Source organism: Aggregatibacter segnis ATCC 33393 (assembly GCF_000185305.1).
GTDB classification, from domain to species: Bacteria; Pseudomonadota; Gammaproteobacteria; order Enterobacterales; family Pasteurellaceae; genus Aggregatibacter; species Aggregatibacter segnis.
Map to the genome: position 1 here is coordinate 624,266 of NZ_GL622200.1, position 57,671 is coordinate 681,936.

The window sequence follows — 57,671 nt, forward strand, 5'->3', positions numbered from 1 at the left end:
CTTTGTTGCATTTGTTTCATTTTGCTGCGGTAGGCGCCCAGCGTAGAAATGTAACTAAGCAGAGAATAGTTAATTTTTAAAAGCTCAAATCCCGCCTGTAAATGCGCCTGATATTTTTTCGGCTCATGGTTCATATTGGAGATGGTAGCACTTAATGCCGAGGCATATTCATGGGCATAACGACGGGCAATGCGGTATTTCAAGTTATCGCCTTTGCCGAACTGTAATTGACTGACAATATACAGCAAATATTGGGCATCGCTTTTGATTGCCTGACGGCTGACTTTATCCAACTGCAAATATTTCCAATCCGGCCATAAGTAAGACACGGCAAACCAAGAAATGGTCGCGCCGATCAGCGTGTCAATCACACGGGAATAAAGTGCTTGTTCCACATTAAAGCCCATCACATCAAAGCTGAAAATAACCTGTAAGGTAATGAAGAAAGTGGAAAAGCTGTAATTATTGGTACGGAAAAAGAAAAACAGGGTGCTGGTGAGCACGATTAAGCCTAATTGTAATTCCAGTGTCGGATTCGCATAAGGCAGAAGCGAGGCAATAATCACACCGAGAATCGTGCCGATAATTCGCTGTTTTAGACGCAGTTTAGTCGCTGTGTAGTTGGGCTGACAAACAAAAACAGCGGTTAATAAAACCCAATACGCCCGATCTAACGGCAAAAATTCGCCGATGGTGCAACAAATAAACACCACAATCGACAAACGCACCGCATGACGAAACAGTTGTGAATTGAAATTAAAGTGGCTACGCAGGGCAAGTAGGATATTTTTAAAACCGGTTATTTGTTCTGTATAAATTTGTGCCGTATCCGTTTGTTCTAATTCATTCACTTCTTGATCAATATGGCGTAATTGGTAGTCAACGCTTTTTAAATTATCCAGTAATGTTTGGAGATTAATGAGGTTTTCGGTTTCTTCGATATGGCTATTGCTATAAAGCTCGAAAGATTGATTTAGCCCGTTAATGGCTTTTTCTAAACGCAGGTCATAACGGTAGGTTTTATTTTGTTGCAAGCTTAGCGCAATATCACGGCAAGCTTGGGCTTGGAGTTCCAGTAAGCGTTGAATACGAAAAATTAAATCGGTATTTTTCAGGTGTTCCGCAAGGGTTTGGTAATCAAAATGATTAGAGCTGATGCGCTCATGAATATCTTGAGCGGAGAAATAATAGCGAATCATTTTAGTTGTGCGGCTGTGGCGATGCTGCCCCCGAATACGATAAAAAAGTGCGGTGCGTGAATCATTAAATGCACTGATCAACACGCTGTTTTTCATCGCCATAGCAATGTGTTTATTGTCAATTTGCTCAATATCGTCGGGATCGAAAAACGTTGATTTAACATCGAGGTAATTGGCGAGGGCAAGAAAGGATTTGGCAACGCTTTCTTGCACCGGGCGATTCGGAAAAAATAAATGCACACATAATGTGGTGATGCTGTAAAGCAAGGTGCCGCAAAGAATCATCAGCGGATTCATATACCACACAGTTTCCGGCAAATACGTCAATGTGGTGTATAGCGCCACGACCAACGTGCCGAACGCGATGGTGCTATAACGTTGTCCGATGGCACCAATCATGGTGAAAACAAAGGTCATCGCCGTCATCAACAACATAAATTGGAAATTATGGTTGATGCTCAGTTGCACGCTGATGGTAGAAACGGAAAACGCGAGCAGCGTATAAAGCACGTTCTTGATTCGACCGGTTAATCGGTTATCTAAATCGACCAAACCGCCTGCAATAATGCCTAATACCAAGGGCATACTTTGTTCGGAAATATCAAAATACCAAATGGCAATCACCGCCAAATTGACAGCGATAAAAATCGGAATGGAGGCGATAACTTTTGCATTGAACCAGCTATGCATGCTTGACCTTTGACGTGGTGAATTATTGATAAAAACGCTGATATTTTTCTGCAGCTTGTCGGCGAATCAGGTCAGCCATTTCTTTCGGAATGACCCGTTGTCCGACCGGAAATAACGCAATTCTGGCGATATGGAAATTCGCCAAGCCGGTTGGGATGCCGATGATGGTTAGACATTGAGAAATGCCACAAAAAACATGGGCAAGAAACAACCACCACCCGAAAAGAATGAACCAGACAACATTGAGTAACGATCCGAGGGAATTTCCCACCGCACTTTTAGGTTCCAAATACTTCACATGAATCAAATCGTTGCCGAAGGGAACCAATGACATTTTACAAATTTCCCAACAGCTTCGAGTATAAGGCAATGTGACGATCAACACGGCACTCATAAGGGTAGCGAATAACCACCCTAACGTTGTTGCGAAACCGCCAAGGACAAAGTTGAGAATATTGAGAATCAGGCTTAAATTCATAGCAATATCTATTTTAAGCGTTCGTTTAAATAACCTTGATAGTCAGGAATACGAATATCGCAGGTGTCATTAAAGAGTGGTGAAGAAACCAGAAAATCGGCACTTGCCATATTCATTGCAACAGGAATATTCCAAACGGTGGCAATACGCATCAATGCTTTGACATCGGGATCATGCGGCACGGCATTCATCGGGTCCCAGAAGAAAATCATTAAATCAATTTTGTTTTCAGCGATTAACCCACCGAGTTGTTGATCCCCGCCCATAGGGCCACTGAGCAAGCTATTGACGGTCAAACCGGTTTCACGATGAATAAGATTCCCTGTGGTGCCGGTGCCATAGAGCGTGTGGTTTGCTAAGAAAGTGCGGTGGGTTTTACACCAGTTTATCAGATCGGCTTTACAGTGATCGTGTGCGACTAAAGCGATATGTTTATTGACGGGTAGAGTGCGATAAGTTGTTTGCATGGTGACTCCTAAATAAAAAGTGAGCGGGCAGGCTCACTTTTTGGATATAAATGAATTGGCATAGAACACCGAATTATTTTTGTTTTTTCGCCCAATCAATGAAACGTGTTTGTGTTTCTTTATCGGCTTGTTGATACCAATATTGCAACATTTGTTCCGCCACGTTTTCACCTTGTAATGTTACTTTGCCTTTGTTTACTTTACCGGTTGCAGCAGGACCGCCAACGACTACCGCTGTTGCAGCTGAGGTGGTGATTGTTGCTAAAGAAGGTAAAGAGGCCGGTGCGCCAGACGCGTTATATTCGTTTAAGTCTTTGATAAGGTTCATGCCCGGGAATAAACCTTCTTGTTTTAAGTATTCTTGTTTATTTTCTACGTTGTGACCGGATTGAGTTTTTACGCTAATCACAGGAGATTGTTTGAAGTTACTTACATCACGTTCATTTTGTAAACGTGGGGCTGAAATTACGATATCTTCACTTGAACCTTGGAATGTCACAACAATCGGATCAGATTCGAATAAGGAGCGATCGGAACCCACTTGAGTAATTTCGGATACACGAACAACAACTTGGTGTTTTTGTGTATCGTTGATATTAAATGCGTTAGTTTCTTTCAATAAAGATTTGTTTGCTTTTTGACCGTCAATGGCTAAAAAATCAATATTAGATGAGCTGGTTACCATGCCGGCAAAGCTCGCCGTACTGGCTAAAAGTGTTGCAGTTAAGACAGCAAAACGAAATTTCATATTTACTCCTGTTTTGAAGGACATTCATTAAAATTAGATGACACTTTATGGAATAAAGCGTAGTTTGTATGCTATTCCAAATTGGGAAAAATGAAAATAGAAAATTGTATTTAAGCGCTAGTTTTTTGTTTTTATTCAATTTTAAGGGGAAATTGTATGGTCAAAAAACGTTTTTGTGTTCACGGTTATGTGCAAGGCGTTGGGGTTCGTTATTTTACGTGGAAACAAGCGCTGAAGATCGGCGTAACCGGCTTTGTGCGTAATCTTGCCGACGGCTCCGTTGAGGTGGTCGCCGTCGGTTCGGAAAGTCAAATTGACACATTAAACGCTTGGTTGCAACATGGTCCCTGCACTGCCATCGTAAATAACGTATTGGTGGAAGATTATCTTGGCGACAAAGAATTTACGGCGTTTCAAGTGCTACACTGAAACGCAGTTTGATTTTGCTATAAATAAGTGCGGTTAAAAATACCGCCGCTTGTAACAAAATAATGCAAGGACCTGTGGCGCCATCAATATGGTAGCTAATAATCGTTCCGAAGATACTGGTGCTGATAGAGGTTGCCAAGGCAATGACAATCATATGATCAAAGCGCTTGCTTAAAATAAATGCGGTAATGCCGGGGGAAATAAGCATCGCAACGACTAAGATTACGCCGACTACTTGCATGGCACTGACGATGGTTAACGCGAGAAGAATCAGTAAACTGTAATGCAAGAGTCGAGGCGATAAGCCAACGATTTTGGCTTGCGTAGCATCAAAACAATAAAGTAAAAAATCTTTTCGACGTAAAAAAACAACCCCAAAAACGACCGCACTGATGACTAGCGTTTGCAACATTTCTGCATCGCTCACGCCAAGCAAATTACCAAATAAAATATGGGTTAAATGTTGATCCGTTTCAATTTTGCTAAACAAGACAATCCCGAGCGCAAACATCCCTGAAAAGACAATGCCCATGGCGGTATCTTCTTTGATTCGGCTATTTTCTTTTAAATATCCCACACAGACAGAACAGAGCAATCCGGCGACAAAGGCACCGATGGTTAAAGGCAAACTCAACCAGAAAGCCACCACAATGCCCGGCAGAACAGCATGCGAAATCGCATCCCCCATCAACGACCAACCTTTCAACACTAAATAGCAGGAGAGCATGGCGCAAATAATGGAGACTAATAACGCCGTGATTAATGCGTTTTGCATAAACGGATAGGCAAAAGGCTCGGTGAACCATTGATAAATAGCGTTCATTGTTGCACCTCTTCTTTCGTTATTGGTTTACGCTGGCGAATTAAGCCGTATTTTGGCGAGAAAATAAAAGCCAATAGGAAAAGTGCGGTCTGAATACAAACAATAACGCCACCCGTTGCGCCATCTAAGAAATAACTGATATACACGCCAATCGCGCTGGAAAGAATGCCTAGAATAACGGCAATCATGGCAAGTGTTTTAAAACGATCAGTAAGCAAATAAGCGGTGGCGCCCGGTGTGATCACCATGGCGATGACTAAAATCGCACCAACGGTTTGTAATGCGGCGACGACACAAGCACTGAGTAACGTAAAAAACAGCACTTTGTAATAAATTGGTGTGAGTCCTACGGAAGTGGCATGGACTTCATCAAAGAAAATTAATAACAGATCTTTCCAAAAAATGAGTAATAAAATCAGACTGATGCCAATGATGATTGCCACTTGAAGAATATCTTCATCTGCAATACCTAGGATGTTACCTAACACAATATCTTGCACATTGACGGAGGTTGGGTTGAGGGAAATGATCAACAGACCAAGCGCAAAAAATGTCGTAAAAATGAAGCCGATAACCGCATCTTCCCGCAGTTTGGTAATGGATTTCACCCATAAAATAGACACGGCAGCTAAGATACCGGAAAAAAAAGCGCCGAGAGCATAAGGCAGAGAAAGCGCATAAGCGATGGCAACACCGGGAACAACTGAATGGGAAAGGGCATCACCAATGAGGGACCATCCTTTCAGCATTAGGTAAGCTGACAAGAAAGCACAAACGCCTCCCACGGCAGAACTGAGCAAAATGGCTTTCACCATATAATCATAGGAAAAAGGTTCCAGTAAGAGCGCTAGCATTAGGATTTTTCCTCTGATTTGCACTGTCTCACAATCGGTGCTGGAGGATCGACTTTGGTTTTACCATAGAACACCGCCGCTCGCTCATCATCGGTAAGTACGGTGACTGCGCGCGGATCTTCATCATCGTGTAGGTCTGTACCGAGCAATTTAATGTGACGCAATACGCCACCAAAGACGAGTTCTAAGTTATGTTGGTTAAACGTGGTTTCTGTCGAGCCGGCCGCAATGACGGTGCGATTAATCATCACCACCTGGTCACAGAAATCCGGTACTGCTCCCAAGTTGTGGGTAGAAACCAAAATGAGATGACCTTCGCTACGTAATTGCCCAAGTAAATCGACAATGGCATTTTCTGTTTGCACATCAACGCCGGTAAAAGGTTCATCCAGTAAAATAATCTTACTTTGTTGAGCAAGCGCACGAGCTAAAAATACGCGCTTTTTCTGTCCGCCGGAAAGTTCGCCAATTTGACGATGGGCAAGGTGTTCAATGTTCACCCGTTGCATGGCTTCTTGCACTTTTTGCTTATCGGTTTCACTTGGGCGGCGCAGGAAATTCATATAGCCGTAGCGTCCCATGAGTACCACATCATAAACAGACACCGGGAATTGCCAGTCCACTTCTTCCGATTGAGGCACATAAGAGACCAAGTTTTGTTTTAATGCCTGTTTTATTGGCAAATGACACAACGTAATATTGCCTCGTTGTGGATGAATCAATCCCATTAGGCTTTTAAACAAGGTTGATTTTCCGCTTCCATTTACGCCCACGAGGGCACAGGTGGTGCCGCCTTCTAAACGAAAGGTGACATCATGGATGGCGGTGTGGCCGTTGTTATAGCGAACCGTGACATCTTCAACACAGATCGAGGCAATATTCGATGACATTATTTTTCAAATCCTTTTGCGATAGTAGAAACGGTCGTGTTCAACAAATCGATATAGGTTGGTACCGGCCCTTTTTTGTTGGAAAGAGAATCCACATAAAGTACGCCGCCGTATTTTGCGCCGGTTTCTTTCGCGACTTGTTTTGCCGGTTTAGGTGAAATAGTACTTTCACTGAATACAACCGGAATGTTGTTGGCTTTAACGGTTTCAATCACTTTGCGAACCTGTTGTGGCGTACCTTGTTGTTCTGCGTTAATCGGCCATAAATAGGCTTCTTTAAAACCATAGTCACGGGTGAGATAGCTGAAAGCGCCTTCACTGGTGACCAACCAACGTTGAACTTCCGGCACTTGTGCTAATTTTTCGCGAAGCGGTTTATCCAACGCTTTGATTTTTTGTGCATAAAGTGCGGCATTTTTTTCGTATGTTTCTTTATTTTGTGGATCGTATTTTACCAACGCATTTTTAATGTTCTCAATATAAATCAATGCATTGGAAGGGGACATCCAAGCGTGCGGATTTGGGTTGCCGGTATAAGGACCTTCATTAATAGACATTGGCTCGATACCCTCAGTCACAACAACCGCCGGTTTATCTTTCACGTTTTGGAAGAATTTTTCAAACCAACGTTCAAGGTTTAAACCGTTCCATAATACGAGGTCGGCAGATTGGGCTTTCACGATGTCTTTTGGGGTTGGCTCATAATCGTGAATTTCTGCTCCCGGTTTGGTGATTGATTCCACGGTAGCCGCATCACCGGCGATATTTTGTGCCATGTCTTGAATGATGGTGAAGGTGGTAACGACTTTAAATTTTGCATAAGCCAAGCTAGAGCCTAAACTTAATGCAAGTACACTGATTAATGTTGCGAGTAAACGCATGTTTTTCTCCTTAGAAAAGTTTTAGTTATAAAATAACAACATAAGTTGCGGGGATGATTATATTCTTTTATTTTTTAAATGCAAATAATTCGCAAATATCTTATAAGCATTTTGCCGGTTTGGGTAACCCGGCTAATTTGGTTGCTTGTTTTGCCGGGCCTTCGGGGAACAAACGTTGTAAATAACGGCTGTTGCCTTTATCTTCACCGAGTTTTTGTGCTGTGGCTTTTACCAACATACGAATAGCCGGTGAGGTTTTGTATTCCTGATAAAACGCCCGCACAAAATGAATGATTTCCCAGTGAGCGTCAGTTAATTCCAAATTCTCTAATTTCGCAATAGCTTGCGCGACTTCAACATCCCAATCATCAATATTGAGCAAATAACCCGAAGCATCGGTTTCAATATGTTTATTATTGACTTCAAGCATGATAATAACCTTAGTATTTATGAGGACGGATTATATAAAAACGCCCCAAAAAAGGGGCGTTGAATTTATCTATCAAATTAATAATTAATCTCTAGAAGAGAAGAATGAAAGTAAGTTTAACAAACTGATAAACAGGTTGTAGATAGACACAAATAAGCTGACCGTTGCACGAATGTAGTTGGTTTCACCACCGTGAATGATGTTACTGGTTTCATACAAAATTCCCATGGTGGAGAAAATCACGAACAGCGCACTAATTCCTACATAAAGGGCCGGGAATTGGAAGAAGAAACTCGCGACCATGCCAAGTAATAACACCACGAATAAGGCTAGAATCGTGCCGGATAAGAAAGACATGTCTTTCTTCGTAGTTAAGACATAAGCGGAGCAAGCGAAGAAAGTTGCTGCGGTGCCGGCTAACGCTAACACGATAGCATCACCCAAACCAGCGCTCACATAGGCATTTAAAATTGGCCCTACGGTGTAGCCTAAGAAACCGGTGAAGGCAAAGGCAGATAAAATCCCTAATGCGCTATTTGCTAAGGCATTGGTTAAGAAAAGCAGCCCATAGAAACCCACAAGCATGATGATAAGCCCCGGTCTTGGTAAATTCATCGCCATAGATACATAAGCTACCACAGCGGAAAAGGCTAATGTTAACGCTAACAAGAAATAGGTGTTACGCAACACTTTGTGCGTGCTAAGTAACGATTCTTCTCTGCTGTCAACAATAATACGAGATTGCATAAAAACTCCTTTAAATTTAAAGAAAATAAGCGGTTATAACGTTGCTGTAAGGTAAGGGCAGAGGGGAGAAAAGTCAATTATTACAAGGAAAATATTTTTTGCTGATGGATGATTAAAAGTGAAAGACAGAAAAGTGCGGTTGTTTTATTTGCAATTTAGCAAAACCGATTTGTTTATTTTGAACCTGTCGGTAATCCGGCATCTCAAAGATATTGAGTTTTATTCCTGACGTTTTTACATTTCAAAAATATGCTCAAAACCCACCGCACTTTCTTTTCATCAAAATAAAAAGCTGAACCTCTTTCGAGATTCAGCTTTTCTTTTGGGGTTAGATCATTTTAACCGCTCTTTTGGTTTATCTATGTTTGCATATTGTTACATTTTCGGAATTTCAACGCCTGAAGAGAGTAGGTCTTGAATATCCGATTTCAGTACATCAGCTTTTGGCCCGTAAATAGCTTGAATGCCTGTGCCTTTAACAATGAAACCCATTGCGCCTGCTTGTTTCCAAGCCGCTGCATCGCCCACTAATTCAGGATTATGCACAGTGATGCGTAAACGGGTCATACAAGCATCCACCTCGGCAATATTGTTGCGACCACCGAGAAGATTGATGATTTGCACCACTTGTGCACTGGCATTAGCGACTTTTTTCTCCTCAGCAGGGGCTTCGTCAGTGCCTTTTGCATCGTAGTTGCCGTTGCGACCGGCGGTGGCTAAGTTGAGTTTCTTAATCATGAAATTCGCAATTAAGAAGGCCGCGACCGCAAACACACCGGATACCCAAATGAAGTTGATGAGATCCATGCCGATGCCCGCTTTAATTGCCATTGGGGTACGGGTTAAAAACTCAATGTTACCGAATGAGTGAACGCGTAAGTTCACAATATCCGCCATGGCAAATGCACAACCTTGGATAACCGCATAAACAAGGTAAAGCGGTAGCGCAACGAACATAAACATATATTCGATCGGTTCTGTTACGCCGGTTAAGAACACGGCAAGAGCAGAAGAAAGGAAAATCCCTTTGTAGATGGTTTTTTTATCCTGATCAACGTTTACGTACATGGCGAGTGTAATTCCCATTAGAATACCGCTTGAGCCGATCATTTGGCCCACTTTAAAGCGCGCCGGTGTCACTGTTGAGAGGAGCTCGTTATATTGCGTCATATTGCCCGCATCTTTCAGGTTGATTAAATCACTGATCCAAGCGAGCCATAACGGGTCTTGTCCGAATACTTGTTTGCCTTGTTGCATACCGGTTAAGAATTCATAGGTGCCGCCCAATGAGGTGTAGTTCATCGGAATGGTGAGCATATGGTGTAAACCGAAAGGCAGTAAAAGACGTTCTAATGTGCCGTAAACAAAAGGCGCAAGGATAGGCGCGGAGTCTTGTGAGTTGGCAATCCATTCACCGAAATGATTGATCCCGGTTTGCACTACCGGCCAGAACACCGCCAACACTAACGACACTAAAACGGAACGATAAATCACCACAAATGGCACAAAGCGTTTACCGTTAAAGAAGGTAAGTACTTCAGGCAGTTTGCGGAAATTATAGTAGCTATTAAAGGTAGTTGCCCCTACAAAACCGGCGATGATCCCTACAAAAACGCCCATATTTAATGCAGGTTGTCCGAGAATATTCACAAAGTAGTTAGCCACCGGAATGTCGCCTGCCAAGATGGTGCTGACGTGGGCATTCGGATCGGTCAACATTTCAATTTTTACGCCGAAGAAATGACCGGTAATTAAGTTGATTAAAATAAAGGCAAGACCTGCGGCAAACGCACCACCTGCACGCTCATTCGCCCAACTACCACCAATGGCTAGAGCAAATAACAAATGCAGGTTGCCAATAATGCCCCAACCGATTTGCGCGATAATATTACCCACGCGCGCCAGCCATTCGACATCGCTAATTAACGGTAATGAGTTACCGATACTTACCATCAAACCTGCGGCAGGCATCACGGCAATCACCACCATCAGGCATTTGCCGAATTTTTGCCAAAATTCAAAACTGAGCAATTTTTTCATGTATGTTCTCCTACAATGTAAGCTCGACTTCCAAACCGAAATGGTCGGAAACTACCGGTTTATTTTTGCCATTAAAAACCACCTGACTCGATAAAACCCTTTTTGTTTGATTTAAAAAAATATAGTCTAAGCGTTTTTCTTCACTGTGGCCTTTCCAGCCATCAATTGCTTTTTCAACAGTAATCCCGCTATCTTTTTGTTCCGCCATCTCAAAAGTATCAAGTAAACCGAGAGATTTGATTTTCTGATAAGCGTTTGGATCGCTGATTGCATCCGTATTGAAATCGCCCATCAAAATTTTAAGGTTTTGGCTTTGGCTGCGCTCCACGATATTGAGAATGTTGTCCAGTTGATTTTCACCCGCGCAATTCGGCAAGTTGATATGGCAGGAATAACAATCTACAAGTTGACCTTCATATTCCACGGTTAAGCCAAGGATTTTGCGTGAGAGGATAGAATCGAGGCGCTGATGTTGGCTGCAATAAAATGCATCCACTTCATAAACCGGCAAGCGGGTTAAAAAGGCGATACCTTCGTCATATTTATCGTAGCCAATATGCGAATTGCTCCAAAATAGCGAATATTTTTGCCTTGCCCGTTGATTGATTTTATTCAGTAACACAACACCATAGTTATCTTGCTTTAATGCTTGTGAAATCGCGGGCGCTGACATTAATTGGTTCACCTCTTGTAGGGCAACGATGTCGTAGCCCTTTTCAACAATGGTGTCGGCAATAATGTCGATTTTTTCCGCTTGGTTATCTTCTAACCAAGCGTGTACGTTGAGGGTGAGTAGTTTCATACGTTCCCCTTAATCCTCACAATGCCAGATATCGGTATTATATTGCGCAATGGTGCGATCCGATGAGAAGAAACCGGCTTTGGCGATGTTATGAATCACTTTTTTGTTCCAGCTATCTTGATCTTCATAATCCGCCAAAATTTGTTCTTTCGCCGTGACATAAGCATCAAAGTCAATTAAGGTCATAAACCAGTCTTTATTAAGCAACTCATCATGCAGGCGTTTTAAACGCTCTTCATTGCCCAGTTTCACCAGCGTAGAATCAAGGATAAAATCGACCGCTCTTTTAATGTGTTTATCCTTTTTATAGTAATCTTTTGAAACATAACCGGCAGTTTCATACAGTTTAATAATGCTTTCCGAATCTTTACCGAAGGTGTAAATGTTTTTCGCTCCGGCTAATTCGGCAATTTCCACGTTCGCACCGTCCATCGTGCCCAAGGTTAATGCGCCATTCAGCATAAATTTCATATTGCCCGTTCCGGAAGCTTCTTTTGAGGCAAGGGAAATTTGCTCTGAAATATCTGTCGCCGGAATCAATTTTTCCGCCACGCTAACATTGTAGTTTTCCACTAAATAGACGTTTAAATACTGATTCACATCCGGATCGTTATTGATTAACTCAGACAAGCAAAGAATTAAATGAATAATATCCTGTGCAATCACATAAGCCGGTGCGGCTTTCCCACCAAAAATTACGGTAATTTTACGTTTCGGCAGTTTGCCTGCTTTGATTTCAAGGTATTTATGAATCACATAAAGCGCATTCATTTGTTGGCGTTTATATTCGTGGAAACGCTTAATTTGTGTATCGATAATGGAATTCTCATCCAATTCAATGCCTTTATTTTCTTTAAGATAAGTTTTTAGCGCTAATTTATTCTGGAATTTAATTTCAGCTAATTTTTGATGCACTTTTTTGTCATCTTTAAAGGCAAGCAGTTTTTCCAATTGCGTTGCATCGTGTAAGTACTCATCGCCGATAAGTTGTTTAATATAAGCGGATAACGCTTGGTTAGAAAATTCTAACCAACGACGGAAGGTGATTCCGTTAGTTTTATTATTAAACTTCTCCGGATAAATTTCATAAAACGCTTTGAGTTCGGAGTTTTTCAAAATCTCCGTGTGTAATGCCGCCACACCGTTTACGGAGTTTGAAAAATGAATATCCATATGCGCCATATGGACGCGTTTTTGCTTATCAATAATTTGTACATCAGGATTCGAAAATTCTTTCTGCACTAATTTATTTAGTTTTTTGATGATCTTCACTAAATGTGGAACCACTTCTTCTAAATAAGCTAAAGGCCATTTTTCTAAGGCTTCGGCAAGAATCGTATGGTTTGTGTAACCCACCATATTGCGCACGATTTCTACCGCTTCTGCAAATTTAATACGATGTTTTTCCGTTAATAAGCGAATCAATTCCGGAATCACCATGGAGGGGTGAGTGTCATTAATTTGCACATAGGCGTAATCGGCTAAATCATGTAAATTACTGCCACGTTCAATGGCTTCATCAATTAATAATTGCGCCGCATTGGAAACCATAAAGTATTGCTGATAAATACGTAATAATTCACCGTTTTTATCGGAGTCATCCGGATAAAGGAACAAGGTCAGATTTTCTTTGATGTTTGTTTTATCAAAGGTGATACCTTTTTTAATCAATTTATGATTAATGGATTCAATATCAAATAAGTTGAGATAATTTTTGGTGTCTTTTTTGTAACCAAGAATATCAATACGATCTAATTTAGAGGTTAACGTGAAGTCTTTAAATGGCACTTCATAACGGATATTTGTCGGGATTAACCAAGACTCTTTTTCAATCCAATCATTCGGTTCGGCATGTTGCTCATTGTTTTTAAAGACTTGTTTAAACAAACCGCAATGGTAATTCAAGCCTACACCTTCCGCATTTAGCCCGAGTGTGGACATGGAATCAATAAAACAGGACGCTAAACGACCTAATCCACCGTTCCCTAAAGACGGTTCCGGCTCAATATCTTCAATATGGCTGAGTGATTTTCCTGCCTGCGCCAATTCATCTTTGATTTCTTGATATACGCCAAGATTAATTAAATTGTTAGACAGCAATTTGCCAATCAAAAACTCTGCAGAAATATAGTAAACCTTACGTTTAGCTGTATTTTTTCCTTTATTCGCAGCAAGGGTTTTAACATAGTTTAATAACTGTACGTAAATGGCATGATCACTTAACTTTTCAAGTTTTTTGTTTGTTGTTTGCTGTACAAATTCACTAAATTTAGTCATTCTTTTTTCCTTATTGGCGCGTCCATATAACGTGGTTATTTGGGTTAAGAAATCTTTTTTGGCGTTGGTTAAATCACTTTCTAGCATTCGCCACTCCCAGTTTCCACCTATAGTAGAAGGAATATTCATTCTTGAGCTGGCAGGCAAATCTAAAATATCTTGCATGGTGGCAATCGCCGTATTACTTACGGTAGCAAATAATTGGCGAATCATTGCCTGACAAACAGATTCATTCGTAGCACGATGGGTATAAGCATTGATATATTGTTGCTGTTTCGACGTTAATCCGTCATACCAACCATTTGTGACATCATTGTCATGTGTGCCTGTGTAGGCGATACAATGCGGAATGCAATAATGTGGGCTATCCAGGCTTTCACCACTCACATCTTCAAAACCAAATTGCAAAATTTTCATGCCGGGATAACCGCAATCAACCAGTAATTTCTTCGCTTTTTCATCAATATTACCGAGATCTTCAGCGATAATCGGCAAATCGCCTAGCTGTGCTTTTACTGCTTTGAACAAATCATATCCCGGGCCAGGTTGCCAGCTACCATATTTGGCAATATCTGCTTTACCATCCACTTGCCAATAATCGGAGAAACCTTTGAAATGATCGATACGAAGTATATCGTAAATTTTAAAGCTTTCCTCAATACGATGAATCCACCAAGCATAGCCTTGTTTCTTATGTTCAGCCCAGTCATAAAGCGGATTGCCCCAAAGCTGTCCGGTGGCGCTAAACTGATCGGCAGGAACACCGGCAACGAAAAGCGGATTGCGTTCTTTATCTAATTGGAAAAGTTCTGGCATTGTCCATACTTCGACGCTATCCGACGCCACATAAATCGGCATATCGCCGATAATTTTAATTCCTCTTTGATTAGCGTAATTTTTCAATGCTAACCATTGTTGGAAAAAGAAATATTGCGTTACCTTGAAATACTGAATTTGTTCTGTCAGCATCGTACGGTATTTCCCAAGTGCTTTGGGTTGACGAGCAACAACCTGTTTATCTTCCCATTCTTGTAGGGCCTTATTGCCGAAATGCTCTTTGATTGCCATAAATTCCGCATAGTCTTCCAACCAAGTGCGGTTGTTTTTTTCAAAGTTTTTGAAGTTTGCTTGGTGTTTTTTATCGGCAAGGAAATGTTTGACTGCGATTTCTAAGATCGGCCGACGTGCATAAAAAATGCGCTCGTAATCTACTTTTGTCGGATCATCGCCAAAATTAACCGAAGCATAATCCGTTTCTTGCAATAAACCCATTTGGGTGAGTAAAGAAAAATCAATTAAATGTGTGTTACCTGCAATCGCAGAGAAGGATTGATAGGGGGAATCACCGTAGCTGGTGGTGGTTAATGGAAGGATTTGCCAATAGGTTTGTTTCGTTTCAACTAAAAAATCTACAAAATCATAGGCAGATTGCCCAAAGCTACCAATTCCAAATGCATTGGGTAATGAGGTGATGTGCATTAAAACACCACTTGACCGAGTAAGCATAATTTTTTCCTTCAGAAGTAAAAGTTGTAGAGATTCTAATCTAAATTTTATTTTACTCAATAACTTTTACGTAAAAGTTTAAACATTAACGTAAAAGTGTGATTTTGATCACAAAAACTATACGTATAACTATGAGGGTTTATGGTATTCTATTCGCGGTTTAAAGAAGGGAATAAAAGTCCAAAATGGAGTGGAAAAGTGAGTAAATACAAAGCGGTTTATAATGATATAAAAACCAAAATAAACGATGGAATTTTACCGCCAAAGCAAGAATTACCCAGTGAAAGTGAGCTTATGCAAGAATATGGTTTTTCTAAAGACACTATTCGCAAAGCCCTTTCTCTGCTTGAAATGGACGGTTACATTCAGAAACAACAGGGGCGAACTTCTATTGTTCTCGAGCATAATTTATCAACGCCTCAACAGCTTTCCGAGATCAAAACCGTTGGTGAGCTGAATCGCCCTTTAACCCATCAAGTGAAAACAACCTTAACCAGCTTGTATATTGTGCAAGGGGAAGAGGAATTAATGCAGATCTTTAATGTAAATGATCAAATTGATTTTTACCGTATCGGTCGTGTTCGTGAAATTGACGGGGAAGCGGTGGAATACGAAGTCTCTTACTTTGATCGTCGTATTGTTCCTTTCATTAATCGTGAGATTGCGGAACAATCCATTTATCACTATTTAGAAAGTGAACTGGGTCTGAAAATTAGTTATTCACAGCGTGAAATTGTGTTTCGTTATGCCAATGAAGAAGAAAAAAGCACCATGGATCTCGGTGAATATAATATGGTTGTGAACGTTACCAGCACCACTTATTTAGCCGACGGACGCCCATTTCAGTACGGTAGCATTAGTTATCGCCCTGATAAAATTACCTTTGCTTCCACAGCGAAGCGACATGTTTAAAAAAGAGAGCACTTTTCCATATTTTGTTGAATAAAACTCTTTTAAAAACAACCGCTCTTTTCTCTTTCCTAAAACGAAAAAGCTGAACCTCTCTTTGAGATTCAGCTTTTTTTACCTGTGAACAATTATCTGTGAATTAGGCTAATTCCGCACGTAATTTCTTCGTGACATCCACCATCACTTTTAATGCGGCAATGGTTTCCGGCCAGCCGCGGGTTTTTAGGCCGCAGTCCGGGTTTACCCATAAGCGTTCTTTTGGCACCACTTGCAACGCTTTGCGAAGAAGATGTTCAATTTCTTCTGCGGTTGGTACGCGTGGGCTGTGGATGTCGTACACGCCCGGGCCGATGTCGTTCGGGTATTTGAAATCACCGAATGCGGTAAGCAATTCCATGTCGGAACGGGAGGTTTCGATGGTGATCACGTCGGCATCCAGGGCGGCAATAGCCGGTAGAATGTCGTTAAATTCGGAATAACACATGTGTGTGTGAATTTGCGTATCATCTTTACAACCCATTGAACTTAAACGGAAAGCTTCGCCTGCCCATTGTAAATAAGCGTCCCAATCGGCACGTTTGAGCGGTAAGCCTTCGCGGATAGCGGGTTCGTCAATTTGGATGACTTTGATGCCTGCTTTTTCTAAATCTAACACTTCATCAGAAAGCGCTACGGCAATTTGTTTACACACCGTGGAACGTGGAATGTCGTTACGCACGAAAGACCATTGTAAAATCGTTACCGGGCCGGTCAACATCCCTTTCATCACTTTGTTGGTGAGGCTTTGGGCATATTGCGACCAACGCACGGTCATCGGTTCCGGGCGGGTCACATCACCGTAAATGACCGGTGGTTTTACGCAGCGGGAACCGTAACTTTGTACCCAACCGAATTTGGTGAACGCAAATCCATCAAGCAATTCGCCGAAGTATTCCACCATGTCGTTACGTTCCGCTTCGCCATGCACTAACACGTCTAAATCCAATTTTTCTTGTTCACGTACCACAAATTCAATTTCTTTTTTCATTGCCGCTTCGTAATCCGCCAAGCTGAGATCGCCTTTTTTGAAGGCGGCACGGGCATGACGAATTTCCGTGGTTTGCGGGAAGGAACCAATATTGGTGGTTGGCAGCAATGGTAGATTTAACCACGCATTTTGTAATTTAATCCGTTCTGCAAATGGCGATTTACGTTGATCGGCATTTTTCGGCAGATTTGCCAAACGTTCCGCCACACAAGTGCGGTGGATTTCACGGGAGTTTTTACGCGCGTCAGCGGCTGCTTGGCTAGCATCAAGATCTGCTTGCACAGCTGTTCTGCCTTGCTCAAGTGCGGTTTTAATGACGCGTAATTCTTGAATTTTTTGCAAGGTGAACGCCAACCATTGATAAAGCTCCGGCTTGTTGGCTTGCAGTTGGGTTTCCACCGCCAAATCATAAGGCGTATGGAGTAGGGAACAGCTTGGTGCAATCCATAAACCTTCGCCTAATTTTGCTTTTAATGGTTCAACCACATCTAACACTTGGTTTAAGTTCGCACGCCAAATGTTACGGCCGTCAATCACGCCTACGGAAAGGATTTTGTCGTAATCGGCAAAGGCGGAGAGTTGTTCCGGTGCACGCACCAAATCAATGTGAAGACCGGCTACTGGTAAGGCTTTCAATAAATCGGCGTGTTCCGCCACGGAGCCGAAATACGTGGCAAGCAACAGTTTGGCGTTGACTTTTGCCGCAAAAGTCGCGTAAACCGCTTTATAAGCGGCAATCCATTCTGCCGGTAAATCTAGAGTTAAGGCAGGTTCATCAATTTGAATGTATTCCACGCCTTCAGCGGTTAATGCGTTTAAGATGTCCACATAAACCGGCACGAGTTTGTTTAATAAATCGAAACGATTGAAGGCTGCGCCTTTTTCTTTCCCTAACCAAAGGAAGGTTAATGGACCAACGATGGTGGGTTTTACCTTGTGACCAAGGGCCTTGGCTTCACGGATTTGTTGCACATAGTGCGCCGGGTTGGCTTTAAATTGGATGTCCTTGTGGAATTCAGGCACGAGATAGTGATAGTTGGTGTCAAACCATTTGGTCATTTCAATGGCGAATTGTGTTTTATTGCCACGCGCTAATTGGAAATATTGATCCAGGGTTAAGTTTTGGCTGTCGAAACCAAAACGCGCAGGAATGGCGCCTGTCGCCACTTGCAAATCTAAAATATGATCGTAGAAAGTGAAATCAGCAACCGCCACGAAATCCGCATTCGCATTGGCTTGATGTTGCCAGTTAATTTCGCGCAATTTTTTTGCAATGTCTAATAAATCAGCTTCAGCGATTTCACCGCGCCAGTAACGTTCTTGGGCAAATTTAAGTTCACGCTTGGCACCTACGCGTGGGAAACCCGATAAATGAAATGTTGTCATCATAATTCCTTGTTTTGTGTTAAATGATTTAGACGGCTAAACGTCTGTACGAGGCTAGAATGACGGAATCAAGTTTATTATGCAAATTAATAATTTTCTGAAAGTTTATGAAAAATTTTAATGATCTTATGATTCATGGTATTAAGATATGTGACGAGCAAAAAAACACAGTGAAAACACACCGCACTTTTCTTCTAGGTAACATTAAAGTACAGGGCATTTTCGTGTATTATAGGGTTTCATCATTTTTCTCATAAGTATGAATCTTTCTCATGAAACCAATCTTCCTTGAACTCAGACATTTAAAAACCTTGTTAGCCTTAAAAGAAACCGGCAGCGTTTCGTTGGCGGCCAAACGGGTTTATCTCACCCAGTCAGCCTTGTCTCACCAAATTAAATTATTAGAAGATCAATACGGCTTGCCGTTATTTGAACGTAAAACCCAACCCTTGCATTTCACTGCCGCAGGGGAGCGTTTGATTCAGCTTGCTAATGAAATTATGCCGAAAGTGATTGAAGCAGAACGCGATTTAGCGCGAGTAAAACAAGGCGATGCAGGGGAATTACGCATTGCCGTGGAGTGTCATACTTGCTTTGATTGGTTGATGCCGGCAATGGATTCTTTCCGTAAACATTGGCCGTTGGTGGAACTGGATATTGTGTCCGGTTTCCATACGGATGCGGTTGGCTTGCTATTAAGTCATCGTGCCGATTGGGCGGTGGTGCAAGAAGTGGAAGAAAATCCGGGCATTGTGTATAAGCCGCTGTTTTCCTATGAAATGGTGGGGCTGTGCGCGAAAGATCATCCGTTAGCAGCAAAAGACATTTGGCAGGCGGAAGATTTTATTGATCAAACGCTGATTACTTATCCTGTACCGGATGATATGTTGGATTTGCTACGTAAAGTATTGCATCCGAAAGGTATTAATCCGACCCGTCGAACCAGTGAGCTCACTATTGCCATTATTCAGTTGGTGGCCAGTAAACGTGGCATCGCCGCATTGCCGTTTTGGGCGGCGAAACCTTATTTGGATCGGGGTTACATTGTGGCGCGCAAAATTACCGACCAAGGTTTACACAGCAATTTATATGCGGCTTTTCGTGAAGCGGATGCACAAGTTGCTTTCGTGGATGATTTCTATGAAACCGTGAAAGCACAAAGCTTTTCAACCTTACCTGAACTATCTGTATTAGAAGAGAATTAGTTGTATGTCTGATGTTAAGACAACGCCTCATCCTATTTTTGCCGCAGCCAAAGCGGCATTGCCGTATAGTGCACCGATGATTGCCGGTTTTTTATTCCTCGGTATAGCCTACGGCATTTACATGAAAGCCCTTGGGTTCAGCGTGTGGTATCCGTTTTTAATGGCATTATTGATCTATGGCGGTTCTGTTGAGTTTATTATCGCCGGTGCGCTCACCTTGTCTTTTGCGCCCCTCAATGCTTTGCTGATTACCTTGATGGTTAGCGGACGGCAGATTTTTTACAGTATTTCCATGTTGGAAAAATACGGTAAATTTTTAGGTAAAAAGCGCCCGTATCTTATCGCAACGTTAGTTGATGAGTCTTTTTCTCTTAATTATATGGCAAAAATCCCACCGCACTTGGATCGTGGCTGGTATCTGTTTTTTGTCAGCTTTTACCTGCATATGTATTGGGTGATCGGGGCAGTCTTGGGCAACCTGTTTGGCAATATTATTCCGTTTAATTTGAAAGGGATAGAATTTGCAATGACTGCGTTGTTTCTGGTGATTTTTGCGGAAAATTGGACGAAAGAAAAATCTCACGAAAGTTCCCTGTTAGGTCTGGCGATAGCATTTATTTCGCTGCTGATTTTTGGTCATGACTATTTCTTATTGCCAACCCTGATAGGCATTTGGATGGTCTTAACATTCAGTCGTCCGAAGCTGACCACGAAATTAGAGAGGGTGCAATAAATGAGCTTGATGGAACAAATCCTTACCATTGCTATTGCCGTGTTGGCCGTGCAAATTACGCGTTGGCTGCCGTTTTGGATTTTCCCTGCCAACCGTCCGATTCCTGAATATATTCGTTATTTAGGGCGCGTGTTGCCTGCGGCGATGTTTGGCATGCTGGTGGTCTATTGCTATAAAAATATTGATGTATTGAGCGGTTTTCATGGCTTGCCTGAGTTTATTGCAGGCGCAGTGGTGCTGGCATTGCATTTTTGGAAACGGAACATGTTTTTGTCCATTGCCGCCGGTACTTTATTGTACATGTTCTTAGTGCAGCAGGTCTTTGTGGCATAAAATACCCGTGAAAATGACCGCACTTTTTCTCTTCGAAAAGATAAAACTATAAAGTGCGGTCGTTTTTTTCTACGTTTTTACAGCCTATCGGCGCATTTAAAAGCAACTGCCTTTTTGCTATAATTTTGCACTTAATTTATTGAATTCTTTTTGAGGTTTGTGGTGACGAAATTCCATTTTCCAACATTTCATGAAATGTTTCCCGTAGAAAAACGCAAATTAAAATTGTTGCGGGAATGGCTACGTTATCGGGCGCGCCGTTTGGTTTTTGCAGTGCAATGTCAGGCGTTAGTCGATTTTATTCATGAAAATCCCTTGTGGCAGCCGGTTTTTGCTCAGTATCCTTATCGTGTAAATACGCTATTAAGCCAGTACTGTGATAAACACTTTAATGCGACACAGCGTTTAGACTCTATTAAGACCAATTTTGCCATGGCGGAAAAACACTTTGGTGTGTCGTTATGCGAGACATTAATCTCACAACAGCCGGTACTGTTGGCACAGTTAACGGATGAATTGGCATTAAATTTAACGCTCAACCATATCGATCCTTATGAAGGCTTTTTTGCTATCGGTTTAACCGATGCGAATCAACGTACGATTTATTCTGCCAGCTTTACGTTTTTAGCGGATAACCGTTTATTGATCGCCTCAATTCAAGGGCCAAAAGGCGATAAGGCGCAAGATTTAGTGCGTCAGGCGACAAAATTGCTGCATGGTGTTCGTCCGATGTTTATGTTGGTGAATGCCTTTAAAGTTTTTGCGGAGACGTTGAATTGTCGCTTGGAAGGCATTCCACATAAACGTCAGGCAAAATATCGTTGGAATGATTCGGCAAAATTATTATTTAACTACGATGAATTTTGGCAGGAAAATGAGGGCAAGTTGGCAGAAAATTATTGGCAAATTCCGACCGCACTTGAGCGTCGTCCTTTAGAAGAAATTCAAAGTAAAAAACGTTCCATGTATCGTAAACGTTATGACATGTTTGACCAAATGACGGTTGAGATTCAATCCCTTTTGACAGAGAAAAATCATGAATAAAATTATTACGGTTGACGGACCAAGCGGTGCCGGTAAAGGCACTTTATGTTACGCATTGGCAGAAAAACTAGGTTTTGCGTTGTTGGATTCCGGCGCAATTTATCGTGTGACGGCATTGGCCGCGTTAAAACGCCATGCCGATTTAACCAATGAAACGGAATTGGCTGATCTTGCCCGTCATTTAGATATTCAGTTTGTGCCGAAAAATGGTGAGGTGAATGTATTATTAGGTGGCATGGATGTCAGCCATTTAATTCGTACGCAAGAAGTGGCAGATGCGGCATCAAAAGTGGCAGTTTTCCCGCAAGTTCGTGCTGCATTACTACAACTCCAGCAGGATTTTGCCAAAAATGAGGGTTTAATTGCGGATGGTCGCGATATGGGAACGGTGGTATTTCCTGATGCGCAAGTGAAATTATTTTTAGATGCGAGTGCGGAAGAACGTGCAAAAAGACGCTATAACCAGTTGCAAAATAAGGGGATTAGTGGTAACTTTGCACAGATTTTAGCCGAGATAAAAGAGCGTGATTTGCGCGATAGAAATCGAGCAGTCGCCCCTTTAAAACCCGCTGATGATGCGTTTTTACTTGACAGCACGACATTGAGTATCGATGAAGTGATTTGTCAGGCCTTAAACTATATTCAGCAGCGTATTGGTATTAAAGCTTAAATTTTTACGGTTTATTCAAGGATGGATAAACTTTGTTATCAGCCCCACTTTTTATGGATTAGAAGTGGACGTTATTTACTTAAATTGAAGATTAATTATGACAGAATCTTTTGCTCAACTTTTTGAAGAATCATTGAAAGACCTTGAAACCCGTCAAGGTGCAGTTGTTAAAGGTACCATCGTTGCTATCCAAAAAGGCTTCGTACTTGTAGATACCGGTTCTAAATCCGAGTCTGCAATTCCTTCCGAAGAATTTTTAAATGCACAAGGTGAATTGGAAGTTCAAGTTGGTGATGTTGTTGATGTTGTGCTTAAAGCTGTGGATGATGGTTTCGGTGAAACTGTTGCTTCCCGTGCTGATGCAAAACGCAACGAAGCTTGGATTGTATTGGAAAAAGCTTACGACGAACAAGCAACTGTACTTGGTTTAGTTAACGGTAAAGTGAAAGGCGGCTTCACAGTTGAGTTAAACGGTGTTCGCGCATTCTTACCGGGTTCATTAGTTGATACTCGCCCAGTTCGTGATGCAGATCACCTACTTGGTAAAGAATTAGAATTCAAAGTAATCAAACTTGATCAAAAACGTAACAACGTTGTTGTTTCCCGTCGTGCAGTAATCGAATCTGAAAGCAGCCAAGATCGTGAAGAAGTATTAGCGAACTTATCTGAAGGTGCTGAAGTTAAAGGTACTGTTAAAAACTTAACTGACTACGGTGCATTCGTTGATTTAGGCGGTGTTGACGGTTTATTACATATTACCGATATGGCTTGGAAACGTGTTAAACACCCAAGCGAAATCGTTAATGTTGGTGATGAAATCATCGTTAAAGTATTGAAATTCGATAAAGATCGTACCCGTGTATCTTTAGGCTTAAAACAATTAGGTCAAGATCCTTGGGCGGCAATCGCTGAAAATCACCCAGTAAACAGCAAATTAACCGGTAAAGTAACTAACTTAACTGACTACGGTTGTTTCGTTGAAATTTTAGACGGTGTTGAAGGTTTAGTTCACGTTTCTGAAATGGATTGGACTAACAAAAATATTCACCCATCTAAAGTGGTTAGCTTAGGTGATGTAGTTGAAGTGATGGTATTAGAAATTGATGAAGAACGTCGTCGTATTTCTTTAGGCTTGAAACAATGCAAAGCAAACCCATGGGCTCAATTCGCTGAAACTCATAACAAAGGTGATAAAGTTGTTGGTAAAATCAAATCTATCACTGACTTTGGTATCTTCATCGGTTTAGATGGCGGTATTGACGGTTTAGTTCATTTGTCTGACATTTCTTGGAATGTTCAAGGTGAAGAAGCTGTACGTAATTACAAAAAAGGTGATGAAGTTGCCGCAGTTGTATTACAAGTCGATGCAGTGAAAGAGCGTATTTCTTTAGGTATCAAACAACTTGAAGAAGATCCATTCAATAACTTCGTTGCTATCAACAAAAAAGGCACTGTATTAAACGCTAAAGTTGTTGAAGCCGATGCGAAAGGCGCTAAAGTTGAATTAGACGGTGGTGTGGAAGGTTACATCCGCGCAGCTGATTTAACGAATGAAGTTGCTGCAGGCGATGTGATTGAAGCAAAATACACTGGTGTAGATCGTAAAGCTCGTATTGTTCACTTATCTGTTCGTGCGAAAGATCAAGCTGAAGAAGCAGCTGCAGTTGCAACTGTGAATAAGCAAGAAGATGTTGCTATTCCAAATGCAATGGCTGAAGCTTTCAAAGCAGCAAAAGGTGAATAATTCGCTTTGTTAATAAAACCGGCATAGTAATATGCCGGTTTAAAGAGTTAGGAGAATTGTATGACTAAATCAGAGCTGATTGAACTTTTAGTACAGAAAAATCACAATGTACCTGTTAAATCTGTTGAAGAAGCAGTAAAAGCGATTTTAGAACAAATGTCATATGTATTAGAAAGTGGTGAACGTATTGAAGTACGTGGATTCGGTAGCTTTTCTTTGCATTGTCGCCAGCCTCGTTTAGGTCGTAATCCTAAAACTGGTGAACAAGTAAAATTAGATGCAAAATGTGTACCTTACTTTAAGGCAGGGAAAGAGCTAAGAGAACGCGTTGATGTTTACGCATAATTTATTTGACTAACTTTTTATAACGGCACTTTTAAGTGTCGTTTTTTATGCTCATTTTTGGCATAATGAAAGCAACTTTATTTTAAGGAGAAAGAAAATGATTAAATATATTTTCGGATTAATCATCGTGTTAGCTATTGTGCTAGTTGCAGTCACCGTCGGTGCAAATAATGATCAAGTTATCACGTTCAACTATATTGTCGCACAAAGCCAATTCCAACTTTCTACCTTGGTTGCTATTTTATTCGGCTTAGGACTTATCCTTGGTTGGTTCATTACCGGTTTTTTCTACATCAAACTAAAACTTAAAAATATTGCATTAAATCGTCAGATCAAACGACAAACCCTACAAATTAATGAATTAACAAACAGTAGAGATAAGGTTTCTCAATAATGCTTGAATTGCTTTTCCTTCTTTTACCTATTGCTGCCGCTTATGGGTGGTATATGGGGCATCGTAGTGCTAAAAGGGATCAGGAGGACATAAGTAATAAACTTTCCCGTGATTATGTAACTGGGGTTAATTTCTTACTAGCTAATCAAACAGATAAAGCAGTTGATTTATTTTTGGATATGCTCCAAAAACAAGAAAGTGAAAATGAAATTAATAGTTCATCACAATTTGAGGCTGAGTTAACACTGGGAAATCTTTTTCGTTCGCGTGGCGAGGTAGATCGTGCATTACGAATTCATCAAGCATTAGATAACAGCCCATATTATACTTTTGAACAAAAATTGCTTGCTAAACAACAGCTTGCAAAAGATTTTATGGCGGTGGGTTTTTTTGATCGTGCTGAACATCTTTATATTTTAATGGTTGATGAGCCCGAATTTGCCGAGGCGGCATTACAACAACTGGCGATTATTTATCAAAAAACGAAAGAATGGAAAAAAGCCATTAACGTTGCTGAAAAGCTTGCAAAAATCTCTCCTAAAAAAAATCATATCGAATTGGCACACTATTATTGTGAATACGTGCGCAATTTACCCCAAGATAGCAAAGAAAACCCTCAACAGATTTTATTGCAAGCCTTAAAGGTTTCTCCTAGTTGTGCTAGGGCATCCATAATGCTTGCTGATTTAGCGATTAAACAAGAAAACTATAAAAGTGCGGTCGATATTTTAGAAAATATTTTGACGCAAAATTCTGATTATATAGGTGAAGTTTTAAACACCTTGAAATTCTGCTACCAAAAATTAAATCAGTTAGATAATTTTGAGTTATTTCTCATCAAAGCCAATCAAAAAAATCATAATAGTGCGGTATCCTTGATGTTAGCTGATCTTATTGAAGAAAAAGATGGGCTTGCTGCGGCACAACTTAAGCTTTACCAACAACTCCAACAAAATCCGGCTACGCCTATTTTTCACCGTTTTATTCAATATCAAATTGATGATGCAGAAAATGGAAGAGGGAAGGATAGTTTGATTTTGTTACATAAAATGGTGGGAGAGCGCATTAAACAAACTTTTGATTATCGTTGTAGTAATTGCGGTTATCAAACCCATAAATTAATTTGGTGTTGTCCCTCTTGTCGTCAATGGGAAACGATTAAACCGGTTAGCGCGATTGAACATGATTAGCCGCTAACATTGCTTATCTGTAAGGAGAAATATATGACAAATAAAGTCATCATCGCATTAGATTATGAAAAAGAAGTAGATGCTTTAGCGTTAGTTGATCAGCTTGACCCACAAAATTGTCGTTTAAAAGTCGGGAAAGAAATGTTTACCACTCTTGGAACAAATTTTGTGAAGCAATTACATTCGCGTAATTTTGATGTTTTCCTTGATTTGAAATTTCATGATATTCCGAATACCGTGGCAAGAGCGGTTCGTTCTGCAGCTGATTTAGGCGTTTGGATGGTGGACTTACACGCAAGCGGTGGTTTGCGCATGATGGAGGAAGCGAAAAAAATTCTTGAGCCTTATGGAAAAGATGCACCGTTATTAATTGGGGTGACTGTGTTAACGAGTATGGAAGATTTGGATTTATTGCAAATTGGCATTAATGCCTCGCCAATGGAACAGGTGATTCGTCTAGCGCATTTGACCCAACGTGCAGGTTTAGATGGCGTGGTATGTTCTCCGCAGGAAGTGGAAATTTTACGTCGTAACTGTGGTGAAAACTTCTTGCTTGTTACACCAGGGATTCGTCCGATTGGCGCCGATTTTGGTGATCAACGTCGTGTGATGACACCAGCTGCTGCCATTCGTTCCGGTTCTGATTATTTGGTCATTGGACGTCCAATTACGCAGGCTGAAAATCCGGCAGAGGTATTGAAAGCGATTAACGCTTCTATCGCGTAATTTATTATGACAAATCAATTAGTTTATTCTACTGAAGTAGGACGGATTAAAGCCGATAAACCGCAGGAAGAGATTCCACAAAGTGATGGTATCGTACGAATTCAACTGCAAAAAAGTGGCCGTAAAGGTAATGGTGTGAGCATTATTACCGGGCTTGCATTAGCCGAAACCGAATTGAAAACCTTAGCCGCGGAACTAAAAAAACGTTGTGGATGTGGGGGTTCAGTAAAAAATCATACTATCGAAATTCAGGGTGAAAAACGTGATTTACTGAAACAGCTGCTGGAAAATAAAGGCCACAAGGTGAAATTAGCCGGGGGATAAAAAAGTGGGTTTGATACCCACTTTTTTATTTTTAGTGAAAATAGCCGATTAGGATCGTGGCTATCAGTAATACAAGCGCCAAGAAGAAAAAGTGCGGTTGATTTTGCAATTGTTTTTTGCTGAAAAATTTTGCCGAGAAGATGACATAGCCGATCAATAATACCGTTTTCGCAATAATCCACACCGGTAAGCCGTAGTTAAACATAAATAGCATGATAATACCGCTTAAAATCAATAGAGTATCTATTAAGTGCGGTAGAATTTTCAACAATTTGACTGCTCGCCAGTCTTTCTTCGTTAACTGCATAGCACCACGAATAATGAGTAATCCGAGGCTGACGAAGGCACAAATAATGTGCAAATAAACTAAATAAATATCCATTTATCCCCCAATATTTAAGGCAGCAATAAAACACTGCTGCCTTAAAATGCTCTCATGTTGTTATTCTTCGGTATTTTCTACCGCACTTTCTTGTTCGCCTTCCTCGTCATCGACATCGCAGATACGCTCCAAGCTCACAACGTGCTCATTTTCGCTTGTGCGGATTAAGCGAACACCTTGCGTGTTACGTCCGACGATGCTGACCTCACTTACTCGGGTACGAACCAAGGTACCGGCATCGGTGATTAACATGATTTGGTCCGTATCAACCACTTGGGTTGCCGCAACGACTTTGCCATTACGTTCACTTACCTTAATGGAAATCACCCCTTTGGTATTACGGGATTTGGTCGGATATTCTTCTAATTTCGTCCGTTTGCCGTAGCCGTTCTGTGTTGCGGTGAGAATTTCACCGTCATTTTTCGGAATGACTAACGAAACGACTTTATCGATGTTGAGATCTAAGGTTTCTTCTGTGTTGTCATCAGAAACCTCTTCAATTTCACCCGCACTTTCATCGTCATTCAGATCATTGGTTAAGGCAAGTTTGATACCGCGTACCCCTGTCGCCAAACGCCCCATTGCACGGACAGCGGATTCGCTGAAACGTACCACGCGACCTTGGGAAGAGAACAACATGATTTCATTGTTGCCATCGGTGATATCGACACCGATCAATTCATCTTCATCGCGTAAGTTTAGCGCGATGATACCGCTAGAACGTGGGCGGCTGAATTCGGTTAACGCAATTTTCTTCACAATACCGCCGGCGGTTGCCATGACGACGAATTTATCTTCCTCGTAAGCGGTCACCGGTAAAATGGCGGTAATACGTTCATTTTCATTGAGCGGTAAAATATTGACGATTGGTCGTCCGCGCGAGCCACGGCTGGCTTGTGGAAGTTGGTATACTTTTAACCAATATAAGCGTCCACGGCTGGAGAAACAAAGAATGGTGTCATGGGTATTGGCAACCAAGAGTTTCTCAATGAAATCTTCTTCTTTCATTTTGGTCGCGGATTTGCCTTTGCCACCTCGGCGTTGTGCTTCGTAATCGCTAATTGGCTGATATTTCACATAACCTTCGTGAGAAAGTGTTACCACCACATCTTCTTGGGCGATTAAATCTTCTAAATTAATGTCGCCGGAAGCGGCCGTAATTTCTGTTCTGCGCGGGTCGTTAAATTGTTCGCGGATTTGTTCCAGCTCTTCACGAATCACTTCCATTAAGCGTTCAGGACTGCGTAGGATATAGAGCAATTCGCCGATGGCTTCCAATAATTTTTTGTATTCGTCTAGAATTTCGTCATGACCTAAGTTGGTCAATTTTTGTAAACGTAAATCTAAAATGGCTTGGGCTTGGACTTCGGTCAAATAATATAAACCGTCACGGATACCGTATTGTTCGTCTAAATCTTCCGGGCGAGCAGCATCGACACCGGTTGCTGCCAACATCTCTGCCACATGCCCAAGTTGCCATGGACGGGCAAGCAATTCACGTTTGGCGCTTTCCGGATTTGGTGCTTGACGAATTAGCTCAATAATTGGGTCCACATTGGCTAACGCAATGGCAAGACCTTCCAAAATATGGGTGCGTTCACGTGCTTTGCGTAATTCAAAGATGGTACGGCGGGTCACCACTTCGCGGCGATGTAACACGAATGCTTCAATGAGTTGTTTTAAATTCAAGAGTTTCGGCTGACCGTGGTCTAATGCCACGATATTAATCCCGAAAGTGACCTGCATTTGCGTGAGGGCATACAAGTTGTTTAATACCACTTCACCCACGGCATCGCGCTTGATTTCAATGACGATACGCATACCGTCTTTATCTGATTCATCACGTAAACCGCTAATGCCTTCAATTTTTTTCTCTTTGACGAATTCCGCAATTTTTTCGATTAATTTGGCTTTATTAACTTGATACGGAATTTCGTTAACGATGATGCTTTCACGGCCTTTTTCATCAGTTTCAATTTCCGCACGGGCGCGGACATAAATTTTACCACGACCGGTCTTATAGGCTTCTTCAATGCCTTTACGGCCGTTAATGAGTGCCGCAGTGGGGAAATCCGGACCGGGAATGTGACTCATCAATTCATCAATGGTGATATCGTTATTTTCGATATAAGCCAAGCAACCGTCTAATACTTCGCCTAGGTTGTGTGGTGGGATGTTGGTTGCCATCCCCACTGCAATCCCGGAGGAGCCGTTGACCAATAAGGCTGGGACTTTGGTTGGTAATACTTCAGGAATTTGTTCCGAACCATCATAGTTTGGCACAAAATTGACGGTTTCTTTATCGAGATCTGCCAATAATTCGTGGGCGATTTTGGTCATACGGGCTTCCGTATAACGCATCGCCGCCGGCGCATCGCCATCTACAGATCCGAAGTTACCTTGACCGTCCACTAACATATAACGCAAGGAGAAAGGTTGCGCCATACGCACCAAGGTATCATATACCGCGCTATCACCGTGCGGGTGGTATTTACCGATAACGTCACCCACAATACGTGCAGATTTACGGTAAGGTTTATTGTAGGCATTGCCCCCTTCGTGCATAGCAAATAACACGCGGCGGTGTACCGGTTTTAAGCCGTCACGTACATCAGGCAAGGCACGTCCTACAATAACGGACATGGCGTAATCGAGGTATGAAGATTTCAGCTCTTCTTCAATACTGACCGGCGTAATATCTTGGACGAAATCAGACATTTAGAACTTCCTAATCATTAAATTTAATAGTGAAAAAATTGGCGTAATTATAGCACAACAAGGCATTTTCCCCTAAGGAAAATCTTGTTTTTAGATGAGAAAAGTGCGGTAGGTTTTTGATGTGTTTTTAATATGAATAAGGCGGTTCGAAGACCGCCTTATTTGTGACTATTTTTTGTTATTTTCTGAACATTGATGGATATCGCTGCATTTTCCGTAAAGGTACAGGCTGTGGCTGGAAAGCTCAATGCCATGTTGTTTACTGATTTCTTTTTGGCGACTTTCAATTAATTCGTCATTGAATTCAAACACTTTTCCACAATCGGTACAAATAATGTGGTCGTGATGTTGTGTCGGTGCTAATTCGAAAACGGATTTATTCCCTTCAAAGTTGTGACGAATTAAAATTTTTGCTTCATCGAATTGGTTTAAAACACGATATACCGTGGCCAAACCGATGTCTGCACCATTTTCTAATAGCATTTTGTAAACATCTTCCGCAGAAAAATGCTGTTCACTGTGTTTTTGCATTAAAGCAAGAATCGTCAAACGGGGTTCAGTAATTTTTAATCCTGCTTTTTTTAATAATTTGATGTTTTCTTCAGACATAACAGCTCCTTTTTTGCTATTAAGCTAACTCAGCTAAACACATTTCGTCATAAACTTGTTTAACCCATTTGTTGACACGTTCAGACGTTAATTCCGGTTGACGATCTTCATCAATACATAATCCGACAAAGGTATTATCGTCAACTAATGCTTGTGATGATTCGAATGTATAACCTTCGGTTGGCCAGTGACCAACGATAATTGCACCGTGAGGTTCAACAATATTGCGTATTGTTCCCATGGCATCACAGAAATAATCGGCGTAATCTTCTTGGTCACCACAGCCGAAAATCGCAACAAGTTTATCAGTAAAATCAATTTGTTCTAATGTTGGGAAAAAATCATCCCAGTCGCATTGCGCTTCACCGTAATACCAAGTTGGGATACCAAACAGAAGAAAATCATACGCTTCGATATCTTCTTTGCTACTTTTTGCAATGTCACGAATATCAACTAATTCGCTACCTAATTGTTTTTGAATCATTTTGGCAATGTTTTCAGTATTGCCTGTATCACTACCATAAAATAAGCCGACAACAGCCATCTTGTTACCTATTTCTTAACGTTAAAATAATCTTGTAAAATTGTTACGATTAGCTCGGAACGATTCACGTTTCGAGTGGATGCTAAATCTTCTAGTTGTTGAACCAAATCCGCATGCAATTTCAATTCGACACGCTTTAATCCACAGGATTTATCACGTTTTAATTGATTGCGTTTATTAATACGAATTTGTTGCTCCCGACTCAGTGGATTGGTTTTCGGACGCCCAACTCTACGAATTTCACTAAATAAATCTAAAGTAATGCAGTCAGAATCTTGTTTTGCCATTTTGTTAACCACTGGCGTATTCATCACATCGAATAAAGAATTATTCAGAAAGTGATAATGATAAGCCACAACGAAATTTGTTGCGAACTATATCATAAATTCCACACCAAATGAAATTCTATTTAGATTCATCTGAGCTATTAATTCTATCTAAAAAATGCGTGATCGCGCGGATAACAAATTGCGGTTTTTCTGCGTGAACCCAATGCCCGCTGCCGTTGATGGTGAAGGAGGTCGCCTGTGGACATTGGGATAAAATGCGATTGGTATATTCGGGCAATATATAAGATGAATTGCCGCCTTTGATAAACAAACAAGGTTGTTTGATATGGCGAGATTCCCAGCCCATTAAGTGAGGGTAATTGCGCTTAAGTGCGGTCAAATTAAAGCGAAAATAATCGTTACTTGAGGCATCAAAGGATTTCAACATAAATTGTTGTACGCTTTCATCGCGAATATGCTGTGATAAAATGGGTTTAGCCTCTTGACGGGTATGGGGTTGAGCATTTTTTACAGCAAATAAACCGTTAAATACGTCATCGTGCCCATGTTCGCCATAAGCGACAGGTGCAATATCAATCACGACTAAGCCTTTGACGAATTTAGGGTAATTTGCGGCACAAACCATAGCGCTTTTTCCACCCATGGAATGCCCGACTAAAATCACTTCATGAATGCCCAAAGAATGAATCACGTCAACTACATCTTTCGCCATTAAATCATAATTCATGTCTTCGCTATGAAAACTCAAGCCGTGATTACGTAAATCCATCCGTAAAATAGAATAATCATCACTAAAGGCGCGAGCGATGATGCCCAAGTTATTCATATCGCCGAATAAACCATGAATGAACACCAAAACAGGTTTGTTAATTGCTTGTTTTAATTCATTAAATTGAAAATTGAGTAATTTTTTCATCGGCTAAATTTGGGGCTAGAGAATTTGCTAATAGCTCGCTATAATGTGCGAAAAGCTTAAATAGATCAAGCAAGTGGAGAAAGAAAATGAAAATTATCGAAGTGGACGAAGAGCTTTATCAATACATTGCCGGCAACACGCAATCTATTGGCGAAAGTGCATCGGATATTTTACGCCGTTTATTAAATCTTTCTCCGCGCAATGCTTATTTTAGTCTTCCGGAAAGTCAATCGACGACGGTCACTACGTCTTCCAATGAGTCAATTCAGATAGCGGAACAACCACCTGTTTTCGAAGAAGAAATTAACAAGCCGGTGATTAAAAAGCAATCCGATGAGGTTATGCAGAAAACCATCACAAAATTAGAAGCGTTACTCAACTCAGAAGCATTTAAACAAGAAAATAAAGCGGTCATTCGTTTCTTAAATATTCTGACAATTTTATATCGCACCAACCCGGAAGGGTTTGCCCTCGCCACCGAGTCATTGCAAGGGCGCACGCGCGTTTATTTTGCCCGTGATGAAGGCACCTTGTTAATGGCAGGGAATCATACGAAACCGAAACAAATTCCGGATACGCCGTATTGGGTGATCACAAATACCAACAGCGGTCGTAAAATGCTTATGTTGGAAGGCGCGATGCAGTCCATGCATTTGCCGGAACAATTAATTGATCAAGTGCGGTCATTTTTTACGGCAAATTAACGCTTATGGCACTGGGTCAGCAATTTGCACAATCTCCTTTATTTTCCAAGCGAATCGCCTTGCAAGTTTTGCAAGGCGACGCTTTTACATGGCCGCAACTCCTCGAAAAAACACAGCAAATCTCCACGTATTTACAACATCTTGGTGTGAAGCCACAAAATGGCATCGCATTGTGTGGGAAAAATCGCCTAGAACTGGTGTTATTTTATTTATCGGCGATTCAAATCGGTGCCCGCGTTTTAATGCTCAACCCCATGTTTCCACTGGAAAAACGTATTGCACTTTGCCAAGCCTATAATGCGGATTTTTTCTTTACCGCAGACCACGCAGAATGTGTTGCAGAATCCCAAAAGTGCGGTGAGATTTTCAGGTGTTTTTTTACTTTTTCGGATGCCATAAAGCAGGCAGAGAAAATAGACTCTTTCGGCGATTTTCCCGTTAATTTGACGCAACCGGCTACCATGACGCTCACATCAGGATCTACGGGCTTACCCAAAGCCGTTGTGCATAATGTGCAAGCACATTTGGCAAACGCTCAAGGCGTATGTGATTTAATGCAATTTGGTGCGGCAGATTCATGGTTGCTTTCATTGCCGTTATATCATGTTTCCGGTCAGGGAATTGTGTGGCGTTGGTTGACGACAGGGGCAACCTTGGTGTTACCCGGCGAAGATTTTTATGCGGCAGTCAATCAGGTGACTCATGTTTCTTTGGTGCCAACGCAAGTGCAACGCTGGTTACAGTATTTGCAAGAAAAACCAACGGCAATACAAACACGCGCTGTATTGCTTGGCGGGGCACATATTCCTTTAGCACTGACGCAAGCTTTGCAGCGTCTTGGCGTGAAAAGTTATTCCGGTTATGGCATGACAGAAATGGCCTCCACGGTGTTTGCTAAACAAAGTGATGAAAAAAACGGGGTAGGGCAGCCTTTAGCCGGACGTGAATACTGTTTGCACAATGAGGAAATTTGGTTGCGCGGTGCAGGCTTGGCGTTAGGTTATTGGCAAGAGGGCCGCATCGTTTCTTTTCTTAACGAACAAGGTTGGTTTGCCACGAAAGATAAAGGTATTTGGCACGACGGCGAACTTGTGATTTCAGGGCGAATTGATAATATGTTTATTTCCGGCGGAGAAAACATTCAGCCGGAAGAAATTGAAAAACTGATTTTACAGTCTGATTTAGTCAAACAGGTTTTTGTGTTGCCTGTCACCGATCCGGAGTTCGGTCAACGACCGGTAGCTATTGTGGAATGGCGAGAGCCGACAAAAAGTGCGGTGGAAAATCTGAAGGGATTTTTACAAGGGCGATTGGAACGTTTTAAACAACCTGTTGCCTATTATGAATTGCCGTTAAATTTAAGCGACGGTGCAATCAAAGTTTCTCGGAAAACGTTAGCAGGCTGGCTAGCGAAACAATTAGGATAAATATGAAAATAAAAACGTTTTTAACCGCACTTTGTGCTGCCTTATTTTTAAATATGGCGGTGTCACAAAGTGCCTTTGCCGATCAAAATACCCTGTCTTTGCCAACCGAAAAAAGTCTCAAGGCAGATCTTGCCGCAGCACAAAAAATGCCGGATGGTGATGAAAAACAAACGTTGGTCACAGACATTCAAACCTCTTTGGATTTATTGCAACAAATTCAAGCGCAGCAAAAGGCCAATGAGGCGCTACAAGCTACATTGAATGGGGCGGAAGCTGAGATTCAGAAGAATAATGCCGAATTACAAACGTTGAAAAAACAATTAAATACCGCCACAGCCGAGGATTATCAATCTCGCCACTTAGCGGATTTACAGGCTCAGCTTGAAAAATTAATCGAACAACAACAGGAAACGCAATCGGCGTTAGGGGCAGTGAATAGCCAATTGGCGGGGCAAAGCTCAGTATCCGAGCGGGCGCAAGCCACATTAACCGCCAATTTGAAGCGTGCGCAAGAGCTTAATCAAAAGCTTGGCGATAGTACGACTTCAGCAGCATTGAAACAGCAGGCTCAGTTAGAGTTACAACTGATTGATCTGAAAAATAATTACAATCAAATTTTGTTGAAAAACAGCGATCAGTTGACGGTGTTATATCAAAGCCGTTATGACTTATTAAACGCTCGTGCGCAAGTGCTACAACAACAGATTGCAGCCATTCAAGAGGCGATTAATCAACAGCATTTGGCACAAACACAAAATCAGGTTGATCAAGTACAGCAACAAAGTCAAAGTGCGGTCAAAAATAATTATATTCAGAAAGAATTGGAGCGTAATGCGCAACTGAGCCAATTTTTATTGGAACAAACGGAAAAAACCAACGCCTTGACGCAAGATGAATTGCGTATGCGTAGTGTGTTGGATAGCTTAACCCAAACGCAGCGCACCATTGATGAGCAAATTAGTGCGTTGCAAGGCACATTAGTGCTATCACGGATTATTCAACAACAAAAACAAAAATTACCGACAAACTTGAATATCCAAGAATTATCAAAACAAATTGCCGATTTGCGTGTACAAATTTTTGATATGACCCAACGCCGTAATGAGTTATACGATTTAGATGCTTACTTAGCGAAAGTTCAAGCGGATCAGAATCAAACCTTTACTGAGGCGGAAAAAACACAGCTCATCAATTTGTTGACAGAGCGCCGTAAAATTGCTTCAGATGTGATTAAGTCCTTAAATAATCAGCTGAATTTAGCGATTTCTTTAGAATTGACACAGCAACAAATTACGCAAATCAGTGATCAAATTCAAGCCAAATTGGATCAACAAAGCTTTTGGGTAAAAAGCAATAACCCGATTAATTTAGCGTGGTTTAAGAATTTACCTATGTCGCTTGGCGAGCAACTTGAGGGAATCAGTAAAAAATTAGGTTTTCCGAGTAATTTTGATAATTTGCCTTATTTGCTGACCTATGTGGCGATTTTAGTGCTTATTGGTGGCATTATCTTTAGATTTAAAACCTTTATTAAACAAAAATTAGCCTCTATCAACAGTGAAATTAATCGCCTTAGAACCGATAGCCAGTGGCACACCCCTATGGCGTTATTGTTTACCGGCATTATTTCGTTATCGTCAACATTATGGTTCTTGGCCGTTTGTCAGTTGTTTGGTTTCTTCTTCGTGAGAAACCCTGCGGAATTTTGGCAGTGGTCGTTGAGTATGGCGGCGTATTGGTGGTTTTTTACTTTTGTCCTTGCGGTGTTACGTCCAAATGGCATTTTGGTACACCACTTCGGTTTCACGCAGGATGCGGCTGAAAAACTGCAAGCCATTACAAAACGCATCATTGTTACCGTGGTGTTGTTATTGAATACTTCGGTATTTAGTGACGTAATGGAAAGCGGTTTGGCGGATGATGTGCTTGGAGAAGTGAATACCATCATCGCATTAGTTTTCTGTATCGTCATCATTGCACCACGTTTTAGCAAAGCGTCAAAAGCCTTTGGTCAAACAAGCCACGATCATCGCGATAAACTGCTTTTAAAAATTGTCCGCATCTTGTTGCAATTAGTGCCGGTCGGGTTAATCGTATTGGTGGTTCTCGGTTATTACTACACGGCACTAAACTTAATTAATCATATGATTAACACCTACATCGCTTGGGTGGTTTGGTCGTTGGCGCGCCATACGATATACCGTGCGATCACAGTATCTTCTCAGCGTTTGGCTTATCGTCGTTTACAAGAAAAACGTCAGCAAAAAGCGGCTGAGTTGAATGATGGTTCGCCTTCCGATGATGTTGTGGTGGTGAGCGAGCAAGAAGAAGGCATGGCGGTCAACCAAGTGCGCAGTCAGTTGTTACGTTTTGCCGATTTATTCATTTGGACGGCATTGTTTGCGATTCTCTATTATGTGTGGTCGGATTTAGTCACCGTAGCAAGTTACTTACGCGACATTACCTTATGGCAGCAAACAACGACAACAGAAGCCGGTGTGGTAACCGAAAGTATTTCGCTGTTTAACTTACTTGTTGCGTTAGTGATTATCGGTATTACTTACATTTTAGTGCGCAACTTGCCGGGGATTTTAGAAGTGTTGATCTTCTCCCGCGTGAAGTTATCACAAGGTACGCCTTATACTATCAACACGTTATTGACGTACACGTTAGTTGCCATTGGTGGGGCTTGGGCTTTTGCCACCTTGGGCATGTCATGGTCAAAATTGCAGTGGTTATTCGCCGCACTTTCTGTAGGTCTCGGTTTTGGTATGCAGGAAATTTTTGCGAACTTCGTGTCGGGTATCATTCTCTTATTTGAACGTCCGATTCGGGTTGGTGATACCGTGACCATTAACGATGTGACCGGCACGGTAGCGAAAATCCGTATTCGTGCGATTACGATTATCGATCCTGATCGTAAGGAAGTCATTGTACCAAATAAATCTTTCGTGACCGGACAGGTCATTAACTGGGCATTGTCTAACACGATTACTCGTGTGGTGATTTCCATTGGGGTGGCATATGGCTCTGATTTAGACTTGGTCAAACGTTTATTGCTAAAAGCGGCCTCAGAACAAGCTAATATTATGAAAGATCCGGAACCGCGCGCCTTATTCCTCAGTTTTGGCGCTAGCACTTTGGATCATGAATTACGAGTTTATGTTTCTCAAGTCTCTGAGCGCACCAATACCATTGATGCGTTAAACCGCCGTATTAACGAATTGTTTGCGGAAAATAACATTGAGATCGCTTTCAATCAGCTTGATGTCTTTATCAAAAATCAAGATACCGGCGCGATTATGCCGTTGGTGGAAGTGAAATCATAAATCGAATTAAAGAGAGAAGATTATGGCTGGAAATACGATTGGGCAATTGTTTCGCGTCACCACCTTTGGTGAATCTCATGGCATCGCATTAGGTTGTATTGTTGATGGTGTGCCACCAAATATGGCGCTTTCGGAAGCAGATATTCAGCCGGATTTAGATCGCCGTAAACCGGGTATCTCTCGTTACACGACGCCACGTCGAGAAGACGATGAAGTGCAAATTTTGTCCGGCGTCTTTGAGGGCAAAACCACCGGTACCAGCATTGGCATGATCATCAAAAACGGCGATCAACGCTCGCAGGATTATGGCGAAATCAAAGATCGTTTTCGCCCGGGGCATGCTGATTTCACTTATCAGCAAAAATACGGTATTCGTGATTATCGCGGTGGCGGTCGGTCTTCTGCTCGTGAAACCGCCATGCGTGTGGCGGCAGGCGCTATTGCAAAAAAATATTTACGTGAACAATTCGGCATTGAAGTGCGAGGCTTTTTAAGCCAAATCGGCAAAGTGAAAATTGCACCACAATCCCTTGAAAACATTGATTGGGCGGAAGTGAATAGTAATCCGTTTTTCTGTCCGGATAAAAGAGCGGTGGAAAAATTCGATGAATTAATTCGTGACTTGAAAAAGCAAGGTGATTCCATCGGCGCCAAATTAACTGTCATTGCCGAAAATGTGCCGGTGGGCTTAGGCGAACCGGTATTTGACCGATTGGATGCGGATTTAGCCCACGCTCTGATGAGCATTAACGCGGTAAAGGGCGTAGAAATTGGCGATGGTTTCGCCGTCGTAGAACAACAGGGCAGTGAACATCGTGACGAAATGACACCGGAGGGCTTTCTTTCCAATCATGCGGGCGGCATTTTGGGCGGTATCAGCTCAGGACAACCGATTATTGCGACCATTGCGTTAAAACCTACCTCTAGCATCACCCTTCCGGGGCGCTCAGTCAATCTTAATAACGAACCCGTAGAGGTGGTGACCAAAGGTCGTCATGACCCTTGTGTGGGGATTCGCGCCGTGCCGATTGCCGAAGCGATGATGGCGATTGTGCTATTAGATCATTTATTACGATTTCAGGCGCAGTGTCGATAATTTGCAACAGGGACACCATAATGAATAAGATTTTTCATCAACTCATCAAAAGTGCGGTCATTTTTAGCAGCGTTTTTTTTGCGACCTCCACTTTTGCTGCACCACAAGATTGGCAACAGATCAAACGCCCGATTCCGGCAGAAAACGGCAAAGCCGAGGCGATTGGCAGCTATTCCAACGGCTGTATTATCGGTGCGGAACCCTTGCCTTATAAAGGCGAAGGCTATCAAGTCATTCGTATGAATAAAAACCGTTATTATGGTCATCCGGACATGATTCGTTATTTGCAACGTCTTGGGCAACGCGTCAAAGCGGCTGGTTTACCAACGATGTTGGTTGGGGATATTGCTATGCCGGGGGGCGGACGTTTTTTGACGGGGCACGCCAGTCATCAAATGGGCTTAGATGCTGACATTTGGTTGCGCATGGGCAGTATGTCTGACACTGATGCCTTGAATTCAGATGGAAAAGGTTTGTTGGTGGTGAATCGCAAAGCACAACGGGTGGACGAAAGCATTTGGACAGCAAATCACGCAAAACTGATTAAGTTAGCCGCGGAAGATCCGAAAGTGACGCGTATTTTTGTTAATCCGGCGATTAAGTTAAAGCTCTGTGAAACGGCAGGTTCGGATCGTGCTTGGTTGCATAAAATCCGTCCGTGGTTTGGGCATGACTCGCATTTCCATGTGCGCCTCACTTGTCCGCCGGGAGCACAACACTGCGAAAACCAAGCACCGGTGCCAGCCGGAGATGGTTGTGATAGCGAACTTTATTCTTGGTTTGAACCGCCAAAACCCGGGGCAACACCAAGTAAGCCAAAAGTCACACCGCCGGAACCTTTTTTGTGTCAACAAATCTTGAACTCACCAAATCGGAGTGAATGGTTGGAGTAAGGGATGGAATTCGGTCTTGATATTTTAGCCATTTTATTTGTGGTCGCTTTGGTTGCCGGTTTTATTGATGCGATTGCCGGCGGTGGCGGATTAATTACGATTCCGTCGTTGCTGATGACAGGCATTCCGCCTGCGGTCGCGTTGGGGACTAACAAGCTACAAGCTTGTGGTGGTTCCTTTTCCGCCAGTCTTTATTTTTTACGTAAAAGGGCGGTCAATTTTTCGGAAGTTTGGTTAATCTTGCTGATGATTTTCTTTGGTTCTGTCGCTGGAACGATTTTAATTCAGCTGATTGATGCCTCCGTCATTAAAAAAATTCTGCCATTTTTAATTTTAGCCATCGGTGTTTATTTTTTAGTGACCCCTAAACTGGGCGATGAAGATCGTAAACAACGCCTGTCTTATCCGGTTTTCGCTTTTTGTATCGGCACATTGATGGGTTTTTATGACGGATTTTTCGGGCCGGGCACCGGTTCGATTATGAGCTTGGCATGTGTGACCTTATTGGGTTTTAATTTAGCCAAGGCAACCGCCCATGCCAAAGTCATGAATTTTACCTCTAACTTGGCTTCCTTAATTTTGTTCCTTATTGGGGGGCAAATTTTATGGACGGTCGGTTTGGCTATGATGGCGGGACAATTTATTGGCGCCAATTTAGGCGCTAAAATGGTGATGACAAAAGGTAAAACGTTGATTCGCCCAATGGTGGTGGTTATGTCTTTTATCATGACGATAAAAATGGCCTTTGATCAAGGCTGGTTTAATTTTTAAGGGGATAAAGTGCGGTGAATTTCCGCAACGTTTTTTATGGCAGATTCTCAACAAAATATTCGTTTAACGGCACGTGTCGGCTATGAGCCGCATTTCTCGTGGTCTTATTTAAAGCCTAAATACTGGGGCATTTGGCTCGGTATTTTGGTTTTGCTGTTACTGGCGTTTATTCCTTTTCGTTTGCGCGATAAATTCGCCGCCAAGATTGGTCTGTTGGTTGGACATAAAGCGAAAAAGCAACGCAAACGTGCGCAAATTAATTTGCAATATTGTTTTCCGCAATGGTCGGAACAACACCGCGAACAGGTGATTGATGACATGTTTGTTGTATTGGCGCAAGTGATGCTAGGGATCGGCGAGATTGCGGTGCGTTCAAAAAAACATTTGCAACAGCGCAGTGAATTTATTGGCATTGAGCATATTAAACAGGCAAAAGAGCAGGGTAAAAATGTGATTTTGCTGGTGCCGCACGGTTGGGCGATTGATGCATCAGGGATTATTTTGCACACTCATGGCATTCCGATGACATCCATGTATAACCCGCATCGCAATCCGCTGGTGGATTGGCTTTGGACGCTGGCGCGTCAACGTTTTGGTGGCAAAATGCATGCGCGCCAAAATGGTATCAAACCGTTTTTGAGTCACATTCGACAAGGACAAATGGGTTATTATTTGCCGGACGAAGATTTTGGTGAAGAACAAAGCGTGTATGTGGATTTCTTCGCGACCTACAAAGCAACCTTGCCGGGCATTAATAAAATGGCGAAGTTGGCAAAAGCTGTTGTGATTCCAATGTTTCCGCGTTATAACGCGCAGCTGGGTAAATACCAAATGGAAATTCATCCGGCAATGACACTGAGTGATGATCCGCAGCAATCTGCTCGCGCCATGAACGCAGAAATCGAAAGTTTTGTCACCGAAACACCGGAACAATATGTATGGATTTTGCAGCTTCTGCGTACCCGAAAAAATGGCGAAGATCTTTATGATTAATGTTCGGCAATCTTGCGATTTATGATAATATGCGCGCCGATTTATAATTTTAATTTGTGTGAAAAAACAACCGCACTTTTAGGTAAAAAAATGGAAAAACAACTTGCACTTATTGCTTCCTCAATTAAATCCATTCCTGATCATCCGAAATCGGGAATCATTTTTCGTGATATTACCAGCTTAGTAGAAGAACCGGCGGCGTTTCGCGCGGCGATCGATTTGATGGTGCAACATTGCAAAGATAAAGGCATTAATAAAGTCATTGGGACGGAATCCCGTGGCTTTATTTTTGGTGCACCGGTGGCATTGGCATTAAATGTGCCTTTTGTGTTGGTACGTAAACCGGGTAAATTGCCGCGTGAAACCATTGCGCAATCTTATGAATTGGAATACGGACAAGACACCTTGGAAATTCATGTGGATTCCATTCAAAAAGGTGATAACGTATTGATTATTGATGACTTATTGGCAACAGGCGGAACCGTTGAAGCCACGGTTAAATTAGTACAACGTTTGGGCGGCGAAGTGAAGCATGCGGCATTCGTGATTAATTTACCGGATTTAGGCGGCGAACAACGTTTACGTGGCTTAGGCGTAGAACCTTATACTTTAGTTAATTTTGCCGGTCATTAATTTTCTAAACGGGCAGGGATAAAGCATGAGTTATCAAGTATTAGCAAGAAAATGGCGACCAAAAACCTTTGCTGATGTTGTCGGTCAGCAACATATTTTGACCGCACTTGCTAACGGCTTGCGTGAAAATCGCCTGCATCATGCTTATTTATTTTCCGGCACGCGCGGCGTGGGAAAAACCTCCATTGCCCGTTTATTTGCCAAAGGGCTAAATTGTGTTAACGGTGTGACTGCCGAGCCTTGTGGTGTATGTGAACACTGTAAAGCCATTGAAGAAGGCAATTTTATCGATTTAATTGAAATCGATGCGGCATCCCGCACCAAAGTGGAAGATACACGCGAGCTGTTGGATAACGTGCAATACAAGCCGGTGTTGGGGCGTTATAAAGTGTATCTTATCGATGAAGTGCACATGCTTTCCCGCCATTCTTTCAATGCGCTCTTAAAAACCTTGGAAGAGCCGCCGGAATATGTGAAATTCCTGTTGGCGACTACTGATCCTCATAAACTGCCGGTGACGATTTTATCTCGTTGTATGCAGTTCCATTTGAAAGCCTTGGAGCAATCCCAAATTGCCGAGCATTTAGGATACATCCTAAATCAGGAACAGATTCCCTTTGAGTCTTTAGCATTAGATAAACTTGCCAGTGCGGCACAAGGCAGTATCCGCGACAGCCTCAGTTTGACAGATCAAGCCATTGCAATGAGTAACGGCAATGTCACGCTCAATATTGTCAATGAAATGTTGGGTTTATTGGATGAAACCCAAGCCATTGAGATGATTTATGCCTTGCAACAAGGCAATGGCGAAAAACTCATGCAAGTTGTCAGTGAGGTGGCGAATAAAGCAGGTGATTGGGATGAGCTGTTGCGTGAAGTTGCAGAAAATTTGCATAAGATCGCAATGCAGCAATTATTACCACAAGCCTCGTTAACGGAAGCGGATCACATTAGCTTTTTAGCGAAACATATCGCACCACAGGACGTACAGTTTTTCTATCAAGTGGTGGTAAGCGGCCGGAAAGAATTAAGTTTGGCACCAACAGCGCGCATGGGCGCAGAAATGGTGTTATTGCGTGCGTTGGCGTTTCATCCGAAATTCATTGGTCAACCGCTAAACCTTGAAAACAGCACGCAAGAAAGTTCACCAAAAAATCCATCAAGTGCGGTGGAAAATCATGTTAAATCTTCTGGGCAAACTGCTTCAGCGGCAATTGAAATGCCAGTGGTTTCTCAGGCGATAAAAGCGCATTATCAAGATCGTAAAAAATCCACTACGAATGAAACCGTGGCAAAAAGCGCGCAACCTCAATTCACGCAATCGGCAGAACCCTTGGTGAGTTCGCCTGTACTTGGCGCATTAAACGGGTTAGACCAACTGGATGCGATGCCGAGTAGCCCTTCTCAAGAAAAAAAAAAGTCTGAGCGCCTAGCACAACATTCCTCTGAAAAACTGACCGCACTTTCTCATGCTTCTGACACCTTGGATGCTAAAAGTGCGATGGAAAATCCGAATGAATCGGAGAGCGAAGAAAACGATTCAGATGGGCTAGGCGAAGATTACCGTTGGGAGTGGAGCAACCCGGAGCTAGCACAGGTTGAACAAGGCCCCAAACCTTCGGACATTAAGGCCGCCATTCTGCAAGACATCACTCCTGAATTACAGCAAAAAATTGTCCATTTAACGGAAGAACAAGATCGCTGGGCACAGTTAATTGAACAAAGCGGTGTGGAAAATCTCACCAAAGAATTTGCCTTAAATACCTTTATTTGGACGGAAAGCGAAGACGCGTTTAAATTGGGCGTACGTTCCAGCCATGCACATTTGAATCAAGATAAGCATTGCAAATTGTTGCAGCAGTCGGTTTCACATGTGTTAGGGAAAACCATTGTATTGACCGTTGAAATCAATGATGACGAGCACTATCTCACGCCGACAGATTATCGCCGTAAAATTTATGCTCAATTACGGGAGCAGGCGAAACAGGATTTATTGCAGGATCAAAAATTGCAATTATTGGAACGCGAATTTGATTGTAGCGTTGATGTGAAAAGTATTCGTCCGGTGTAATGATGTTTAGAAAACATGCCTTTAAATTCCTCGCGTTTCTCATTTTTCTTATAGCGGCGATTACCGGTTATCTTGTTTATAGCTTAACGATTTTCTCTCCCGTCAATATTCACTTTAGCACGACGCCAAATCTCATCTATCATCCGATAAAAAAACAGGATGAGTTAATTTGTTATCAAGCAGAGCAGACTCCACCGGAAATACCACAAAAGACATTTCGTTTATTGGTTTGGAATTTGCATAAAGGACAAGATGCCGGTTGGCAAGAAGCGCTGGAGCGTTTTGCGCAAGAGCGGGATATTTTGCTATTGCAGGAAGTCTTAAATACGCAGGGGTTGGCTGCGCAATATTCATTGTCATTTCCTACCGCACTTTACGCGAGCGCCTTTGCTTATTTACAACAACAATCAGGCGTTGAAATTCTCTCTCAATTTGCACCGCACTTTTACTGTGCCGGCTCAAAACCCGAACCTTGGATTCGTATTCCCAAAGTGGGCGCGGCGATGAGTTTGCCTCTGCCCAACAGGCAAGCGCTGTTATTGGTCAACGTGCATTTGATTAATTTTGAAATAAACCCGACGGCTTATGAAGAACAACTTCGCACACTGATGCAGTTAGTTTCGCAACATCAAGGCCCGCTTGTGTTATCCGGTGATTTTAATTCTTGGAACGGTTATCGTATGCGGATCATCCGAGAATTGATAAAGGAATTCGGTTTGATTGAAGTCCCTTTTGCACAAGATCACCGATTACGTTTTTTAGGCAATCCGTTGGATCATGTTTTTGTGCGTGGGCTGAACGTATTAAATGCGACAACAGAACCAACGGAAAGCTCTGATCATGCCCCGTTGTTATTGGATCTGGAATTAGCCGATTAAACATTGAATGCAAGTTAGTTTGTTTTTCGTAATAAAAATAATTCGCAAGAGCTATGTTCATCTAAATGAAAAACCTCTAAAATTCGTAAACTTATTAACCAATCACAAGTCTTATTTATGAAACTATTGATTTCGAATCAACACGGTGCCATCGTCATGGCGCTCATGCCATTTTTATATGGAATGTTGCTCAGCAACCCGATTTGGCAACACATTTTCTTTTTGCTAGCATGGTTTTCCTTGTATTTAATGACCTATCCGTTTCTGAATTTATTTAAAGGCAGAAATTTGGAACTGTATATCAAATGGTCGTGGATTTATTTCTTCGCCTGTGTCATTTTTGCTATTCCGGTTTTGATTTATAACTGGCATACGGCGTTATTTGTGGCAGCCATGTTGCCGTTCGTGTTAGTCAGTATTTATTACGTTAAGCAAAAAGATGAGCGCGCTTTTTTAAATGATTTAGCGGGTATTGTGATTTTTGCCATTGCCGGCATGGGATCCTATTATTTTCCTGACCGCACTTTTGATGACAAAATTTGGCTAGTAGCGCTGTATCCGAGCTTATTTTTTATCGGTACGACCTTATATGTGAAATCCGTTATGCGCGAGCGTAAAAATCCGTTATATTTAAAATTGTCCATCGGCTTTCACGCTCTTTGTATTCTCGGATTTATTCTCGTAGATCAATATCTCATGGCGTTAGCATTTGTGCCGCCATTCATCCGAGCCATTTGGCTGCCGCAGAAAAAAATGTCGGTAAAACAAGTGGGCTTCACCGAAATCGGTATTTCCCTGTTGTTTTTTGCTAATTTGCTTTATGCCACTTTATAAAAAAATGATGAAAAAACGGTTAAAGCATTTTGCAATCGGTCTGGGCTTATTTAGTTTTTCTGCACTTGCTGTAGAAACGCCGGTTTTTTCCGTGGTTCAAACCGTGGAAGAAAGCGGGAAACTGTTGCGTAATGAACTTACGAATGATCAGCTAAGAGATTGGGGGCGAGCTTTTTTTCAACGCAATGATATGCCCTCCGTGTTTAATGTGATGTATCTTCTTGCATTGAAAGGTGATCGACGCGCACAGTTGGATCTTGGGCGACTTTATTTTCGTGGAGAAGGTGTCGAACAAAACTATGAAAAAGCCTATTGGTGGTTCAGCGAGGCCGCAGAACAGGGAAGCAGAATTGCGGTAACCAATTTAGGTATTCTTTACGCCGGTGGTTATGGTGTCAAAAAAAATCTTAACCACGGGATTTATTTATTGGAGAAAACCGCGTCAGCTAATGACTCACAGGCGATGCTCGTTTTAGGCACTCTGTACTATAACGAAATTAAAATTAGAGACTTTAATAAAGCTTTCAAGTGGTTGGAAAAAGGGGCTAAACAAGGTAATGAAGAGGCTATTTTCCGCTTAGCGTTAATGTATGAACGAGGCGAAGGAACAAAACGCAATCGACCGATGGCGATTTCTATTTATAAAGATTTAATCGCACAACAAAGCCGTTTTTCAGAGGAAGCAAAAGAGCGATTAAATATATTGAGTGATGATTAGCAAAGATAAAAATCCACCTTTTAAGGTGGATTTTTTGTTTGTATTACCGTGATAATTTCAATAAAAAACAACCGGAAAACCCACCGCACTTTTCATATAAAAAAGGACGCCAATCATGCGTCCTTTTAAATCTTAACTTAGTCTCATTCCTGCGGTGTCACCACTTCAATTTCCACATTGCTATGTAAGCCTCGCGGTAACTGCGTCCCTTTGCGACCCCGTTCAGCGCGGAATTTCTGTAAATCTTCCGGCTTCAAGGTCACTTTACGTTTTCCGGAATGGAAGACGAGGCTGGAATTTTCTTCAATTAACAATAACCGCACCAGCAATTCAGAACGTGCTTTTGCGTTGGCGGATGGAATTGTGACGATTTTGTTGCCTTTGCCTTTGGACAGTTCCGGTAAATCTTGTGCAGGGAAAATCAGCATTCTGCCGGCGGAGGTGAGTGCCACCAAAAGTGCGGTCGGATTTTTCAGTGTTAACGGTGGTAACACTTTGGCATTTTCTGGTAAGGAAATGAGCGCTTTACCGGCTTTGTTACGGGCGACTAAATCGGCGAATTTACAAATAAAGCCATAGCCTGCATCGGATGCCATGAGCAACGGTTGATCTTCATTTTCAATCAGCAGCTGATCAACGGTTGCGCCTGCCGGCAGGGTAAGTTTACCGGTGAGCGGCTCGCCTTGGGAGCGGGCAGACGGCAGACTTAGCGGATCCAGTGCATAACTGCGTCCTGTGCTGTCGATAAACACCGCCGGTTGATTGCTTTTACCGTAGGCATGCGCCAAATATTTGTCGCCGGCTTTGTAGCTTAAGCCTTGCGGATCAATGTCATGCCCTTTCGCACAACGCACCCAACCCATTTCCGATAAAATCACCGTCACCGGTTCTGTCGGCAGCATTTCATTTTCTGCAATGGCTTTGGCTTCCGCTCGTTCAACTAACGGCGAACGGCGTGGGCTAGCGTACGTTTTGGCATCTTGTTGAATTTCTTTTTTCAACAGCGTATTTAAACGGCGTTCGGAGCCTAAAATCTCTTCCAAAGATGACCGCTCTTTTTCCAGCTCCGCTTGTTCCGCTTGCAACTGATGTTCTTCCAGTTTCGCCAAATGACGCAAACGCAAGTTCAAAATGGCTTCCGCTTGTGCATCGCTTAAATTGAAACGTGCCATTAATTCGGCTTTCGGCTCATCTTCGTGACGGATGATTTCGATGACTTCATCAATATTCAAAAAGGCAATCATCAAACCTTGCAAGATATGCAGGCGTGCAAGCACTTTGTCTAAGCGATATTGCAAGCGTCGGGTCACGGTGGTACGACGGAAAGTCAGCCATTCGGTGAGGATTTCCAACAGATTTTTCACTGCCGGTTTGTAATCCAAACCAATCATGTTCATGTTGACACGATAGCTTTTTTCCAAATCGGTGGTGGCAAATAAATGCGCCATCATAGCATCGGTATCTACGCGATTCGAACGCGGCACGATCACAATGCGCACCGGATTTTCATGATCTGCTTCATCACGAATATCTTCTACCATCGGCAGTTTTTTCGCGGTCATTTGCTCGGCAATTTGCGCAATCACTTTGGATGGCGAGGCTTGGTGCGGCAGAGCGCTGATAATGATTTCCCCATCTTCTTTCTTCCATGCGGCGCGCATTTTGATAGAGCCGCGACCTTGTTGATATATTTTGCGAATTTCTTCTTTCGGCGAAATGATTTCTGCCTCTGTTGGGAAATCCGGGCCTTGTACTACGGTCAACAAATCATTCAAGGTCGTTTTCGGATTATCCAGCAACATCACTGCAGCATCGGCGATTTCATTAATGTTGTGCGGAGGAATATCCGTTGCCATCCCCACCGCAATCCCTGTCGTGCCGTTGAGTAAAATATGCGGCAAACGTGCCGGCAAATATTGCGGTTCTTCTAAGGTACCGTCAAAGTTCGGTTGATAATCTACAGTACCTTGACCGAGCTCTGCCAATAGAACTTCTGAAATTTTAGATAAACGGGATTCCGTATAACGCATCGCCGCGAAAGATTTCGGATCGTCCACCGCGCCCCAGTTGCCTTGTCCGTCAACTAATGGGTAACGGTAAGAGAAGGGCTGCGCCATCAACACCATAGCTTCATAGCAAGCGCTATCGCCGTGCGGGTGGAATTTACCCAACACATCCCCCACAGTACGGGCAGATTTTTTATATTTTGCCGCTGCATTCAGCCCAAGCTCGGACATGGCATAAATAATGCGTCGCTGTACCGGCTTCAAACCATCACCGATAAACGGCAAGGCGCGATCCATGATGACGTACATGGAGTAGTTGAGATACGCCCTTTCGGTGAAGTGGCGTAGTGGCATTTGTTCGATGCCTTCGTAGTTGATGGAGTCTGTCATGATTTATTTTTGCGTTTTATTTATGTCGATAATGTTCATTTAATTTATTGGTTTCGCCAAATTTCCCCTCTTTTGTAAAGAGGGGCGAGGGGGAGATTTAAAGTGCGGTTGATTTTTGAAATGTTTTGAGGTGTTTAAAAATGTTACCGCACTTTTCTTCTTACACAGCCAAATCCACTTGATCCCCTTTCGCTTGCAACCAGTTTTTACGGTCTTCAGCGCGTTTTTTGGCCAGTAGCATATCCATGGTTTCGATCGTTTCTTGGCTTTGTTCGCCTTGTGCTTCAAAGGTGAGTTGCACTAAACGACGGGTGTTCGGATCCATTGTGGTTTCGCGTAATTGCATTGGGTTCATTTCGCCCAACCCTTTAAAACGCTGTACGTTTGGCTTGCCTTTTTTCCCTTTCAGACGATCCAAGATAGCGTCTTTTTCACTTTCATCGAGGGCATAGAACACCTCTTTGCCTAAGTCGATTCGATAGAGTGGTGGCATCGCCACATACACATGGCCTTGTTCCACCAGTTTCGGGAAGTGGCGTAGGAAGAGGGCGCAAAGTAGGGTGGCAATATGTAATCCATCCGAATCAGCATCGGCGAGAATACAGACCTTGCCGTAGCGTAATTGGGATAAATCATCGTTGTCGGGGTCAATACCCAATGCCACGGCAATGTCATGCACTTCTTGTGAGGCTAACACTTGCTCCGGTGAGACTTCCCATGTGTTCAAGATTTTACCGCGCAACGGCAAAATCGCTTGGTATTCACGTTCTCGAGCTTGCTTGGCAGAACCGCCTGCGGAATCCCCTTCCACGAGGAATAGTTCGGTTAAATTGATATCTTGTGAGCTGCAGTCGGCGAGTTTTCCGGGTAGCGCAGGGCCGCTCACCAGTTTTTTACGCACCACTTTCTTCGCTGCACGCAAACGGCGTTGGGCGGAACTGATCGCCATATCTGCCAATAATTCGGCAGTTTGAACGTTTTGGTTTAGCCATAAACTGAAAGCATCTTTCACAACACCGCCAATAAACACCGCACTTTGACGGGAGGAAAGGCGTTCTTTGGTTTGTCCGGCGAATTGTGGATCTTGCATTTTAAGGGAAAGTACATAAGCACAACGATCCCATAAGTCGTCAGCGGTGAGTTTCACGCCGCGCGGCAATAAATTGCGGAATTCGCAGAACTCACGCATGGCATCTAATAAGCCTTGACGCAAACCGTTGACGTGCGTGCCGCCAAGTGCGGTCGGAATAAGGTTTACATAGCTTTCGCCAATGAGTTCGCCACCTTCCGGCAACCATAATAACGCCCAAGATACCGCTTCTTTTTCGCCTTTAAATTCACCGATAAACGGTTGTTCCGGTAAGGTGACTAAACCGTTTACCGCTTCCATTAAATAGTCGTTCAAGCCGTCTTGATAAAGCCAAGTGTCTTCGGTGTCATTCACTTTATCGATAAATTTAATTTCTAGCCCTGAGCACAACACGGCTTTGGCGCGGAGTAAATGACGCAAACGGCTGACGGAGAATTTTTCGCTGTCGAAATATTTAGGATTCGGTTTGAAATGCACAGTGGTGCCGGTCGTGCGACGACCGCAGGTACCGATAACGGTGAGGTCTTCCACTTTTTGACCATTTTCAAAGGCGATTTTATACACTTCGCCGTTACGTTTAACGGTGACATCAACTCGCTCGGATAAGGCGTTCACCACAGAAATTCCCACCCCGTGCAAACCACCGGAGAACGTGTAATTTTTATTAGAGAATTTACCGCCGGCGTGCAGTTTGCTCATGATCACTTCTACGCCGGATACTTTTTCCACCGGGTGAATATCTACTGGCATACCGCGCCCGTTGTCAGTCACTTCAATGGATTGATCTTTATGCAAAATCACTTCGATTTTCGTGGCAAAACCGGCAAGGGCTTCGTCCACGCTGTTGTCGATAACTTCTTGTGCGAGGTGATTTGGGCGAGTGGTGTCGGTGTACATACCCGGGCGGAGTTGTACCGGTTCAAGGTCTTTTAAAACGGTGATTTCGTTGGCGGAATAATTCGTTGTCATAGTCATTCATTCATAAAATCTTGGAAGCAAAATTGCGCGGGATTATAGCAAAAAACAACGGGATTTTTAACCGCACTTTTCGTGCTGAGAGAAGAGAAAAGTGCGGTCATTTTGGTGAGTGTTTTTACTGTTGTTTGAGCAGCGTTTCGTAGCGTTCGTCCGTTAAGGTCTTCAGAAAGGCTTCAAGGTCATCCAGTTGTTCGTCGCTTAACGGTGGCGCTTTGAGTTCTTCAAGATTCATCGTTGCGGCGTATTCCGGTGCTTCCCAAGGTTGCTGGGTTTCAGGATTCAGTTTACGTGCAGGGTTGTTAAAATGATCGAAATATTCCAACACGGTGCGCAAATGTTTAAACACGCCGTTGTGCATATAAGGTGCGGTGACGGCAATGTTGCGCAGGGTAGGTACTTTGAATTTTCCCTTTTGGCGTTGATCGCCGTTGACCATTGGGTTATCCAACAAACCGTTATCGATAAAATCCTGGCTGAGCTGATTATGTGCGATTAAACGCTGATTTTTAGGCACGCCCATGTTGTAGTAGCGATAATTGGTGAAAGTTTCTTCCTTATGTTCGGCATCTTGCGCTTGATGGCAGTTGCTACAGTTGGTTTTGGTGTTATCAAAAAATAATTGTTTACCACGTTCTTCTTGGGCGGTCATCGCATATTTACCTTGTAGCGATTTATCGTATTTGGCATCAAAAGGATGCAATAAACGTTTTTCTTGTTGGAATACAGCGAGGGCATCTTCCATGGCAGAATAAACACGATCTACACTTTCCCAAGTTTCTTTACCGTAATGTTGAGTAAAGAGCGTGAGATACATTGGTGTATTGAAAATTCGTTTAGCAACGGAAAGTTTGTCCGGCATCCCCATTTCCACCGGATTGATTGGCGGCCCGCCGGCTTGTTCTGCTAAGTTCTTAGCACGCCCATCCCAGAATTGACCACCCACATAATCCTGAATTTTTTCATCGTAATGAAATTCCGGTGCATAGCTTGCATAAAGCATGGTTGGCGCATTCCGCGTGCCGAACCGCGTCGGATCATCACCTTGAGAGACCATTTTGTCTGCGCTGTTTTCTCGTAAGTCCACAAAGGCAGTGTCCGGGCTGTGGCAACTGGAACAGTTTTGGTTGCCGTGTAGAGAGAGGTTGTTATCAAAAAATAAAATTTGTCCCAATAATGCCTTATCAATTCCGCCTTTCGGCATTTCGCGGGCTTCTTTTTCTAGCGCCAAGGCAGACATTGGCAGCCATGCGGCAAGTAGCATTGTAAATAAACGGTTCATGGTTTGTCCTGGTAATAAAATGATGTTCTTTAGCATACCCTTTTTTCCCTTTTTTCTGTCTTACTCTTTTAAGGTATGACTTTTGACCTGAATCATACAAAATCACTTTTTTTGAAAAAGTGCTTTATCTTCCCGTTAAATAGTTTACTATTTCAGTCGGTTTTTTTGTTATCCACAATTATGGGGGAAATTATTATGTCTTTTGCCGATAAAAAATTAAGTGAAATTGCGATTTCAATTCCGGGATCAACCGCACTTTTACGTGAATATGATTTAGATTTTTGTTGTGGTGGTGCCGATACATTAGGTGCTGCAGTAGCAGAGAAAAATTTAAATTTAGCGGAAATTGAAGCGCGTTTAACAGAATTGCAAAATAGTAAAAAACAGGACGATGAACAACGTTGGTTGACAGCACCTTACGCAGATATCATCGAGCACATTATTCATCGTTATCATGAACGTCACAAACAACAGCTTTCTGAACTTTTTGTCTTGGCTGAGCGAGTAGAATCCGTTCACGGCGATCGTGATGATTGTCCAATTGGCGTTGCGGCTGAAATTCAAAATATTTATGCCGATTTAACAAGCCATATGATGAAAGAAGAGCAAATTTTGTTCCCGATGATCAAAATGGGTAACTATGCGATGGCAAGAATGCCGATTCAAGTAATGGAACATGAACATGCTGAACACGGTGAGCATTTGGATGTATTGAAAGCGTTGACCAATAACTTAACGCCACCGGCAGATGCGTGTAATACTTGGCGTGCCCTCTATAGTGGGATTCAAGAATTTATGGATGATTTAATGATGCACATTCATACAGAAAATAATATTCTGTTTCCACGTGTGATTGAGGAAGGCAGCAGATAAACCCTGTTTTAACAATTTGACGTGTATAAAGAAAGCCATTAAATGCGATGTTTAATGGCTTTTTTATTTGTAACGATATAAAAAGATTAATTCAGTTGAAGTTGTCTTTGTGAAGCAAATAAGGATTCTGTAATAAAGCTGGCAGTCACAATTTCTGCTTCAGGATAAAGGCTTTCTTCGGATACGCCGTTATGTTGCATACAGGAAGAACACACAGCAATTCTACCACCTTTTGCAATAAAGGTATCAATGAGTTCACGAACCGGTTTGAACGGTGCGCCAATATCGATTTTATCGCCGTAACCTTTAGCGCCGAGATGAACGGCATCAGAAAGCAATAAAATAACAGTGTCTTTGCCTTTTTCTAGGGCGTTTATTCCGACAGTAAAAGCAATAGTAACATTATTTGGATCGCGCTCATGGGCAGTTAATGTAATTAATAAATCAATGTTTTTCATGATGTTTCCTCTACGTTTTGGCCTGTTAAATAAAATAATTTATATATTTATATTTTTTGATTTTAAAGAGTTTTATTTCATTTGGCTGTGATTAAAATCACAAAATGAGAAATAAGTGAAATGTGGTTGTAAATATGTTGAGGAAATATAAAAAATAACCCCAGATTCAATGAAGTCTGGGGTTAAGGGTAAAACAATAAAGGCTTACTTATTTCGCAATACGTTTATATTTCATGCGATGTGGTTGAAGGGCTTCAGCACCGAAGGTTTTCTTCTTCCATTCTTCATAATCGGAGAAGTTGCCTTCATAGAAGGTTACCTTGCCTTCATCACCGTAGTCTAAAATATGTGTAGCGATACGGTCCAAGAACCAGCGGTCATGGGAAATGACCATAGCACAGCCCGGGAATTCTAAGATAGCATTTTCCAATGCGCGTAAGGTTTCCACATCAAGGTCGTTGGTCGGTTCGTCCAGTAACAATACGTTACCGCCGGCTTGTAACAATTTTGCTAGATGCAAACGACCGCGTTCACCACCGGAAAGTTCACCCACGCGTTTTTGCTGATCCACGCCTTTGAAGTTGAAGCGTCCTACATAAGCACGGCTTGGAATTTCAAAGTTGCCGATGGTTAAAATATCTTGTCCGTTAGAAACTTCTTCCCACACGGTTTTCTTGTCATCCATCGCATCACGGAATTGATCTACGGAAGCTAACACGACGGTTTCACCTAAGGTGATGGAACCTGAATCCGGTTGTTCTTTACCGGAAAGCATACGGAATAAGGTCGATTTACCCGCGCCGTTCGCTCCAATAATCCCAACGATAGCGCCTTTCGGAATACTGAAAGACAAATCGTCGATTAAAGTGCGGTCGCCGTAGGATTTACTTAAATGCTGCACTTCAATGACTTTATCGCCTAAGCGTGGACCAGGTGGAATAAAGAGTTCGTTGGTTTCGTTACGTTTTTGATATTCGCCGGAATTAAGTTCCTCAAAACGGGCCATACGCGCTTTGCTTTTCGCTTGACGACCTTTTGGATTTTGGCGTACCCATTCCAATTCTTTCTCAATGGATTTTTGGCGGGCAGATTCTTGCGCTTGTTCTTGCGCCAAACGTTTTTCTTTTTGTTCCAACCAAGAAGAGTAGTTGCCTTCCCAAGGAATACCTTCACCACGGTCAAGCTCCAAGATCCAACCGGCAACGTTATCTAAGAAGTAACGGTCGTGGGTAATTGCCACAACGGTGCCTTCGTAGTCGTGTAAGAAGCGCTCTAACCAGGCCACGGATTCTGCATCCAAGTGGTTGGTCGGTTCGTCTAACAACAACATATCCGGTTTTTCGAGCAATAAACGGCAAAGTGCCACACGACGGCGTTCCCCCCCGGATAAATGCTCGATTTTGGCATCCCAATCAGGCAAACGTAACGCATCAGCTGCGCGTTCTAATTGGTTATCTAAATTATGCCCGTCATGCGCTTGAATGATGGCTTCTAATTCTGCTTGTTCGGCAGCGAGCTTGTCGAAATCTGCATCGGGATCGGCATATAAGGCATAAACTTCATCTAAACGCGTTAACGCACGTTTAACGTCACCCACGGCTTCTTCAATCGCTTCACGCACAGTTTGTTGCGGTTCAAGTTTTGGTTCTTGAGGAAGATAACCGATTTTAATGCCGGGTTGCGGACGAGCTTCCCCTTCGATTTCTTTATCAATGCCCGCCATAATGCGAAGCAACGTGGATTTACCTGCGCCGTTTAAGCCGAGCACACCAATTTTGGCTCCCGGGAAAAAGCTCAGGGAAATATCTTTTAGAATATGACGTTTCGGCGGAACCACTTTGCCTACTCGGTGCATCGTGTAAACGAATTGTGTTGACATAATTTTTCTCTGGTTAAGGGAAAAGTGCGGTCATTTTTATCGCTGTTTTTACATGCGGAATGACCTAAGGAAACAATAAATCATAAAAATCGTTGTCATGATTCTGGCGGCTCATTCTACTTGATGTTTGCCGTTGTGCCAATTTATCGCAGTAAAATTTTAGGCATAAAAAAACCTCTCCGAAGAGAGGTAGGAAAGTAGTTTAGCTATTTATGATTATTTTATTTAGGAACTTTATGAATATCAAGCAATCACTTGATGGTGCTGAATGTTATCGATTTTTCAGTGAGAAGCAAAATGCAAAATTAGGTTTGTTTGATATAAATCAGAAAAAACGGGTGATTTTTTCATGATGGATGCTTTTTTGAGCGCACTGTGGTGCATTTTTATTTATGCTAAAATAATGAAGTCAAATTTACCGGGAAGGTGAACCAGTGAAAAAAATAAGTTTATTTTTGATAACCTTAATTTGTGCCCAAACGCTTTTTGCGCATCCTCATGCGTTTATTGACATGAAAACGAAGGTGTTGGTGGACAAACAACAATTAGTCGGTTTTTCGATGCAATGGATTTTAGATGAGCCCAGTTCAGCCGCTGTGTTATATGATGTAAAACAAGCAAAAGGTGACAAGAAAGCATTGCAGAAATTGATTGATGAGGTTATCGGCAATGTGGTCAATGAGCATTACTTTAGCTATTTATTTGATAAGCAAGGTAATAAAGTAAAATACAGCGCGAAACCAAAAAATTACGGCATGAAGAGCAGCGGGGCGCAGGTGTTGTATTATTTTGATTTTATGTTGTCAAAACCGCAGCTTTTGCAGGATAACGAATTTACATTAAGTACTTACGATCCGACTTATTATGTTTCTATGTATTATGATCAGCCTTTTCATTCGGCTGTCGATTTTTCTCAATTACCGGAAAATTGTCATGGTGAGGTGCTGGAACCTGATGTTAATGAAAAGCTTAAAGCCTATGCTTCCTCGTTAGATCAGTCTCAACGCAACGAAGATGACACCCTTGGCGCGCAGTTTGCACAAAAAGTGCGGTTAATTTGCAAATAGTTTTTAAGAGATTCATGAAATTCCGTTTATTTTATTTCCTGTTGTTAGGCATATTGCTACTTGCCTGTGTTTATTTGTTTCCATGGTTATTTTCCCATGTTGTACTCTGGCAACGGGAATTTAATCAGCTCATTTCTGCCTATTTACATGCTATAGAACTGCAGCCCGTTTATGCCGGCAGTTTGCTCATTTTAGTGAGTTTTTTATATGGTGTGTTTCATGCCTTGGGACCTGGGCATGGCAAGTTTATTATTGCCGGCTATTTGGCAACTCATCAAACGAAGCTTGCACGTAGCATGCAAATCACTTTCTTCTCTTCTTTAGCACAAGGTTTCGTTGCCATTTTGGCGGTGTCTGTGGTGGTATTGATTTTTCAGCTTTCCTCCGCCTACTTCAATTTAAGCCAATTATGGTTGGAACGAACCGCTTATGTTCTGGTGATTTTGCTTGGGCTGAGTTGGTGTTGGAAGAGCGGGAAAACGCTGTATAAACAGCATCGACAGAAGAAACAAAAATTACACATTAATACGATTCAACGCCCTATCAAAAATGAG

At 42.3% G+C, this 57,671-nt stretch carries 53 protein-coding genes (2 of these 53 running past the window's edge); 28 read left to right on the forward strand and 25 right to left on the reverse strand.

The genetic code is table 11. From position 1 onward, the window contains the following. The 4 genes from yccS to HMPREF9064_RS06400 form a co-directional block, all read right to left on the reverse strand. A protein-coding gene (gene yccS, locus HMPREF9064_RS06415) for a YccS family putative transporter (protein WP_006717562.1) crosses the window boundary here: on the reverse strand, positions 1-1,889 show its 5' portion. The gene continues 253 nt to the left of window position 1, outside the view; the window shows 1,889 of its 2,142 coding nt (coding positions 1-1,889); its start codon is at positions 1,887-1,889; the stop codon falls past the left edge of the window. Positions 1,890-1,911: 22 nt separating this feature from the next. Beyond that, positions 1,912-2,367 (reverse strand): YccF domain-containing protein, encoded by a 456-nt coding sequence (locus tag HMPREF9064_RS06410; RefSeq protein WP_006717565.1) that lies wholly within the window; start codon positions 2,365-2,367, stop codon positions 1,912-1,914. An 8-nt stretch (positions 2,368-2,375) separates the two neighbouring features. After that, positions 2,376-2,834 carry a methylglyoxal synthase gene (gene mgsA, locus HMPREF9064_RS06405; protein WP_006717566.1) on the reverse strand — a complete coding sequence of 153 codons (459 nt, stop codon included), beginning with the start codon at positions 2,832-2,834 and terminating at the stop codon, positions 2,376-2,378. 73 nt (positions 2,835-2,907) lie between these two features. Continuing rightward, the gene (locus tag HMPREF9064_RS06400) at positions 2,908-3,582 is read right to left on the reverse strand and encodes a curli polymerization inhibitor CsgI-related protein (RefSeq protein ID WP_032997807.1); all 675 of its coding nucleotides are present in this window, start codon (positions 3,580-3,582) and stop codon (positions 2,908-2,910) included. 156 nt (positions 3,583-3,738) lie between these two features. On the opposite strand from HMPREF9064_RS06400, the gene HMPREF9064_RS06395 reads away from it, so the two are divergent. Beyond that, a complete protein-coding gene (locus HMPREF9064_RS06395; protein ID WP_006717571.1) occupies positions 3,739-4,011 on the forward strand; it encodes an acylphosphatase in 273 nt (90 codons plus the stop codon). On the opposite strand, the gene HMPREF9064_RS06390 is transcribed toward HMPREF9064_RS06395, so the two are convergent. From HMPREF9064_RS06390 to malQ, 9 genes are all read right to left on the reverse strand, one after another. Beyond that, entirely contained in the window at positions 3,986-4,834 is an 849-nt protein-coding gene (locus HMPREF9064_RS06390; RefSeq protein WP_006717573.1) for a metal ABC transporter permease, read from the reverse strand. The two genes, HMPREF9064_RS06395 and HMPREF9064_RS06390, sit on opposite strands and share 26 nt — an antisense overlap. Continuing rightward, positions 4,831-5,688, reverse strand: coding sequence for an iron ABC transporter permease subunit AfeC (gene afeC / locus HMPREF9064_RS06385; protein WP_006717575.1), 858 nt, complete (start codon positions 5,686-5,688; stop codon positions 4,831-4,833). Before afeC ends, HMPREF9064_RS06390 begins: the two co-directional genes overlap by 4 nt. After that, complete coding sequence (afeB, locus tag HMPREF9064_RS06380) at positions 5,688-6,578, reverse strand: ironABC transporter ATP-binding protein AfeB (protein ID WP_006717577.1); 891 nt, start codon at positions 6,576-6,578, stop codon at positions 5,688-5,690. Before afeB ends, afeC begins: the two co-directional genes overlap by 1 nt. Then, entirely contained in the window at positions 6,578-7,459 is an 882-nt protein-coding gene (gene afeA / locus HMPREF9064_RS06375) for an iron ABC transporter substrate-binding protein AfeA (RefSeq protein WP_006717578.1), read from the reverse strand. Before afeA ends, afeB begins: the two co-directional genes overlap by 1 nt. Before the next feature lie 100 nt (positions 7,460-7,559). Further along, a complete protein-coding gene (locus HMPREF9064_RS06370; protein ID WP_006717581.1) occupies positions 7,560-7,889 on the reverse strand; it encodes a TusE/DsrC/DsvC family sulfur relay protein in 330 nt (109 codons plus the stop codon). Between the two features lie 84 nt (positions 7,890-7,973). Beyond that, the gene (locus HMPREF9064_RS06365; protein WP_006717583.1) at positions 7,974-8,636 is read right to left on the reverse strand and encodes a Bax inhibitor-1 family protein; all 663 of its coding nucleotides are present in this window, start codon (positions 8,634-8,636) and stop codon (positions 7,974-7,976) included. Between the two features lie 375 nt (positions 8,637-9,011). Then, positions 9,012-10,676 carry a PTS transporter subunit IIBC gene (locus tag HMPREF9064_RS06360; RefSeq protein ID WP_006717584.1) on the reverse strand — a complete coding sequence of 555 codons (1,665 nt, stop codon included), beginning with the start codon at positions 10,674-10,676 and terminating at the stop codon, positions 9,012-9,014. 10 nt (positions 10,677-10,686) lie between these two features. Beyond that, a complete protein-coding gene (locus HMPREF9064_RS06355; protein ID WP_006717586.1) occupies positions 10,687-11,478 on the reverse strand; it encodes an endonuclease/exonuclease/phosphatase family protein in 792 nt (263 codons plus the stop codon). 9 nt (positions 11,479-11,487) lie between these two features. Beyond that, entirely contained in the window at positions 11,488-15,261 is a 3,774-nt protein-coding gene (gene malQ, locus HMPREF9064_RS09760; RefSeq protein ID WP_081456129.1) for a 4-alpha-glucanotransferase, read from the reverse strand. A gap of 198 nt (positions 15,262-15,459) precedes the next feature. Here malQ and HMPREF9064_RS06350 point away from each other — a divergent pair, with 198 nt between their 5' ends. Further along, positions 15,460-16,173: a UTRA domain-containing protein gene (locus HMPREF9064_RS06350; protein ID WP_032998104.1), complete on the forward strand. Its 714-nt coding sequence runs from the start codon at positions 15,460-15,462 to the stop codon at positions 16,171-16,173. 136 nt (positions 16,174-16,309) lie between these two features. Here HMPREF9064_RS06350 and metE read toward each other — a convergent pair whose 3' ends face one another. Beyond that, positions 16,310-18,583 (reverse strand): 5-methyltetrahydropteroyltriglutamate--homocysteine S-methyltransferase, encoded by a 2,274-nt coding sequence (gene metE / locus HMPREF9064_RS06345; protein WP_032997809.1) that lies wholly within the window; start codon positions 18,581-18,583, stop codon positions 16,310-16,312. A gap of 272 nt (positions 18,584-18,855) precedes the next feature. Between metE and HMPREF9064_RS06340 the strand changes: the two genes are divergently transcribed. From HMPREF9064_RS06340 to yciH, 11 genes are all read left to right on the forward strand, one after another. Then, positions 18,856-19,788: a LysR family transcriptional regulator gene (locus HMPREF9064_RS06340; RefSeq protein ID WP_006717595.1), complete on the forward strand. Its 933-nt coding sequence runs from the start codon at positions 18,856-18,858 to the stop codon at positions 19,786-19,788. A gap of 4 nt (positions 19,789-19,792) precedes the next feature. Continuing rightward, positions 19,793-20,521, forward strand: coding sequence for an AzlC family ABC transporter permease (locus tag HMPREF9064_RS06335; protein ID WP_006717597.1), 729 nt, complete (start codon positions 19,793-19,795; stop codon positions 20,519-20,521). Then, positions 20,522-20,854: a branched-chain amino acid transporter permease gene (locus HMPREF9064_RS06330; RefSeq protein WP_006717599.1), complete on the forward strand. Its 333-nt coding sequence runs from the start codon at positions 20,522-20,524 to the stop codon at positions 20,852-20,854. It abuts the gene before it with no gap. A 195-nt stretch (positions 20,855-21,049) separates the two neighbouring features. Further along, positions 21,050-21,898, forward strand: coding sequence for a VirK/YbjX family protein (locus HMPREF9064_RS06325; protein WP_006717601.1), 849 nt, complete (start codon positions 21,050-21,052; stop codon positions 21,896-21,898). Further along, positions 21,891-22,568: a (d)CMP kinase gene (gene cmk / locus HMPREF9064_RS06320; RefSeq protein WP_006717603.1), complete on the forward strand. Its 678-nt coding sequence runs from the start codon at positions 21,891-21,893 to the stop codon at positions 22,566-22,568. The genes HMPREF9064_RS06325 and cmk overlap by 8 nt, the downstream gene beginning before the upstream one ends. Positions 22,569-22,665: 97 nt before the next feature. Beyond that, on the forward strand, positions 22,666-24,312 hold the full coding sequence (gene rpsA, locus HMPREF9064_RS06315; RefSeq protein WP_006717605.1) for a 30S ribosomal protein S1: 1,647 nt from the start codon (positions 22,666-22,668) through the stop codon (positions 24,310-24,312). A gap of 60 nt (positions 24,313-24,372) precedes the next feature. Continuing rightward, positions 24,373-24,657, forward strand: a complete 285-nt coding sequence (locus tag HMPREF9064_RS06310; protein ID WP_006717606.1) for an integration host factor subunit beta — start codon at positions 24,373-24,375, stop codon at positions 24,655-24,657. A gap of 97 nt (positions 24,658-24,754) precedes the next feature. Further along, positions 24,755-25,051, forward strand: coding sequence for a LapA family protein (locus tag HMPREF9064_RS06305; RefSeq protein ID WP_006717608.1), 297 nt, complete (start codon positions 24,755-24,757; stop codon positions 25,049-25,051). Continuing rightward, positions 25,051-26,241, forward strand: a complete 1,191-nt coding sequence (gene lapB / locus HMPREF9064_RS06300; RefSeq protein ID WP_006717610.1) for a lipopolysaccharide assembly protein LapB — start codon at positions 25,051-25,053, stop codon at positions 26,239-26,241. The genes HMPREF9064_RS06305 and lapB overlap by 1 nt, the downstream gene beginning before the upstream one ends. 33 nt (positions 26,242-26,274) lie before the next feature. Next, positions 26,275-26,967 (forward strand): orotidine-5'-phosphate decarboxylase, encoded by a 693-nt coding sequence (gene pyrF, locus HMPREF9064_RS06295; protein WP_006717611.1) that lies wholly within the window; start codon positions 26,275-26,277, stop codon positions 26,965-26,967. 6 nt (positions 26,968-26,973) lie between these two features. Further along, on the forward strand, positions 26,974-27,291 hold the full coding sequence (gene yciH, locus HMPREF9064_RS06290) for a stress response translation initiation inhibitor YciH (RefSeq protein WP_006717613.1): 318 nt from the start codon (positions 26,974-26,976) through the stop codon (positions 27,289-27,291). A gap of 31 nt (positions 27,292-27,322) precedes the next feature. On the opposite strand, the gene HMPREF9064_RS06285 is transcribed toward yciH, so the two are convergent. The 6 genes from HMPREF9064_RS06285 to HMPREF9064_RS06265 form a co-directional block, all read right to left on the reverse strand. Beyond that, complete coding sequence (locus HMPREF9064_RS06285; RefSeq protein ID WP_006717615.1) at positions 27,323-27,673, reverse strand: SirB2 family protein; 351 nt, start codon at positions 27,671-27,673, stop codon at positions 27,323-27,325. A gap of 60 nt (positions 27,674-27,733) precedes the next feature. After that, entirely contained in the window at positions 27,734-30,391 is a 2,658-nt protein-coding gene (gyrA, locus tag HMPREF9064_RS06280; protein WP_006717618.1) for a DNA topoisomerase (ATP-hydrolyzing) subunit A, read from the reverse strand. Between the two features lie 168 nt (positions 30,392-30,559). Beyond that, positions 30,560-31,000: a ferric iron uptake transcriptional regulator gene (fur, locus tag HMPREF9064_RS06275; RefSeq protein ID WP_006717619.1), complete on the reverse strand. Its 441-nt coding sequence runs from the start codon at positions 30,998-31,000 to the stop codon at positions 30,560-30,562. A gap of 19 nt (positions 31,001-31,019) precedes the next feature. After that, positions 31,020-31,544, reverse strand: a complete 525-nt coding sequence (fldA, locus tag HMPREF9064_RS06270; protein ID WP_006717621.1) for a flavodoxin FldA — start codon at positions 31,542-31,544, stop codon at positions 31,020-31,022. Between the two features lie 8 nt (positions 31,545-31,552). Further along, on the reverse strand, positions 31,553-31,831 hold the full coding sequence (gene ybfE / locus HMPREF9064_RS0109410) for a LexA regulated protein (RefSeq protein ID WP_032998105.1): 279 nt from the start codon (positions 31,829-31,831) through the stop codon (positions 31,553-31,555). 118 nt (positions 31,832-31,949) lie between these two features. Then, entirely contained in the window at positions 31,950-32,750 is an 801-nt protein-coding gene (locus tag HMPREF9064_RS06265) for an alpha/beta fold hydrolase (RefSeq protein WP_006717625.1), read from the reverse strand. 86 nt (positions 32,751-32,836) lie between these two features. On the opposite strand from HMPREF9064_RS06265, the gene seqA reads away from it, so the two are divergent. The 12 genes from seqA to HMPREF9064_RS06205 all read left to right on the forward strand — a co-directional run bounded on the left by seqA (position 32,837) and on the right by HMPREF9064_RS06205 (position 47,097). Continuing rightward, entirely contained in the window at positions 32,837-33,454 is a 618-nt protein-coding gene (gene seqA, locus HMPREF9064_RS06260; RefSeq protein ID WP_006717627.1) for a replication initiation negative regulator SeqA, read from the forward strand. Between the two features lie 5 nt (positions 33,455-33,459). Continuing rightward, entirely contained in the window at positions 33,460-34,881 is a 1,422-nt protein-coding gene (gene menE, locus HMPREF9064_RS06255; RefSeq protein WP_006717628.1) for an o-succinylbenzoate--CoA ligase, read from the forward strand. A 2-nt stretch (positions 34,882-34,883) separates the two neighbouring features. Beyond that, positions 34,884-38,210 (forward strand): mechanosensitive channel MscK, encoded by a 3,327-nt coding sequence (mscK, locus tag HMPREF9064_RS06250; protein ID WP_006717631.1) that lies wholly within the window; start codon positions 34,884-34,886, stop codon positions 38,208-38,210. A gap of 22 nt (positions 38,211-38,232) precedes the next feature. After that, the gene (aroC, locus tag HMPREF9064_RS06245) at positions 38,233-39,306 is read left to right on the forward strand and encodes a chorismate synthase (protein WP_006717633.1); all 1,074 of its coding nucleotides are present in this window, start codon (positions 38,233-38,235) and stop codon (positions 39,304-39,306) included. A 20-nt stretch (positions 39,307-39,326) separates the two neighbouring features. Continuing rightward, positions 39,327-40,199, forward strand: coding sequence for a penicillin-insensitive murein endopeptidase (gene mepA / locus HMPREF9064_RS06240; protein WP_006717635.1), 873 nt, complete (start codon positions 39,327-39,329; stop codon positions 40,197-40,199). A 3-nt stretch (positions 40,200-40,202) separates the two neighbouring features. Beyond that, entirely contained in the window at positions 40,203-40,970 is a 768-nt protein-coding gene (locus tag HMPREF9064_RS06235; RefSeq protein WP_006717637.1) for a TSUP family transporter, read from the forward strand. Positions 40,971-41,006: 36 nt separating this feature from the next. After that, the gene (lpxM, locus tag HMPREF9064_RS06230; protein ID WP_006717640.1) at positions 41,007-41,963 is read left to right on the forward strand and encodes a lauroyl-Kdo(2)-lipid IV(A) myristoyltransferase; all 957 of its coding nucleotides are present in this window, start codon (positions 41,007-41,009) and stop codon (positions 41,961-41,963) included. A gap of 21 nt (positions 41,964-41,984) precedes the next feature. Next, positions 41,985-42,596 (forward strand): adenine phosphoribosyltransferase, encoded by a 612-nt coding sequence (apt, locus tag HMPREF9064_RS06225; protein ID WP_006717642.1) that lies wholly within the window; start codon positions 41,985-41,987, stop codon positions 42,594-42,596. 25 nt (positions 42,597-42,621) lie between these two features. Then, positions 42,622-44,667 carry a DNA polymerase III subunit gamma/tau gene (gene dnaX / locus HMPREF9064_RS06220; protein ID WP_006717644.1) on the forward strand — a complete coding sequence of 682 codons (2,046 nt, stop codon included), beginning with the start codon at positions 42,622-42,624 and terminating at the stop codon, positions 44,665-44,667. Beyond that, positions 44,667-45,545 (forward strand): endonuclease/exonuclease/phosphatase family protein, encoded by an 879-nt coding sequence (locus HMPREF9064_RS06215; RefSeq protein WP_006717646.1) that lies wholly within the window; start codon positions 44,667-44,669, stop codon positions 45,543-45,545. Before dnaX ends, HMPREF9064_RS06215 begins: the two co-directional genes overlap by 1 nt. Before the next feature lie 117 nt (positions 45,546-45,662). Next, entirely contained in the window at positions 45,663-46,379 is a 717-nt protein-coding gene (locus HMPREF9064_RS06210; RefSeq protein WP_006717647.1) for a YwiC-like family protein, read from the forward strand. A 4-nt stretch (positions 46,380-46,383) separates the two neighbouring features. Next, positions 46,384-47,097, forward strand: coding sequence for a tetratricopeptide repeat protein (locus HMPREF9064_RS06205; RefSeq protein WP_032998107.1), 714 nt, complete (start codon positions 46,384-46,386; stop codon positions 47,095-47,097). Positions 47,098-47,240: 143 nt separating this feature from the next. Here the strand turns inward: HMPREF9064_RS06205 and parC are convergent, their stop codons facing one another. The 3 genes from parC to HMPREF9064_RS06190 all read right to left on the reverse strand — a co-directional run bounded on the left by parC (position 47,241) and on the right by HMPREF9064_RS06190 (position 52,840). After that, a complete protein-coding gene (parC, locus tag HMPREF9064_RS06200; RefSeq protein WP_006717651.1) occupies positions 47,241-49,493 on the reverse strand; it encodes a DNA topoisomerase IV subunit A in 2,253 nt (750 codons plus the stop codon). Between the two features lie 160 nt (positions 49,494-49,653). After that, a complete protein-coding gene (parE, locus tag HMPREF9064_RS06195; RefSeq protein WP_032997817.1) occupies positions 49,654-51,552 on the reverse strand; it encodes a DNA topoisomerase IV subunit B in 1,899 nt (632 codons plus the stop codon). Positions 51,553-51,676: 124 nt separating this feature from the next. Beyond that, on the reverse strand, positions 51,677-52,840 hold the full coding sequence (locus tag HMPREF9064_RS06190) for a cytochrome-c peroxidase (protein ID WP_032998109.1): 1,164 nt from the start codon (positions 52,838-52,840) through the stop codon (positions 51,677-51,679). 195 nt (positions 52,841-53,035) lie between these two features. On the opposite strand from HMPREF9064_RS06190, the gene ytfE reads away from it, so the two are divergent. Then, entirely contained in the window at positions 53,036-53,713 is a 678-nt protein-coding gene (gene ytfE, locus HMPREF9064_RS06185) for an iron-sulfur cluster repair protein YtfE (RefSeq protein WP_032997818.1), read from the forward strand. 86 nt (positions 53,714-53,799) lie between these two features. Here ytfE and HMPREF9064_RS06180 read toward each other — a convergent pair whose 3' ends face one another. Next, complete coding sequence (locus HMPREF9064_RS06180) at positions 53,800-54,171, reverse strand: DsrE family protein (protein ID WP_006717659.1); 372 nt, start codon at positions 54,169-54,171, stop codon at positions 53,800-53,802. 208 nt (positions 54,172-54,379) lie between these two features. Then, on the reverse strand, positions 54,380-56,050 hold the full coding sequence (ettA, locus tag HMPREF9064_RS06175) for an energy-dependent translational throttle protein EttA (protein WP_006717662.1): 1,671 nt from the start codon (positions 56,048-56,050) through the stop codon (positions 54,380-54,382). A 434-nt stretch (positions 56,051-56,484) separates the two neighbouring features. Between ettA and zevA the strand changes: the two genes are divergently transcribed. Next, positions 56,485-57,117 (forward strand): zinc transporter binding subunit ZevA, encoded by a 633-nt coding sequence (gene zevA, locus HMPREF9064_RS06170; RefSeq protein WP_006717666.1) that lies wholly within the window; start codon positions 56,485-56,487, stop codon positions 57,115-57,117. 14 nt (positions 57,118-57,131) lie between these two features. Beyond that, positions 57,132-57,671 carry the 5' portion of a zinc transporter permease subunit ZevB gene (gene zevB / locus HMPREF9064_RS06165; RefSeq protein ID WP_006717668.1) on the forward strand. The gene runs 483 nt beyond the window's last position, so 540 of the gene's 1,023 nt are visible here — the first part of the coding sequence; the start codon lies at positions 57,132-57,134; the stop codon falls past the right edge of the window.

Excerpts from the sequence above, each read along its gene's own strand:
- HMPREF9064_RS06410 (WP_006717565.1), bottom strand. The coding sequence starts at position 2,367 with ATGAATTTAAGCCTGATTCTCAATATTCTCAACTTTGTCCTTGGCGGT.
- mgsA (WP_006717566.1), bottom strand. The coding sequence starts at position 2,834 with ATGCAAACAACTTATCGCACTCTACCCGTCAATAAACATATCGCTTTA.
- HMPREF9064_RS06400 (WP_032997807.1), bottom strand. The coding sequence starts at position 3,582 with ATGAAATTTCGTTTTGCTGTCTTAACTGCAACACTTTTAGCCAGTACG.
- HMPREF9064_RS06395 (WP_006717571.1), top strand. The coding sequence starts at position 3,739 with ATGGTCAAAAAACGTTTTTGTGTTCACGGTTATGTGCAAGGCGTTGGG.
- HMPREF9064_RS06390 (WP_006717573.1), bottom strand. The coding sequence starts at position 4,834 with ATGAACGCTATTTATCAATGGTTCACCGAGCCTTTTGCCTATCCGTTT.
- afeC (WP_006717575.1), bottom strand. The coding sequence starts at position 5,688 with ATGCTAGCGCTCTTACTGGAACCTTTTTCCTATGATTATATGGTGAAA.
- afeB (WP_006717577.1), bottom strand. The coding sequence starts at position 6,578 with ATGTCATCGAATATTGCCTCGATCTGTGTTGAAGATGTCACGGTTCGC.
- afeA (WP_006717578.1), bottom strand. The coding sequence starts at position 7,459 with ATGCGTTTACTCGCAACATTAATCAGTGTACTTGCATTAAGTTTAGGC.
- HMPREF9064_RS06370 (WP_006717581.1), bottom strand. The coding sequence starts at position 7,889 with ATGCTTGAAGTCAATAATAAACATATTGAAACCGATGCTTCGGGTTAT.
- HMPREF9064_RS06365 (WP_006717583.1), bottom strand. The coding sequence starts at position 8,636 with ATGCAATCTCGTATTATTGTTGACAGCAGAGAAGAATCGTTACTTAGC.
- HMPREF9064_RS06360 (WP_006717584.1), bottom strand. The coding sequence starts at position 10,676 with ATGAAAAAATTGCTCAGTTTTGAATTTTGGCAAAAATTCGGCAAATGC.
- HMPREF9064_RS06355 (WP_006717586.1), bottom strand. The coding sequence starts at position 11,478 with ATGAAACTACTCACCCTCAACGTACACGCTTGGTTAGAAGATAACCAA.
- malQ (WP_081456129.1), bottom strand. The coding sequence starts at position 15,261 with ATGCTTACTCGGTCAAGTGGTGTTTTAATGCACATCACCTCATTACCC.
- metE (WP_032997809.1), bottom strand. The coding sequence starts at position 18,583 with ATGACAACATTTCATTTATCGGGTTTCCCACGCGTAGGTGCCAAGCGT.
- HMPREF9064_RS06340 (WP_006717595.1), top strand. The coding sequence starts at position 18,856 with ATGAAACCAATCTTCCTTGAACTCAGACATTTAAAAACCTTGTTAGCC.
- HMPREF9064_RS06335 (WP_006717597.1), top strand. The coding sequence starts at position 19,793 with ATGTCTGATGTTAAGACAACGCCTCATCCTATTTTTGCCGCAGCCAAA.
- HMPREF9064_RS06330 (WP_006717599.1), top strand. The coding sequence starts at position 20,522 with ATGAGCTTGATGGAACAAATCCTTACCATTGCTATTGCCGTGTTGGCC.
- HMPREF9064_RS06325 (WP_006717601.1), top strand. The coding sequence starts at position 21,050 with ATGTTTCCCGTAGAAAAACGCAAATTAAAATTGTTGCGGGAATGGCTA.
- cmk (WP_006717603.1), top strand. The coding sequence starts at position 21,891 with ATGAATAAAATTATTACGGTTGACGGACCAAGCGGTGCCGGTAAAGGC.
- rpsA (WP_006717605.1), top strand. The coding sequence starts at position 22,666 with ATGACAGAATCTTTTGCTCAACTTTTTGAAGAATCATTGAAAGACCTT.
- HMPREF9064_RS06310 (WP_006717606.1), top strand. The coding sequence starts at position 24,373 with ATGACTAAATCAGAGCTGATTGAACTTTTAGTACAGAAAAATCACAAT.
- HMPREF9064_RS06305 (WP_006717608.1), top strand. The coding sequence starts at position 24,755 with ATGATTAAATATATTTTCGGATTAATCATCGTGTTAGCTATTGTGCTA.
- lapB (WP_006717610.1), top strand. The coding sequence starts at position 25,051 with ATGCTTGAATTGCTTTTCCTTCTTTTACCTATTGCTGCCGCTTATGGG.
- pyrF (WP_006717611.1), top strand. The coding sequence starts at position 26,275 with ATGACAAATAAAGTCATCATCGCATTAGATTATGAAAAAGAAGTAGAT.
- yciH (WP_006717613.1), top strand. The coding sequence starts at position 26,974 with ATGACAAATCAATTAGTTTATTCTACTGAAGTAGGACGGATTAAAGCC.
- HMPREF9064_RS06285 (WP_006717615.1), bottom strand. The coding sequence starts at position 27,673 with ATGGATATTTATTTAGTTTATTTGCACATTATTTGTGCCTTCGTCAGC.
- gyrA (WP_006717618.1), bottom strand. The coding sequence starts at position 30,391 with ATGTCTGATTTCGTCCAAGATATTACGCCGGTCAGTATTGAAGAAGAG.
- fur (WP_006717619.1), bottom strand. The coding sequence starts at position 31,000 with ATGTCTGAAGAAAACATCAAATTATTAAAAAAAGCAGGATTAAAAATT.
- fldA (WP_006717621.1), bottom strand. The coding sequence starts at position 31,544 with ATGGCTGTTGTCGGCTTATTTTATGGTAGTGATACAGGCAATACTGAA.
- ybfE (WP_032998105.1), bottom strand. The coding sequence starts at position 31,831 with ATGGCAAAACAAGATTCTGACTGCATTACTTTAGATTTATTTAGTGAA.
- HMPREF9064_RS06265 (WP_006717625.1), bottom strand. The coding sequence starts at position 32,750 with ATGAAAAAATTACTCAATTTTCAATTTAATGAATTAAAACAAGCAATT.
- seqA (WP_006717627.1), top strand. The coding sequence starts at position 32,837 with ATGAAAATTATCGAAGTGGACGAAGAGCTTTATCAATACATTGCCGGC.
- menE (WP_006717628.1), top strand. The coding sequence starts at position 33,460 with ATGGCACTGGGTCAGCAATTTGCACAATCTCCTTTATTTTCCAAGCGA.
- mscK (WP_006717631.1), top strand. The coding sequence starts at position 34,884 with ATGAAAATAAAAACGTTTTTAACCGCACTTTGTGCTGCCTTATTTTTA.
- aroC (WP_006717633.1), top strand. The coding sequence starts at position 38,233 with ATGGCTGGAAATACGATTGGGCAATTGTTTCGCGTCACCACCTTTGGT.
- mepA (WP_006717635.1), top strand. The coding sequence starts at position 39,327 with ATGAATAAGATTTTTCATCAACTCATCAAAAGTGCGGTCATTTTTAGC.
- HMPREF9064_RS06235 (WP_006717637.1), top strand. The coding sequence starts at position 40,203 with ATGGAATTCGGTCTTGATATTTTAGCCATTTTATTTGTGGTCGCTTTG.
- lpxM (WP_006717640.1), top strand. The coding sequence starts at position 41,007 with ATGGCAGATTCTCAACAAAATATTCGTTTAACGGCACGTGTCGGCTAT.
- apt (WP_006717642.1), top strand. The coding sequence starts at position 41,985 with ATGATAATATGCGCGCCGATTTATAATTTTAATTTGTGTGAAAAAACA.
- dnaX (WP_006717644.1), top strand. The coding sequence starts at position 42,622 with ATGAGTTATCAAGTATTAGCAAGAAAATGGCGACCAAAAACCTTTGCT.
- HMPREF9064_RS06215 (WP_006717646.1), top strand. The coding sequence starts at position 44,667 with ATGATGTTTAGAAAACATGCCTTTAAATTCCTCGCGTTTCTCATTTTT.
- HMPREF9064_RS06210 (WP_006717647.1), top strand. The coding sequence starts at position 45,663 with ATGAAACTATTGATTTCGAATCAACACGGTGCCATCGTCATGGCGCTC.
- HMPREF9064_RS06205 (WP_032998107.1), top strand. The coding sequence starts at position 46,384 with ATGATGAAAAAACGGTTAAAGCATTTTGCAATCGGTCTGGGCTTATTT.
- parC (WP_006717651.1), bottom strand. The coding sequence starts at position 49,493 with ATGACAGACTCCATCAACTACGAAGGCATCGAACAAATGCCACTACGC.
- parE (WP_032997817.1), bottom strand. The coding sequence starts at position 51,552 with ATGACAACGAATTATTCCGCCAACGAAATCACCGTTTTAAAAGACCTT.
- HMPREF9064_RS06190 (WP_032998109.1), bottom strand. The coding sequence starts at position 52,840 with ATGAACCGTTTATTTACAATGCTACTTGCCGCATGGCTGCCAATGTCT.
- ytfE (WP_032997818.1), top strand. The coding sequence starts at position 53,036 with ATGTCTTTTGCCGATAAAAAATTAAGTGAAATTGCGATTTCAATTCCG.
- HMPREF9064_RS06180 (WP_006717659.1), bottom strand. The coding sequence starts at position 54,171 with ATGAAAAACATTGATTTATTAATTACATTAACTGCCCATGAGCGCGAT.
- ettA (WP_006717662.1), bottom strand. The coding sequence starts at position 56,050 with ATGTCAACACAATTCGTTTACACGATGCACCGAGTAGGCAAAGTGGTT.